The organism is Methylobacterium sp. Leaf113 (genome assembly GCF_001423325.1).
Lineage (GTDB): Bacteria > Pseudomonadota > Alphaproteobacteria > Rhizobiales > Beijerinckiaceae > Methylobacterium.
In genome coordinates this window covers 112,354-166,251 of record NZ_LMNJ01000053.1, presented here as the reverse complement: position 1 = coordinate 166,251, position 53,898 = coordinate 112,354, and the positions used below count along the sequence as shown (strand labels likewise).

The window sequence follows — 53,898 nt, the reverse complement described above, 5'->3', positions numbered from 1 at the left end:
GGTCAGCAAATACGCGATTCCCCACCTCGCCAAGGCGGAGAACCCGCACATCGTCATGCTGTCGCCGCCCCTCGACATGGCCGAGAAGTGGTTCGCGCCGCACCTCGCCTACTCGATCGCCAAGTACGGCATGTCGCTTTGCGTCCTCGGCCTCGCGGGCGAACTCCGGCGCCAGGGCATCGCCGTCAACGCCCTGTGGCCGCGCACCACCATCGCCACCGCCGCAGTGCAGAACCTGCTCGGCGGCGACGCGCTGATGCAGGCGAGCCGGACGCCCGAGATCCTGGCCGACGCGGCGCACGCGCTGTTCCGCCTGCCCGCCCGCGCGGTGACCGGCCGTTTCCTCATCGACGACAGCTTCCTGGCGGAGCAGGGTGTCACGGACTTTTCAAAATACCGGGTCACACCCGGCATTCCTCTTGCGCCGGACTTCTTCGTGCCGGATGCGAGCACACCGCCTCCCGGGGCCTTCGCCTGAGACATCCCGCGTGATCTTCATCCACCAGCCGGTCGCCGGCGCCGGGCAGACCCTGCTCGAGCGCCGTTCCCTCGAATTGCAGGAGCCGATTCCCGACGACACCGTCTGGCTCGACATGGTGCGGCCGAGCCGCGAGGAAGACCTGAAGGTCGAGGTCTTCATGGGCATCTCGGTGCCGACCCGCGAGGAGATGAAGGACATCGAGCCCTCCGAACTCCTCTACGTCGAGGACGGGGCGCGCTACATGACCGGCCGGGTGCTGAGCAAGGTCAGCGAATCCGAGGAGCCGGGCCTGGCCGGCATCACCTTCATCCTGCGCGGCAACCGCCTCGTCACGGTGCGCTACGAGGAGCCGCAGGCCTTCCGGATGTACACCCAGCGGGCCGGCCGCTCCACCGGCAACGGCCCCTCCGCCGTGCCCTCAGGCGAGACCATCCTGGCCGGACTGATCGAGACGGTGATCGACCGGGCGGCGGACGTGCTCCAGCTCCAGGGCGAGCGCATCGACCGGCTTTCCGGCAAGATCTTCGAGGAGAAGGAGGACCCGAGCGCCCGCAACACCGCACTCCAGGACACGCTGCGCGCGCTCGGCCGCCACGGCGACCTGATCTCCAAGCAGCGCGAGAGCCTGGTCTCGATGGAGCGCATCCTGCTCTCCTTGTCGGCGACCTACCGCACCGCCAAGGCGCCGCGCGAATTGCGCGAGGATGTGCGCTCGACCCTGCGCGACCTGCAGTCGCTGGAGGAGCACGCCACCTTCCTGTCCTCGAAGATCCAGTTCCTCCTCGACGCCACCCTGGGCCTCGTGAACCTGGAACAGAACAACATCATCAAGCTGTTCTCGGTGATGGCGGTGGTGTTCATGCCGCCGACCCTCATCGCGTCGATCTACGGCATGAACTTCAAGATGATGCCCGAACTCGACTGGGGGTTCGGCTACCCGATGGCGGTGGTCATGATGGTTGTGGCGGCGGTGCTGCCGTACGTGTTCTTCCGCTGGAAGAAATGGCTCTAGCGAGTATTCGAGGCATCCCGTTAAGAATGCTGAGGCAGTCTCGCATCATTCGGCGTGACCCAGGGACGGAGTTGCGCCACTGGGGCGACGTCCATGACCTTGAAGACCACAACCATCCGAACCCGGTTGGTTGCCAGCTTTACGATCGTCACGCTGTTCATCTTAACAATTGGCTGGATCGGCCTGTCCGGGGTCGACCGGATGAACAAACTGCTGACGGCGGTCCACACCAACTGGCTGCCGAGCGTGCAGATGAGCGGCCGGATCGACACCGCGCTGGCCCGCTACACAACCAGCCTGTTGCGGGCGACGCAGACCTCGGATGGCGGCGACCTCGCCAAGATCGAGGGCGACATGGCCAAGCGGCGCGAGCAGGTCGCCACCCTGTCCAGGTCGCTCGAGCCGCTGATCAGCTCGGAAGCGGAGCGCACCCACGTCGAGGCCTTCCGGCGCGAGGTCGCGAGCTTCTTCACCGCCGCCGACCGGATTCTCGCCGTCGCCCGCTCCGGGGGCCAGGGCGACGCCTATCGGCTCTACCTGTCGGACGGGGTCGAGCCGCGCCGGCGCGCCTCGACGGCCCCGGAGAAGGTTATCGAACTCAACGATGTCGGCGCGGCGCGGGCCGAGGCGGATGGCCGGGCCGTCACGGCGCAGACCGAGGCGGTCGCACTCGGCGCCCTGGCGCTGGCGGTGGCGCTGGCGATCCTGCTCGCCGTGCTGATCATCCGCAGCATCGCGCGCGGCATCGACTCGGTGGTTCGGCCCATGACCGGTCTGACCGCGGGCGACCTCACCGTGTCCATCCCGCACCAGGGCACCGGGACCGAGATCGGCCGCATCGCCGACGCGGTCCAGGTCTTCAAGGACAGCCTGATCCGGATGAAGCGCCTGGAAGAGGAGACGGCCCTGGCCCGCGCCGGTGCCGAGGCCCAGCGCCGGCAGGCGATGCACGAGATGGCCGACGGGTTCGAACGCGCGGTCGGCGGCATCGTCGGCTCGGTCGGCCACGCGGCCGGGGAATTACAGGCGACCGCCCAGGCCATGAGCGGCACCGCCACCCAGACCGCGAGCCAGTCCGTCTCGGTGGCGGCGGCGGCCGAAGAAGCCGCCTCCCATGTCGAGACGGTGGCGGCCGCCGCCGAGGAACTCGGCTCGTCGGTCCAGGAGATCGGGCGCCAGGTCCAGGGCTCGGCCGAACTCGCCGGCGCGGCCGTGCGCGAGGCGAGCACCACCGCCGGACTGGTGCAGGAACTCTGCGGCGCCACCGCCCGCATCGGCGACGTGGTGAAGCTGATCTCCGACATCGCCGGGCAGACCAACCTGCTGGCCCTCAACGCCACCATCGAGGCGGCCCGCGCCGGGGAGGCCGGCCGGGGCTTCGCGGTGGTGGCGACCGAGGTCAAGGAGTTGGCCGGGCAGACGGCACGGGCCACCGACGAGATCGGCACCCAGATCGCCCGCATCCAGGGCGCGACGGCGGAGAGCGTGCGCGCCATCGCGGCGATCCGGGGCCGGATCGACGAGATCAGCACCGTCGCCACCACCATCGCGGCGGCGGTCGAGGAGCAGGGCGCGGCCACCCAGGAGATCGTGCGCAACGTCGCCGAGGCGGCAACCGGCACGGGCGAGGTCACGGCCAACATCGCGGGCGTGGCGGGTGCGGCCGAGGAGACCGGCGCGGCGGCGAGTCAGGTCCTGGCTTCGGCCTCGGCGCTGTCGCGCCAGTCGGAGCATCTCGGCCAGGAGGTCAGCCGCTTCCTCGCGAGCGTACGCGCCGCCTGAATCCGGCCGGGACCCGGGGACAGCCGGTCCCGGCCCTTGCCCATCGGCGCCGGATTGGGGATCGTCCGCCGATGTGTGGACGCTTCTTCATCGCCCAGGCCCCCGAGATCTTCCGGGCCTTCTATGGTTACCCCGAGGTGCCGAACTTCCCGCCCCGCTACAACGTGGCGCCGACCCAGCCCGTGCCGGTGGTTCTGTCGGAAGCCGGGCGCCGACAGTTCCGGCTGGTGCGCTGGGGCCTGTGGCCGAGCTGGGTCAAGGACCCGAAGGCCTTCCCCCTCGTCATCAACGCGCGGGTCGAGACCTTGGGCGAGAAGCCGACCTTCCGCGGCGCCCTGCGCCACCGCCGCTGCGTGTTTCTGGCCGACGGATTCTACGAGTGGCGCCGCGAGGGCACCGGCAAGTCCGCGACCAAGACGCCTTTCATGATCCGCCGGGCGGACCGCGCGCCGATGGCGCTCGCGGGCGTGTGGGAGAACTGGCTCGGCGCCGACGGGTCCGAGGTCGATACCGCCGCCATCGTCACCACGGGTGCCAACGGCACGATGGCGGCGGTGCACGATCGGATGCCCGCGATCCTGGCGCCGGAGCAGGTCGAATCCTGGCTCGACAGCCGCGGCGTCGAACCGGATGCGGCCGTGCGCCTGTGCCGGCCCTGCCCGGACGACTGGCTCACCCTCGACCCGGTCAGCCCCCGCGTCAACAACGCCCGGATCGACGAACCGGACCTGATCGTGCCGCTCGCCTCACCCCATCCCGGCAGTCCCGAGCGCGGGCGGCCGTCGGCCGAGCAGCCGCGCTCCAGCGACGAGGATGCGCAGGGCGCGCTGTTTTGAATCGGATGCGCGGCCCATCGCCCGCCGGGGCGGCCGGGTGGGGCCAGCCATTGCGTCCGGGCCGCAAAGGCCGCATCGCTCATCGGATTCGCGGAATCAGCGGAACAGGTGGGGACAGCATGACGCCGGACGAGATCGAAACCCTGAACCGGGCCCGGGACAGCCTGGCCCGCCAGCGCGGTGCCCTCGCCAAGCGCATCGGCGCCAGCGACGTCGCGGCCCCCTCGGCCGCGGAGGACCTGACTCGCATCCTGCTGGCGATCGAAGCGGTGGACCGTGCGCTGGTCGATGCCGGCCGGCCCTACACGCCGCCCGAGCACTGACGGCGCCGGACATGGACGACACCAAGGACGCCAACGGCACCAAGCTGGCGGACGGCGATTCCGTCACGCTGATCAAGGACCTGAAGGTGAAGGGCACGTCCACCACCCTCAAGCGCGGCACCCTGATCAAGAACATCCGCCTGACGGACGATCCGGACGAGATCGAGTGCAACGCCGACAAGGTGAAGGGTCTGGTGCTGAAGACCCAGTTCCTGAAGAAGGCCTGACGGGCTTTCGCTCAGGTTGCGGTGGGCGGTCAGCTCGACGGGTCTCGGGCGAGCCCGGGACCCGCTGAGGAGAGCGACAGGTCGAACGTCGAAAACTACTCGTCCGACGCGCTCGGCGCGCGGGCCGGGGAGCGGGTGAGGCTGCGGATGGACCGCAAGGGGCGGCCGGACTTTTCCGCGATGGCGCGGTCCTGCTCCTCGATGAGCTGGCGGGCCGGCTCATCGCCGTCGAGCCCGCCGAGGATTTCCATGGGAACGCGCCGGTTCGAGGCGCGGGACTCGTCGTCGTAGAGGACGTCGAACAGGACGGAGCCGCGCTCCTGCGGTTTCGACTTGGTACGCTTGGCCATGACGGGACGATGCTCGGACTGGAAGGCGGGTGGGGGAAAATGCCAACGGCCACGGATGGGGGCGTGGCGGGTGCGCGTACATCCGGCGTCACCCTGGCCCTGCATCGTGGCCGTCTCCGATCAAGCGACGTGGGTCGCGACCGGCCTGGCCGGTAAATGGAGTCCGAATGCGCCTTTGGCAAGGCGAGCATGGGTGGAGCGATCGGCGTCGGTGCCGGGAACAGGGGCAATCGGCGACAGGGCTCCCGCTTCGTCAGGTCCGCCCCGGCCCTGCGCTGTCCTCTGCGGAACGGGTCTGGCACGATGCGTGCGCCGCTGGCGGCCAGGACCAGAATCCGGGGGACCGCATGACCGACCCACGCCCGCTGACGCGATTCTCCGTGGCTCCCTTGAGCGCGATGACCCGACATCTCGCCGCCGTGGCCTCCGGCCGGGCCGAGCCGGATCTCGTGATCACCGGGGCGCGCCTGCTCTCGACCTATTCCGAGCGCATCCTGCCCGACCGCGAGGTCTGGATCGCCGGCGGCCGGATCGCGGCGGTGCGGCCGGCCGGAACCTACCGGGGCGCGGCAGCGCGCAGGGACGTGCGCGGCGGCCTTCTGGCGCCGGGGCTGGTCGACCCGCACCTGCACATCGAGAGCAGCATGGTCACGGCCTGTGCCTATGCCGAGGCCGCGCTTCTCAACGGCACCACCACCATCGTGTGCGACAGCCACGAGATCGGCAACGTCCTGGACAAGGACGGCATCGCCTGGATGCTGGAGGATGCCCGCCAAGCCCCCCTCAACATCTACCTGACGGTGCCCAGTACCGTCCCGGCGACCTCGCCCGAGCTGGAGACCGCCGGCGGCGACCTCGACGCCGGCAAGATCGCGGCCCTGTTCGATGCCTGGCCGGAGGCGATCGGGCTCGGCGAGAAGATGGATTTCGTCGCCGTGTGCGAGGGCGACCCACGCGCTCACGCCATCCTTCAGGCCGCGCTGGAGCGGGGCCGCCCGGTCTCGGGCCACATCTACGGGCGCGCCTTCGTGGCGGCCTATGCGGCGAGCGGCGTCACCGACACGCATGAGGCCATCGACCGGGATATTGCCGACGATCTGCTCGAGGCCGGCCTATGGATCTACCTGCGTGGCGGCCCGCCGACCACGCCCTGGCACAGCCTGCCCAAAGCCATCGGCACCATCCTGGATTACGGCGCCGCCGCCAAGCGCGTCTGCGTCTGCACCGACGACCGCGACGCGCAGGACCTCCTGGCCTACGGCCTCGACTGGGTCGTGCGCGAAGCGGTGCGGATGGGCATCCCGAAAGTGCAGGCCTGGGCGATGGGCTCGCTGCACCCCGCCACCCGCTACGGCCTCGACAGCGAGATCGGCGGCTTCGGCGGCGGCCGGCGGGCCGATCTCGTGCTCCTCGACGACGACCTCGTGCCGCAAGCGACCTGGTACGGCGGTGAATGCGTGGTCGAGAACCGCACGATCACGCCGCGGCTCGATGCGGCCCTGTCGCGGCCCTACCGCTACCCCGCTCCCGCCTACGCGACCATGCACCTGCCGGACCCGTTGCCGGCGCTGATCCCCGCGCTGCCCGGGGCGCCGTGTCGGATCAACGCGATCCGCACCACCCTGCCGGGCATCGAGCTGACCCACGAGGTCGTGGACCTCGTGCCGGGCGCCGACTGGGGCGCGACCCTGGCGCAGAACGACCTCTGCTTCGTGAGCGTGATCGAGCGCCACGGCCGCGCCGGCACGGTGGCACACGGCCTTCTGCGCGCCTTCGGCCTGAAGCGCGGCGCGGTCGCGAGCAGCGTCGGCCACGATTCGCACAATGCGATCGTCGCCGGCCTGAACGAGGCCGACATGCGCGTCGCCCTCGACGCCCTCGGCGCCATCCAGGGCGGCGTCTGCGTGGTGGAGGACGGCCGCGTCGTGGCGCTGGTGCCGCTGCCGGTCGCAGGGCTGTTGTCGGACAAGCGCGTCACCGTCGTGGCCGAGGAGGTGCGGGTGCTCAAGGCGGCCTGGGAGCGGGCAGGCTGCACCATCCCCTATATGGGCTTCAACCTGATCCCGCTCTCGGTCATCCCGGAGATCCGCATCACCGACAAGGGTCTCGTTCTGGTTCCGGCCATGCGGATCGTGCCGCTGTTCGAGGCCGCCTGAGGCGAATTTCACCGGCGAGTCCCTTGCCGGCCGGCCGTTCCGTCGGCGCGGGATCGCCGCGCGGGTGGGGGTCGCTGGCGCGAGATTGCATCGGGCAAGATTGCACCGGGCGAGATTGCATCGGGCGAGATTGCATCGGGACGGAACTCCCGCGCGCGTTGTCCGTTGTCAGGCAGGTCTCAACAGCCTCTCGTTCCTCCCAAGCTTTCACAGCCTGCCTGCCGGAACCGGCGCGCGGGCTGTTTTCTTGTCATGGGATCGTCCCGAACTTCGATGATAAGGTCGGAGACCGGAGCGGCTGGACACGGTCCCGGATTGTCGACGGAGTTGCCCCGATGCGTAGCCTGCTCACCCTCATCATCGTCGGCGCGATCGCGTTCGTGCTCGTCGGCATGTACGTGGCGCCCGGCCAGCCTGAATTGCGGACCTGGTACCTGCGCAACGCCTGCGAATACCTCGACAAGGTCTCGCCTCAGATCTGCGCACCGATGCGCAAGGCCGAGGTCGGGGTGCCGACCTGAACGCCGTCGACTGGGTCTTTCGCGATCGGCGCACCGGCGCGATCACCATTGCGCAGCGGCCGAACGCGCCGCTGCTGATCTTCGCGGCCTGCGCGCTCATCGACGGGATCGTTGCGCCGGAGGGCTCGTGGGGCATCGCCCTGCGCGCCGCCGGCGCCCTCGCCCTGGCCTATTGGGCACTCGACGAACTCCTGCGCGGCGTGAATCCCTGGCGCCGCGGCCTCGGTGCCGCGACCCTCGGGTTTCTGGCTTGGCGGATCGGGCAGCAGGTCTGGTGAGCACCGGCTGTCGGCATCCTGCTTTCCGTCGCGGCAAGTGGGGAGCCTTCAAGACAGCGGTGAGCCTTCAAGACAGCGGGGCTTGCATCATCCGATGCCAGCCCCCTTCGCCCGGACGACACCGGGACGACGGCTTGCGGAACTGCCGCGCTCCCCTATCATCCTGGTGGCGCGACGCGCGTAGGGGAGGCGGGGCATGACGTTCTTCATCGGGATCGCGGGACCTTGGTTCGTGATCGCCCTCCTTGAGATGATCGCGCTGCGACGGGACAGCGACCTGGCGGCGGAGGGTTTGGCCCCGGCCGGTGCGTCGTCGTTCAGCGTTGCCCGCAGCGCCTACCTCGCCTAACTCGCTCGTTGACGGCGGCTCGCTCGGGCGGGCCGTCCAGCGAAGGCGAGGATCGACGTGCGGATAGCAGGCGAACAGGCGACCGGCGCGGCCCCGCGCCTCCGGGGCGTTCGGATCTGGCTCTACCTGCTCGCGGCGCTCGTCGTGGCGATGGTGGCGGTCGGGGGTGCGACGCGCCTGACGGGGTCCGGCCTGTCGATCACCGAGTGGCGCCCGGTCACCGGTGCGATTCCGCCGCTCTCGGCCGAAGCCTGGGCCGCCGAGTTCGACAAGTACAAGGACACGCCGCAATACCGCATCCTGAATGCCGGGATGGGCCTGTCGGACTTCAAGGTCCTGTACGCCTGGGAATGGGGCCACCGCCTGCTCGGGCGCATCGTCGGCCTCGCGTTCTTCCTGCCGCTGCTGTGGTTCTGGTGGCGCGGCGCCCTGACCCGCCGCCTCGGGCTCGGCCTTCTCGGGCTCGGCCTGCTCGGCGGCCTCCAGGGCGCGATCGGCTGGATCATGGTCGCGTCCGGGCTCCAACCCGGCATGACCGCCGTGGCGCCGATCAAGCTCGCCCTCCACCTGACCACCGCCAGCCTGATCCTGGCCGGCCTCGTCTGGCTCGCGGCCGGCCTGCGCACGTCCGATGCGCCGGTCGAGGCCGTCGCGCCGCGCCTGCGCCGGACCGCTACCGTGCTGATGGGCCTCGTGCTGCTGCAGATCTTCCTCGGCGGTCTGGTGGCCGGCTCGAAGGCCGGGCTGGTCTACAACACCTGGCCGACCATGGACGGTCACCTCGTGCCGCCGGTTTCGGAACTGTTCGCCGGAACGCCCTGGATCGAGAACTTCGTCGACAACCTCGCCCTGGTGCAGTTCAACCACCGCCTGACCGCCTACCTGCTGCTGGCGGTCGCGCTCTTCCACGCCCTCGACGCCCGGCGCTCGCTGCGCGGCTCGGCCGTGGCGCGGCGGGCAACCGGCGTCGCCGGCCTCGTCCTGGCGCAGGCGACCCTCGGCATCGCGACCCTGCTGCTGGCGGTGCCGCTCTGGGCGGCCCTGTCGCATCAGGTATTCGCCATGGCGGTGCTGACCATGGCGACGGTTCATGCGCGGCGGATGCAGGCGGTGCCCGCTCCCGTGCGGCTTGAGGCGCCGACGACGCCCTTCGGCTTCGAGGCCCTGGCGCCCCGGACCTGACCGGACGCGCGACACCTGCCATGTGCGGATCGAGACATCGCGACCGCAATGCAGCGAACCAGGGTTCCGCTCGTACGTTCGACCCCCGTCCCGGCGTCGCGCTGGCTTCCGGCCAGAAGCGACGCCCGACGATTCTGAAACGCGAGAGGACAAACCCTGCATGCTGGACGCCGAACCGTCACGTCCATCGTCGAACCCCTCATCGACCAGCGCGCCCGGCACCGGCGCGCAGCGCGATAGCCTCGCGCCGCCCGCGAAACGCTCGCACAAGCCGCAGATCTGGCTCGCCGTGGGCCTGACCGGCCTGCTCGGTGTCGTCTGGGCGGTGGCGATCGCCAGCCGCTATCCGGGTGTTCTCCCCGGCTGAACATTTTCCTGTTGATGGCCCGAACTCGGTAGTTGTCGCGTGGAACGCGGCAACAGGTTGAAGCGTAGCATCTGGTGAAAGACCGGAGGTCGGCGATGCTTTTAGCGGACGACGGACGCCCGACGGGAGTAACCTGGAACTACAGCCGGAACGAACTTCTGGCGGATGGCGCGGTCCACGTCGTCGGCGTGGCCCTCGGGGTCGCAGGCGCCATCGCCATCGTGGTGATCGCGGCGCTCTCGCCGCTCACTCTGGTCGAACGCGCCGGCGTGACGATCTACGCCGCCGGACTCGTCTCGATGCTGGGGGTCTCGGCCACCTACAACATGTGGCCGGTGTCCCGGCGCAAGTGGCTGCTGCGGCGCGCCGACCACGCGCTGATCTACCTGATGATCGCCGGAACCTACACGCCCCTGGTGGCGATGGTGGGCGCCGGAGAGGCGGCCTGGAGCCTCCTCGCCGTGGTCTGGCTGGTGGCGGCGATCGGCATCGCCCTCAAGCTGTTGCTGCCCGGCCGCTACGACCGCGCTTCCATTTGCCTTTACCTCATCCTCGGCTGGAGCGGCGTCATCGCCTACGATGCGGTGATCGGTCAGCTATCCCCGAATGCGCTGGGACTGCTGGCGCTCGGCGGCGTGCTCTACTCGGCCGGCGTGGTGTTCCATGTCTGGCGCAGCCTGCCGTACCAGAACGCGATCTGGCACGCCTTCGTACTGGCCGCGACCGCCTGCCACTATGGGACGGTGCTGGCGACCGTGATGCAGGCCGGCGCCTGAGGGCGCCGGTGCTTCGGGGCGATAGGCCCGGCGGTCACTTGCCGGAGCAGAGGCCCCGGTCGGCGAGGGTGCGGTGCTCGCGCGGATCGCAATCGGTCGACAGGAACGAGGCCCATTCGGCGGGACTGCCGTAGAAGGCGTTGCGGTCGACATCGCCGCGCACGCCCGGCACCCGGCCGGTCGAGGTGAACTGCCACAGCATCCACTTGCGCTTGACGTAGCGCTGCTCGGGCTCGGCCGCGGTCGAACGGACCCAGTGCGGATAATCCGGCAGTTCGTCTTCGAGCACGTCCTTGTGGAAGGTGATGTCGGTGTAGATGATCGGGCGCTTGCCGGTGTAACGCTCCATCTCGTCGAGCATGTAGCGGATCATCGACAGGGCCTGGGCCTTGGGCAGCTTCTTCGGGCAGAGCTGGGAATGGCCGTTCCACTCGACGTCGAGGACCGGGGGCAGGGCGGTGGGATCGTTCGGGACGTTCTTCTTGAACCAGGCCATCTGATCCTGGGCCGAGCGGCACCAGAACACGAAGTGATAGGCCCCGCGCGGCACGCCGGCCTGGGCCGCTCCGTCCCAATTGGTTCGGAAGCGCTCGTCCACGTGGTCGCCGCCCTCGGTCGCCTTGATGAAGGCGAACTGGGTTCCGGCGGCCCGCACCGACATCCAGTCGATCGGGCCCTGCCATTTCGAGATGTCGATGCCCTGGACCGGGTGCTGCTTGGCCCGCGCCACGCCGGGATGCGGCTTGGCATCGCCCTTGGTGGGATAGAAGTCTGTAGTGCCGGAGCAGGCCGCGAGCGCAGACAACACCGCCACGGCGGCACCCCGCCGCAAGGTCTCGCGAAGAACCTGGAAACGGACCGGCTGGTTCTGGCGTGTCGGGACAGTCCCGTTCCTCAGCCGCATTGGTCCCCGATCCATCATTGACGCACGCACTCTATGGCTAAGGGATGGCCCGGCGCGGTTAACAGACCTTTGACGGCATTGCGGCGGATTTCCGGAAGTCGTGGTGAGACGGTCACATCCGTCGCGGACATCCCCGCTGGCCCCCAGGCGATGCGCCGCCTAAGTGCAGGTCGGGCCTGCGGGTTTCGCCAGGGGGGAATCGGGTGAAGACATTGTTCACCATCGGGTATGAAGGGCTGGATTCCGAGCGCCTGATCGCGGCTCTGCGCGATGCCGGTGTGGCGACCCTGGCGGATGTCCGGGCGGTGGCCAACTCGCGCAAGCGCGGCTTCTCCAAGAACGCCCTGCGGACCAGCCTGGAAGAGGTCGGGCTCGGCTACGCCCATGCCCGCGCCCTCGGCACCCCCAAGGCCGGGCGTCAGGCGGCCCGCGCGAACGATGCGAGCCTGATGCGCAGGATCTATTGCGAGGAAGTGCTGGACACCGCCGATGGCGGGCTCGCCCTGGACGACCTCTGCGCCCTGGCGGCCCGGGCTCCGACCTGCCTCCTCTGCTTCGAGCGCGACCCGGCCCACTGCCACCGGCGCGTCCTGGCGGAGCGCATGGCCGAGCGCGGCTTCATCAGCGTCGACCTGTTCGGCTGATCCAGCCCGATCGCCCGGGATGAATGCCGCCCCCGCGTCGCCACGACCCGGTTGCCCACGGTCGGGCCGTACCGCCGTTGACAATCTAGAGTTATGCGCCTCTGCTTCGTCGAAGAAGCACAGGATGTCGGAACGAGGATGACGCGCAAGGCGCTGGACCAGACACTCGGGTTCCTGCGATCGCTCGACCGGACTGCGAGCGTCGACGACGTGGCGCGCCTGCTGGTCACCGAACTCGCCGCCTTCGGCGTCGCCCACGCCATGGCCGGCACCGTGCCGGGAAAGGGCACGCCGGCGCGCCAGCAACAATCCCACATCCTGGTCAACACCTTCCCGTCCGAATGGGGACGGCGCTACCTCACGCGGGGCTACGCCTTCCACGACCCAACCGTCCGCCACCTGTCGGAGACGAAGGTTCCGTTTGCCTGGAGCGATCTGCGGAGCCGCATCGGCGACGACAGCGAGGCGCGCAGGGTCATGGACGAGGCGGGCGAGTTTCGCCTGCGCGACGGCGTCACCATTCCGTTGATGACGCTGGAGGGTGGAACGGCGGGCTTCAGCCTCTCGGGCGAGCATCTGGCGATCGATCCCGACGACCGGCCGATGCTCCATCTCATCGCCACCTACGCCTTCGGCCACCTGCTGCGGTTGCGCGGGGAAGGCAGCCTTCCGCGCACCATCCGGCTGGCTCCGCGCGAGCGCGAGGCCCTGCAATGGGCTGCCGAGGGCAAGACCGACTGGGAGATCGGCGAGGTGATGGGGATCTCGACACATGGCGTCGATTTCCACCTGCGCTCGGCGCGGACCAAGCTCGGCACCACCAACCGCACCCAGGCCGTGGCGGTGGCGCTGCGGCGCGGGCTGATCCTCTGAGCCTCCGAGCTTTGGAAGCTGCAAGCCCTGGAATCTTAAAGTCAGGGAATCTTCGAGCCTTCAAATCTTCGAGCCTTGAAATCTCGAAGGCCGGCCGCGCGGAGCCGCATCCCCTACGGTTTCCCGTAGGTTTGTAACTGTCATCACCCTGTCAGAAACACCTCCAGGCCTGGAGGTTTCGAGATGATTCAGATCGTGACACCCGCGAACGCGCAGCGGTTTCGCGACGAGATGGAACAGGTCTGGCGCCTGAGACACGCAGTGTTCGTCGAGGAAAAACGCTGGACCGATCTGGCCAGGCCGGACGGCCGCGAGATCGACCAGTTCGACACGCCGCACGCGATCCATTTCCTCGCCCTGGAGGCCGGCAGGGTCATCGGCTACAGCCGCCTCCTGCCGACCACGCGGCCGCATCTCCTGTCGGACGTCCTGCCGCAGCTCTGCGAGGGCGAACTTCCGCGCGGTCACGACACCTGGGAATGGACGCGGCAGGCCGTGGCCCGCTCGCACCGGGGCCGCGGCAAGGCGATCAACCCGGTCTCGCTGGCGCTGCTTTCGGGGATCGTCGAGTGGGGCCTGGCCAGCGGGGTCCGCCGCCTCGTGCTGCAGATGCCGACGCTCTACCTGCTGCACGTGGTGCAGCTGCACTTCCGCGCCCACCCGCTCGGATTGCCGCAAGCGATCAGCGGCGAAGACATCATCGCCACCACGGCGGAGTTCGACGAGCGCACGCTGGCGCGCCTGCGTCGCCTGACCGGCCGCTCCGGCTCCGTCCTGGCTCCCGATTATCCCTATCTCGCCGCCTGACGCGCGCTCTCGAAGGACCGACCACCATGGGGCAACGATTGACGGATTCGACGAGTCTGGATCAGACGATCCTGGACTCGTTCATGCCGAGCGAGACCGGCGCCGGCCCGACCGCCCACTCGGAGGCCGAACAGGCGCTCGATGCCCTGGCGGTCCAGTTCATCGCGGCGCGGGCGGTCATCGACAAATCCGGGACGCCGATGATGCGGCGGCTGATCGATCTTCTGCTGTTCGAGATCGCCGTGGCGCTGGCCGATCCGGAGGAAGATCCGGCTCGGGCCCTCGATCCGGTCGTCTGACGCTGTGTCGGCGGCCAGTGGCCGACTAGCGCGCGCTGCCGCCGCGCATGCTGCGCTGGCGGCAGGTCCGTCCCATATCCTCGTAGCCGGCCGGGCAGCGGCGCACGCAGGCGCCAGCCGCGTATTTCAGCGGCGGGCGGCAGGCACGGCTGAAGCGCTGCTCCTGGAACAGGTAGTCCTTGGCCGGACTCTGGGCCATGGCCGGAATGGCGAGGCCGATCGGGCCTGCGACCGCGACCATCAACAGGGCCAGGCGAGAGAAGCGGGTCATCGAACGTTCCCGGTTGTAAGGTCGGCCGTGCCTCGACGCGACATGTGAACAGACAACGCCGAATCCGACGGGCAGATCAAGGACAACCGACATGTCGCCGCCGGGCGTTGTGGCAGCCGCCATGAGGCGCAGGATAGGCGAGCCCCACCATCGATCGAACGCAGGACCCGCGCCTGCGCAACCGGCCGGAGCACTCACGTCATTTCTGTGTGGATCAGACTAGGTCCGGGGTGCGGTTCTATGAGAACCCGGCAACCCTGATCGAACCGCGATGCACCAACTCTTCGTCGTCGTCGATCGAAAGAGTTGGTGCGGCCAAGAGGACTCGAACCTCCACCCCTTGCAGGACTAGCACCTCAAGCTAGCGCGTCTACCAATTCCGCCATGGCCGCATCGTCAACGCACCGTTCCGTCACCGGGCCCGGAGGACCATCGCGCCGTAGCGGTGGGCTCTGGTGGGCTGCGGCGACCGATCTCTCGGGGCGCGGCGCAGCCAATAACAGACGGATTTCCGTCCGACAAGCGTCACGGTGGCGGGATCAGAGGAAATCGACGCCGCCGTCCAGGACCGGCACGGCGCCCTGACCGATGGTGACGCCGGGCAGGCGCACCACGTCGGCCTTGCGGATCAGTTCGGTGATCTCGACGGAGATGCGGTTGCCGGTCACCACGATCTGTCCGCGCGCGATCGGGTGGTCGTTGGCGAGAATCTCGACCATATCGGACTCGGTGGCTTCGAGTTCGATCACCGCACCGCGGCCCATGCGCAGGAGCATGTGCAACGGCATGTGACTGCGCCCGAGCACCACCGTCAGGTCGACCTTCAGGTCTTCGAACACCGCCACGCGATCCGTCCTTCGTTCCGGGCCGGCCCAACCCGTGGTTCGGCCCTTCCCTCCACCTTCCCTGCGCGATGGTGAAATCTTGGTAAACGAAACCCTAATCGCGCCCCGTCTGGCGCTTCCCGCGGGGGATTTTCACGCCCTTTCGGCCGGCGCGCCCGTGGCGTGGCGGATCAGCGACACCCCGGTGCCCTACGGTGACGCGGTGGCGGCCATGGAGGAGCGAGCCGAGGCGATCGCGGCGGGCCGCGCTTCGGAGCTGGTCTGGCTGCTCGAACATCCCCCCCTCTACACGGCGGGCACCTCGGCGCGGGCTTCCGACCTCGTCGAGCCGGACCGCTTTCCGGTCCACCGCACCGGGCGGGGCGGGCAGTACACCTATCACGGGCCGGGTCAGCGGGTGGCCTACGTGATGCTCGACCTCAACCGGCGCCGCCGGGACCTGCGGGCCTACGTGGCCGCCCTGGAGGCCTGGATCATCGCCACCCTGGAGGCCTTCAACGTGCGCGGCGAGCGGCGGGAGGATCGGGTCGGCGTCTGGGTCCGGCGTCCCGAAAAGGGGGCGGGCGTGGAGGACAAGGTCGCCGCCATCGGCATCCGGGTCCGACGCTGGGTGAGCTTCCACGGCATCAGCCTCAACGTGGAGCCGGACCTGTCGCACTTCACCGGCATCGTGCCCTGCGGCATCGCCGGGCACGGCGTCACCAGTCTGGTCGATCTCGGCCATCTCGTCTCGATGCCCGAGGTGGACATGCAGCTCCGCGCCGCCTTCGAGGCGATCTTCGGCCCAACGGTCGCGGCGGATTAGATCACCGGCACGCCCCGGCCCTTGGCGTGCTCCCCCGGCTCCACGTGGATGACGACGACGGAGCCCTCGATGGCGCTCTCGATCGCGGCCTCCAGGCGGTCGCAGATGGCGTGCGAATCCTGCACCGTCATCGCGCCCGGCACCACGAGGTGGAAATCGATGAAGGTCGCCTGCCCGGCATGGCGGGTGCGGACGTCGTGCGCCTCCAGGGCACCGGTGCTGTGGAGCGAGATCAGTTCGCGGATCTGCGCCACCATCTCGGTGGGCGCGGCCTTGTCCATCAGGCCGCTGACCGAATCGCGGATCATGCCCCAGCCCGACCACAGGATGTTGAGGGCGACGAGGCCGGCGATCAGCGGGTCGAGGATGGCGTATCCGGTCACCGTCACCAGGGCGACACCGACGAGCACGCCCGCCGAGGTGACCACGTCGGCCATCACGTGGCGGGCATCCGCCACCAGGGCCGGCGAGCGCCAGGCGCGGCCCCGGCGCAGCAGCGTCATCGCCCAGACGCCGTTGATCGCGGTCGCCACGAGGTTGACCGCGAGGCCGATGGCCGGCGCGTCCAGCATCTTGGGGTCGAGCAGGCCGAAGAAGGCCTCCCGCAGGATCAGGAGCGCCGCCACGATGATCAGCGCGCCCTCGATCACCGCCGAGAAATACTCGGCCTTGTGGTGGCCGTAGGGGTGATCGTCGTCGGCCGGGCGGGCCGCAACCCGAAGCGCGACCAGGGCGAACACCGCCGCCACCACGTTGATGATGCTCTCCAGGGCATCGGAATAGAGCGCGAGGCTGCCGGTCACCCAGTAGGCAGCGAATTTGAGGCCCATCACCAGGGCGCCAACGCCGGCGCTCAAGAGGGCGGCTTTCTGGGTGCGGTCCATGACGGTGTCCGGTCTCGAGCCGGATGCGGCGCGGCCGCCCGGTGCGGAGGCCTTAGCGCCCGTGGCCACGCCAAGGCCACGGCAAAGGTTGAACCCGCACCTGTACGATTGAGCCGGGGCTATGCCGTGCCGGAATCGGCCGGACCCGGCTGGTCCAGACCCGATGCCTTGACGCGAGCCGCCTCGCGGGCCGCGAAGACCGCCCCCTGCGCCCGGGCGCGCTCGGCCTTGCGCTGATAGCTCCGGGCCATCCAGTTCCAGCGCGCGCCGGCGGCCAGGGTGTCCAGGCGCAGGGCTTCCCGCGTCCAGTAATCCACAAGCTCCCCGTCGAGCGTCGTGCGCCGGGCCGTGATCTTGGCCCGGATGGCATCGGACCGGGTGGCGTCGCCGGAATGCGCGTCGGTCATGAGGGCTCCGAATGGCGAGCGTGGACGTCAGGGGCGGGAAGGGCGTTTCGGGTGCGAACAGCCGCCGGACTGATCCAGCGGCCGGAGAGCCGATTTCACGGAGAGGGCGGCACGCTCGTCGGCGCGACGGTGAGCGCGTCCGGATCTTGGGCGAAGCCGGCATCGCCCGCATCCGGGACCGGTGAGGAGGGGGTGCCGAACGGGCGGCTCGGATAGGCCTCCAGGAATTTCGCCCGCGCGTCCTCGGCATCCTCCGCCTTGAGGGTGATGCTCGCTCGATCCGGCAAGGGCCAGCGCGGGTCGGCGGGATCGCGGGGGCTCACGGCAAACCAGGCCATCCTGTCGGGTCTCCTCAGGTCTCGGTGTGGAAAGTGGCGGTGTGGAAAGTGTCGGTACGGACGCCCGTCGCGGGCGGCTCTCGTCTGAACAGGTCGGGCCCGCGCCGGTTCCGCCGGTGGCGCCCGACCACGCGTGACCCCATTGATCCGCGCCGCCAAACCGTGCTGTTGGCGGGCCATGCGCGTCGACCTCTTCGATTTCGAGCTGCCCGAGGCGAGCATCGCCCTGCGCCCGCCGGTCCCCCGCGATGCCGGCCGCCTCCTGGTGGTGCGCCCCGGCGACGCCCTCGAAGACCGCAAGGTGCGGGATCTGGCGCAGCTCCTGCGGCCGGGCGACGCCCTGGTCTTCAACGACACCCGGGTGATCCCGGCCCGCCTCGCGGGCCTGCGTCACCGGCCGGGTGCGCCGGGCCTGCGCATGGAGGCGATGCTGCACCTGCGCGAGGCGGCGGACACCTGGCGTGCCTTCGCCCGGCCGGGCAAGCGCCTCGCCGCCGGCGACCGGGTCAGCTTCGGCCGGCACGGGGCGAGCGAGCCCTGCGATCTCGGCGGCCTCGACGCGACCATCGCGGCCAAGGGGGAGGGGGGCGAAATCACCCTGCGCTTCGATCTGGCCGGCCCCGCCCTCGACGAGGCCATCGCGCGGATCGGCGACCTGCCGCTCCCGCCCTACATCGCCGGCAAGCGGCCCACCGACGCGCAGGACGCCACCGACTACCAGACCGTCTATGCCCGCGAGCCCGGCGCGGTGGCGGCCCCGACCGCCGGCCTGCACTTCTCCGACGCGCTCCTGGCCGACCTCGATGCCGCCGGCATCGCCCGCCACACCGTGACCCTGCATGTGGGCGCCGGCACCTTCCTGCCGGTGAAGGCCGACGACACCGACGACCACCGCATGCATGCGGAGATCGGCCGCCTCGACGCCGCCACCGCCGAGGCCCTGAACGCCGTGCGGGCGGGCGGCGGCCGCGTCGTGGCCGTCGGCACCACCGCCCTGCGCCTCCTGGAGAGTGCGGCCGATTCCGAGGGACGGCTTCACGCCTTCGCGGGACCGACCGAGATCTTCATCACGCCGGGCACCCGCATCCGCGCCGTCGATGCGCTGATGACCAACTTCCACCTGCCGCGCTCGACCCTGTTCATGCTGGTCTCGGCCTTCTCGGGGCTCGACACCATGCGGGCCGCCTATGCCCACGCCATCGCGTCCGGCTATCGCTTCTATTCCTACGGCGATTCGAGCCTGCTGTTTCCGGCGCGGGACTGACACGAGGGAACGCGCGGGGGAGGACGTGCCGAGCCGGAAAACCGGTGCTAAGACGGCGCCCATGTCCGAGCCCGCCGCACGCCCCGCGCCCGAAACCCTTCCGAGCGACTTCACCTTCCGGGTCGACGCCACCGACGGCGCGGCGCGCACGGGCGCGATCGCGATGCCGCGCGGGATCATCCGGACGCCCGCCTTCATGCCGGTCGGCACGGCCGCCACCGTCAAGGCGATGTATCCCGGACAGGTCCGCGACCTCGGCGCCGACGTGGTGCTGGGCAACACCTACCACCTGATGCTGCGCCCCGGCCCCGAGCGCATGGCGCGGCTCGGCGGCCTGCACCATTTCATGAACTGGCCGCACCCGATCCTCACCGATTCCGGCGGCTTCCAGGTCATGTCGCTCTCGGCCCTGCGCAAGCTCGACGAGCAGGGCGTCACGTTCCGCTCGCATGTCGACGGCTCGACTCACCACATGAGCCCCGAACGCTCGATCGAGATCCAGGGCCTGCTCGGCTCGGACATCCAGATGCAGCTCGACGAATGCGTCCGCCTGCCGGCCGAGCGCGACACCATCGCGCGCGCCATGCAGCTGTCGCTGCGCTGGGCCGAGCGCTGCCGCGTCGCCTTCGGCGAGCAGCCCGGCAAGGCGATGTTCGGCATCGTCCAGGGCGGCGACCTGCCCGACCTGCGCGTCGAGAGCGCCCGTGCCCTCGTCGACCTCGACCTGAAGGGCTACGCCATCGGGGGCCTCGCGGTCGGCGAACCGCAGGCGGTGATGCTGGCCATGATCGAGACGGTGGAGCCGCACCTCCCGGCGGGCAAGCCGCGCTACCTCATGGGCGTCGGCACCCCCGACGACCTGATGCGCTCGGTGATGCGCGGCATCGACATGTTCGACTGCGTGATGCCGACCCGCGCCGGCCGCCACGGCCTGGCCTATACCCGCCACGGCCGCATCAACCTGCGCAACGCCCGCCACGGCGAGGACACCCGGCCGCTGGACGAGGCCTCGACCTGCCCGGCCGCCCGCGACTATTCCCGCGCCTATCTCCATCACCTCGTGCGCAGCGACGAGATCCTGGGCATGATGCTGCTGACCTGGAACAACCTGTCCTACTATCAGGACCTGATGGCGGGGATGCGTGCCGCCATCGCGCAGGGGCGGCTCGCCGACTTCTGTGACGAGACCCGCGCCGCCTGGGCCCGGGCGGAGGCCGAGCGCGCCGCGGCCTGACGGTCCGTTCCGGGCCTGCCTCCTCACCCGTCTCCTGGTCCAACCGCAAAGCCGGTTGACCCCATACCGCCGACCCCCTATTGCGAGCCACGCCGTCCGAAACGGCCCGGCCCCCGAGAGGGCCGCATCGCCCCTTCGGACGCGAGCGCGTAGCTCAGTTGGTAGAGCAACGGACTTTTAATCTGTAGGTCCTGGGTTCGAGTCCCAGCGCGCTCACCACATTCCCTTCCGTCACGACGACTTGAGCGAGCTCCTCGCGGTAACCCGAACTGGTTTGCGGCTCACGCCCGCCGGTCCTGTCGCGACGCCTGATATGCGAGCAGCAGGCACCTGCGCCACACGGATCGGCAAGGATCTGTGCCCGGCCGCACGACAGTCCAGGCCGTCGATGGTGCGCCGGCGCGGACGTCGGGGCGTGCCCGGGGTCGGGCGGCCTGAGCAAGCGGTGATCCGGTCGACGGCCGCTTTGTCCGTACCGGCTCGGCCTTCGCCCCCTCGCTCCAGCGTTCAGAACCGCGCTCACGGCCAAGTCTGCGCCGCCCCGCCGGATTGCATCCCGCGCCCGCCGCCGCACGCGCTGGTTTGGCGCGGCAAAACGCTCCAGCGAAGTTCGACACGGGGCCGGTGAACAAGTCGAACGACTCCCGGTTAGCCGTAAGCCGAAGTTGTCGTGTGAAAGATTTGTTTTTTTCTGATGCAGTGCGGCAAACTGTGCTGCATTCGCACAGGCGTCTATCATACAGCAACCTATCGCCTGCCGATCTGATCTGAGCACGGGCGCAGGCCTGCGCGTGGAACCGCTCACCGCCCCAAAAAATCAATCATGGAGGATACTATGGCATCGATCTCAGGAACGAATGGCAATGATGTTCTGACCGGTACGACTGACGACGACATCATCCTCGGTCTCCTTGGAAACGATACCCTCTCGGACCCCGGCGGGTTCAACAGGATCGACGGTCAGGACGGCAACGATACGATCACGGGCGGTGCCGATCTGGACTTCATCGCGGGCGGTCCCGGGGACGATCTGATCCGTGGTGGAGCCGGCGCCGATCAGATCATCGGTGAAGCCGGCAACGATACGATCTACACCGAAGACGGCGACGATTATGCCGCCAGCAATCCGGGCGACGACATCCTCTACGGTGCTGCCGGCAACGACTTCCTCGTCGGCGAAGCGGGCCGCGATCAAGTCTTCGGTGAAGCCGGCAATGACTTTCTCGCCGGTGGCGATGACGACGATTCTCTCGATGGCGGCGACGGCGACGACCTCGTCGATGGCGATCTGGGCAACGACACCCTCGTGGGTGCGGCGGGCGACGATACCCTGTTCGGCGACTTCGGCGATGACCGCCTCGCCGGGGGAACGGGGACCAACATCCTCGACGGCGCTCAAGGGGCCGACACCGCCGTGTTCGACTATGCGCTTCCGAGCGGCGACGCCCTGTCGTCGGCCGGCGTTCTGAGCACGATCACCACGGCATCGGGGCTCGATACCATCAAGAACGTCGAAGTGTTCGAGTTCACGAACGGGAAGGTCGTGCAGGGCGACGGCAATGCTCTCGTCGACGATCTGTTCTACTTCAGCCAGAACCCGGACGTCTTCCAGGCCGGCACCGATCCCGAGGTACATTTCGCCGCCTTCGGCTGGCAGGAAGGGCGGAACCCGAATGCGTTCTTCGACACCACGGGGTACCTGACGGCGTACCAGGATGTGGCCGCCGCAGGGATCAACCCGCTCGAACACTACCTCAATTTCGGCTGGAAGGAGGGCCGCGATCCATCCGCCGGCTTCGACACGCAGGGGTACCTGGCCGCCAATCCCGATGTCGCCGCGGCCGGCTTCAATCCGCTTCAGCATTTCCTGGAGTTCGGAGCCGCCGAGGGGCGTCAGCCGGTCGTCGGCGATGGCGTCTTCCACGCCTGAGATCTGCGGCTTGGGTCCACGCGCTGCCCTGCGCGTGGACACGAATCGATGGGGATCGTGTCGCGGGCATCCGCGCGCGCCGGGTGATCGCGAAACGGTCTCATCGTCAGAATCGACGGAGCGCGTCCGGGCTGCGCAGCCCAGGCGGTTCCACATCGACAGGCGCGACGCGGCGCAGGGCCGCGATACGAGGCGCGGCGAACCGCGGCGCCGGGAGTCAGTTCGCGCGCTGCTCGATCGGGATCGGCGAGCGCAGGAAGATCAGAACGCCGCCGATGACGGACAGCGCGAGGGCGCAGGCGAACAGGAGGAAGAACCAGCGAGGCATGGCTCTGGATAGCACGCCGGCCGCCGAAATCTGAGACCGACCCCGTCGGCACGACAGCTTTCCGGCTATCGCAGTACCCGCGCACCCGGATTCGTCACCGCGACCGGCTCCGGCGCCTCGCTCGGATCGGCATCCCGAAGCCCCGCCCACAGCTTCCACTCGCCCCAGGCCGCATCGAGGGCCGCGATGGCGGCGTCGCGGGAAGCCACGGTGGCGCCGCGACGGAACGGGGCCGCGCCGATGTCGAGGTGCAGGCCCCAGGTCCATTGCGCGGCCGGCGCCGGATCGTCGCTGATGCAATCGACCCGCCCGACGATCAGGGCTCCGCTGGTGATGACGTAGGTTTCGCGCGGATGGTCTTCGAGGCGGGTGTAGATCAGCTTGGCCACGAATGCCGGTCCCTGGTTTGCAACGAAGGCCGGGCTAGTGCTTCGGCCGGCGAATGTCGACCGGCGGATTCCGACGGGTGTTCCATCGAAGACCGGTTCAGATCTTTCGGTAGCGGATGAGTCCGTCGATGCGCCCACGCTCGGGAAGGGTTTGGCCGCGAGCGAATGCCGCCCAGAGTGCGCGCAGATCGCGACCGGCGCGGTCGATCTCGGGCCAGGATGCGCCGGCGAGGTAGGCGGCGTCGCGCCAGACCGTTTCCGATCCGAACAGGAGGGGCAATTCGATGGCGTGGGCGGCACCGAAGGGATTGCCGGGCGCGCGCCAGTCGAGAGTGTAGCGATGGACCCGGCCGCCGGCCCGGGCGTGGCGCCGGGCGAAGCGGCGCACGGCGCCCGCATAGACCGTGCGGGTGATGAAGCCCACCAGACCGCCTGCCAGAAGTCTGCCGATCCCGGGCAGGCGCAGCCACGGCTGCAACACCGGAATCGTGGGCAGGAAGAAGCGGCCTTCTTCGGCCGTGTAGCCGATCAGCAGGTCGACCTGCGGCGCTGCCCGGTCCCAGGCCGCCGCCATCCCGGATTCCGGGGGCAGGGGGGCATGGCCGTACTGGGTTCCGAACGGCATGAAGCCCGCGAGGCCGAACCACCTCGCCCGTGCCGCGACGCGCCCCTGGCGCGCGAGCACCTGCGCGGTCGTCATGGCGCGCGTGACCGGCACCTGTGCCATGGCGGCGTTCATGCGCCGGCGGCGATGGCGGATGCCCAGCGGCGCGCTCTGGATGATGGCGCGGCGAAACAGCGTCCCGGCCTCCTCGGTCGCCATCAGGTGCGCCACCGCGTCTCCGCCGGCGGATTGCCCGAAGGCCGTGACCGCCTCCGGGTCGCCGCCGAAGGCCGCGATGTTGCGTCGAACCCAGCGGAAGGCGGCGATCTGATCGAGCAGGCCGAGATTGGCCGGGCGGCCCGCATCATCCCCGAGATAGCCGAACAGGCCGAGCCGATAGGTCACCGTGACGACGATGACCCGCTGCTCGGCCGCCAGTCGCGCCGGGTCGCCGCAGGGCGCATCGCCGGCGCCACAGATGTAGGAGCCGCCATGAATCCAGACCATGACGGGCAGGCGCTCCTGGGCGCCGCGATCGACCGGGCAGGTGATCGAGAGGCGCTGGCACGCCTCGTCCTGGGTGAGCGTGCCGAGAGCGCCGCCGAGGGCCTCCTCCAGGAACGGGATCGCGACCTGCGGGCAGGCCGGGGCCCATTCGGTAGCCTGAAACGGCTCGGTCCAGTCCGGCACCGGCTCGGGAAGGGCGAAGCGCGCGGCCTGCGCGTAGGGAATCCCGGTGGCGCGCATGACCGCACCGTCGACCCGGGCCACCACCGGGCCACAGGGCGGGAAGAAGCGGCACGGCTCGCTCATGCGGGACCACGCGGGCTGTGCCTCGGCAATCGCATAGGAAAAAACCCCGCCGGCGCGGGGGCCGGGCGGGGCTTCGTCGGGGTCACGGGCCGGCTCGCCTCAGAGGCGGGCGGTCTCACGCCGGTTGAAGGCGAGGGCGCACAGGGTCGCGACGGCGCCGGACAGCAGGTAGACGCCGACCCAGGACAGACCGAAGCGGCTCGACACGCCGAGGGCCACCAGGGGCGCGAATCCGGCGCCGATCAGCCAGGCGAGATCCGAGGTCAGGGCGGCGCCGGTGTAGCGGAAGCGCGAGCCGAGATTGGCCGTCACCGAGCCGGAGGTCTGGCCATAGGAGAAGCCGAGCAGGCCGAACCCGATCAGGACGTAGACGGTCTGGCCGAGTTCGCTGTCGCCGAACACGATGGGGGCGATGATGCTGGCCACCGCGAACACGGCGATCAGGGCGGCCGCGATGCCGACCGTGGTCCGCCGGCCGATGCGATCGGCCATGATGCCCGAGACCACGATGGTGCCGGCCGCCAGGAACGCCCCGGAGCACTGCACCAGCAGGAACTCGCTGGCCGAGCGCGCGGTGAACAGGTGAATCCAGCTGATCGGGAACACCGTCACGAGATGGAACAGGGCGAAGCTCGCCAGCGGGACCACGGCGCCGATCAGCACGAAGCGTCCATGGGTGCGCAGCAGCTCCAGCACCGGCGTCGGCTCCAGCTCGCGCATCTGAAGCATGCGCGAGAATTCCTCGGTGGCGACGAGGCGGAGGCGGGCGAACAGCGCCACCACGTTGATGGCGAAGGCCACGAAGAAGGGGTAGCGCCAGCCCCAGTCCAGGAAGTCCTCGGTGCTGAGATTTCCGACGAAGAACGCGAACAGCGCGCTCGCCAGCATGAAGCCCACGGGGGCGCCGAGCTGCGGGATCATCGCGTACCAGCCGCGCTGCTTCTCGGGTGCGTTGAGGGCCAGGAGCGAGGCCAGACCGTCCCAGGCGCCGCCGAGGGCCAGCCCCTGCCCGAAGCGGAGGGCTGCGAGAATCCAGATCGAGAGGGCGCCGACCTGATGGTAGTTCGGCAGGAAGCCGATCGCCATGGTCGACCCACCGAGGAGGAACAACGCGATCGTCAGCTTGGCGGCACGCCCGTGGCGCCGGTCGATCTCCATGAAGATCACCGATCCGATCGGGCGGGCGATGAAGGCAAGGGCGAACAGCGCGAAGGCGTAGAGGGTGCCGGTCAGCGGGTCGGCGAAGGGGAAGAACACGCCGGGAAAGATCAGCACCGAAGCGATGCCGAAGACGAAGAAGTCGAAATACTCGGCGGCGCGGCCGATCACGACTCCGATGGCGATTTCGCCCGGCGCGACCGTGTGGTCGCTGGAAGCCTCGTGGGCGTCGCGTTCCAGCGACGACGAGGACGGCACTGCGTATTCTGCGCTCATCGAGAGGACCGGGCTCGCTTCATGCGTTCGGGGCCGGATCGGGCGCCGGAAAGCGCGCGGGGGCCGAAGGGGTTTGGACTACGTTTACGCCGCGTGATTCGTCTGCGTCAAAGCACGGCGTGACGCGCTCCACCGGGAACGCCGCGACCAAAAGGCACGACTCGGTTTCCCACGGAAAAAATCCCTTAGCACAGCTTAACTTACAACCGCCATGAGCGCAGCGCTGATCAGACGCGCCACGCGCGACTTGTCAGAGCCCTGTGTTGCGGCGCAGTGAGACGCAGCGCTTCCGTCCTCCCTTCCCAGGGGGGAATGGGAAGGTGCTCCTCCGAGATCGCGCCAGACGAGTCCATGCCCGTCAAATCCATGCCCGTCAAAATCCTTCGCACGCTCGTCCTCCTTCCGCTGTTCGGCCTGCTCTCCGGCTGCAACATGGTTCTGATGCAGCCGTCCGGTGACATCGCCGCGCGCCAGCGCGACCTGATCCTGGCCTCCACCGGCCTGATGCTGCTGATCATCATTCCGGTGATCGCCTTCACGCTGCTGTTCGCCTGGCGCTACCGCATCTCGAACAAGGACGCCGAGTACGATCCCGACTGGCATCACTCGACCCAGCTCGAAGTGCTGATCTGGTCCGCCCCGCTGGTGATCGTGATCGCGCTCGGAGCGCTGACCTGGATCAGCACCCACACCCTCGATCCCTACCGGCCCCTGAGCCGGCTCGACGCCGACCGCCCGCTGCCGGCGGGGGTCAAGCCGCTGACGGTCGAGGTCGTCGCACTCGATTGGAAATGGCTGTTCTTCTACCCAGATCAGGGTATCGCCACCGTCAACGAACTGGCCGCACCGGTCGACGTGCCGATCTCCTTCAAGATCACTTCAGCCACCGTGATGAATTCGTTCTTCGTTCCCGCTCTCGCCGGTCAGATCTACGCCATGGCCGGCATGGAGACCAAGTTGCACGCGGTGATCAACAAGGCCGGTGTGTATGAAGGTCTTTCGGCCAACTACAGCGGCTCGGGCTTCTCGCGGATGAACTTCAAGTTCCATGGCCTCGACCAGGCCGGGTTCGACGCCTGGGTCGCCAAGGTGAAGGCGGAGGGCCAATCACTCACCCGCCAATCCTACATCGAACTGGAGAAGCCGAGCGAGCGCGAGCCCGTCCGCTACTTCTCCTCGGTCGAGAACGGCCTCTACAGCGCGGTGCTCAACATGTGTGCCATTCCCGGCAAGATGTGCATGAACGAGATGATGCACATCGACGCCATGGGCGGCGCCGGCAAGGAGAGCCACGCCAATCGCGAGCGGCTCGAATACGACAATCGCTACGCCGAGCAGGGCGTGGAGGCTCCCGCCGCCACCGTCGGCGGCTCGGGTCGTGAGTCGCACAGCCCGGAGCAGCCCGAAGGCATGAAGCCGAAGAGCATCGCGCCCGAGGTAAAGCCGGGTTCGGCACCGGAACATTCCGGACACGATCATTCCGGGCACGATCATTCTGGACCTGACCACGGCGCTCACCAGGGCCAAGGCGGCCCGGCGGGCGACGGCAAGGATTCGAAGGGCTCGGATTCGAAGGGCTCGGACTCGATCGCGCCCGGCCAACTGAATCGCTAATCGCGGACGCTTCTGTCGCCCGCCCCTCCATTCGGCACACTCCTCTGACGAGTAGGTCCCATGTTCTCCAATCCGGATCTCCAGAAGCTCCTGTTCGGGCGCCTGACGCTCGATGCCGTGCCGCTTCATGAGCCGATCCTCCTGATCACCTTCGTGATGGTCGGCATCGGCGGCGTCGCCGTGCTCGGCGCCCTGACGTATTTCCGCCTTTGGGGTATCCTTTGGCGCGACTGGTTCACCTCCGTCGATCACAAGAAGATCGGCATCATGTACATCGTGCTGGCGCTGGTGATGCTCCTGCGCGGCTTTGCCGACGCGCTGATGATGCGCGCCCAGCAGGCGATGGCGTTCGGTCCGAACGAGGGCTACCTGCCGCCGCACCACTACGACCAGATCTTCACCGCCCACGGCGTGATCATGATCTTCTTCGTGGCGATGCCGCTGGTGACGGGCCTGATGAACTTCGTGGTGCCGCTGCAGATCGGCGCCCGCGACGTGGCCTTTCCGTTCCTCAACAACTTCAGCTTCTGGATGACGGTGGCGGGCGCCGTGACGGTGATGGCCTCGCTGTTCGTCGGCGAGTTCGCCCGCACCGGCTGGCTGGCCTATCCGCCGCTCTCCGGCCCCGCCATGAGTCCGGGCGTCGGCGTCGACTATTACATCTGGGCGCTGCAGATCGCCGGCATCGGAACGTTGCTGTCCGGCATCAACCTGATCGCCACCATCGTGAAGATGCGGGCCCCCGGCATGACCATGATGAAGATGCCGGTCTTCACCTGGACCTCGCTCTGCACCAACATTCTCATCGTCGCCGCCTTCCCCATCCTGACGGCCGTTCTCGCGCTGCTGTCGCTCGATCGCTACGTCGGCACGCACTTCTTCTCGAACGACCTCGGGGGCAACCCGATGATGTACGTGAACCTGGTGTGGATCTGGGGCCACCCAGAGGTGTACATCCTCATCCTGCCGGCCTTCGGCGTGTTCTCGGAGATCGTCTCGACCTTCTCGAGCAAGCGCCTCTTCGGTTACGCCTCGATGGTCTACGCCACCGTCGTGATCACGATCCTGTCCTACCTCGTGTGGCTGCACCACTTCTTCACGATGGGCTCGGGCGCCAGCGTGAACTCGTTCTTCGGCATCACCACGATGATCATCTCGATCCCCACGGGGGCGAAGATCTTCAACTGGCTGTTCACCATGTACAAGGGCCGCATCCGCTTCGAGGTGCCGATGCTCTGGACGGTCGGCTTCATGGTGACCTTCGTCATCGGCGGCATGACCGGCGTGCTGCTCGCCGTGCCCCCGGCCGACTTCGTGCTGCACAACTCGCTGTTCCTGATCGCCCACTTCCACAACGTCATCATCGGCGGCGTGCTGTTCGGCATGCTGGCCGGCATCACCTACTGGTTTCCCAAGGCCTTCGGCTTCAAGCTCGATCCGTTCTGGGGGAAGATGTCGTTCTGGTTCTGGCTGACCGGCTTCTGGGTCGCCTTCATGCCGCTCTATGTGCTCGGCCTGATGGGCGTCACCCGTCGCGTCCAGCACTTCGACGATCCCTCGCTCCAGATCTGGTTCGTGATCGCAGCGTTTGGCGCCCTTCTGATCCTGTGCGGCATCGCCTCGTTCATCATCACCCTGGTGGTCAGCGTCATCCGGCGTGACCAGCTGCGGGATACGACCGGCGATCCGTGGGGCGGCCGGACCCTGGAATGGGCGACCTCGTCGCCGCCGCCGGACTACAACTTCGCCTTCACGCCGGTGATCCACGATCACGACGCGTGGTGGGACATGAAGAAGCGCGGCTATGCGCGTCCGCTCCAGGGCTTCAAGCCGATCCACATGCCCAAGAACACCGCGGCCGGCCTGATCCTCGGCGTGCTGAGCATCATCTTCGCCTTCGCGATGATCTGGTACATCTGGTGGCTCGCCGCCTTCAGCTTCGCGGCGATCGCGGTGGTCGCGATCGGCCACACCTTCAACTACAACCGCGACTTCTATATCCCGGCCGACGAGGTCGTCCGGACCGAAGCCCAGCGGACAGCCCTGTTGGCGGAGCACGTCTGAGACCATGGCAACCCAAGCTTCCGCTGCCATGAACTTCGAGTCGGGACGAAGCCCGTCGGTCGCGATCAAGGCGGTCGACCCGACGGACTTCTACGACGCCAAGGGCGAGCATCACCCGGAAGGGAGCACGATGCTCGGCTTCTGGCTCTACCTGATGAGCGACTGCCTCATCTTCGCGGCCCTGTTCGCCACCTACGCGGTGGTGGGGCGCAACTATGCGGCCGGCCCGTCGCCGAAGGACCTGTTCGACCTGCCGCTGGTGGCGCTGAACACGTCGATGCTGCTGTTCTCGTCCATCACCTACGGCTTCGCCATGCTGGAGATGGAGAAGGGCGACCTCAGCCGGGTGCAGATCTGGCTGGCCGTGACCGGCCTGTTCGGCCTCGCCTTCGTGGGCCTCGAACTCTACGAGTTCCACCACCTGATCCACGAGGGCGCCACGCCCCAGCGCAGCGCCTTCCTGTCGGCCTTCTTCACCCTGGTCGGCACCCACGGCCTGCACGTCAGCCTCGGCATCGTCTGGCTGGTGACGCTGATGGCGCAGGTCCACAAGCGCGGGCTGGTACCCGAGAACAAGCGTCGGCTGCTCTGCCTCAGCATGTTCTGGCACTTCCTCGACGTGATCTGGATCGGCGTGTTCACCTTCGTGTACCTGATGGGAGTCCTGCAATGAGCGCCGCGACGAAGGCAGGACACGACGACCACGGGCATGCACATGGCCATGCCGATGCCGGCAGCCACGGTTCGTTCAAGGATTACATGACCGGCTTCGTGCTGTCGGTCATCCTGACGGCAATCCCGTTCATCCTCGTGATGAGCAACGTGATCGGCAACAACCAGATCACCGGCATCGTCATCATGGGCTTCGCGGTGGCGCAGATCGTGGTCCACATGATCTACTTCCTCCACATGAACACGAAGTCCGAAGGCGGCTGGACCATCCTGGCGCTGATCTTCACCCTGACGCTGGTGATCATCACCCTCGCGGGCTCCCTGTGGGTCATGTACCACCTCAACACCAACATGATGCCGATGCACATGCACACGCGCTGATGCGCGTCGGCAAACCGGCGACGCGGCGCTCCGGCGTCGCGCTCGCCACCCTCTGCGTCGTCGGACTGGTCTTGATCGGCCTCCTGGCGGCGCTCGGGACCTGGCAGATTCAGCGTCGCGCCTGGAAGCACGCGCTGATCGCCCGGGTCGAAGCCCGGGTGCACGCAGAGCCCGTCGCGGCGCCGGGTCCGGCGATCTGGAACAGTCTGACGCCCGAGACGGACGCGTACCGGCGGGTTCAGGCCACGGGACGGTTTCAGAACGACCGGGAAACCCTGGTTCAGGCCGTGACCGAACTCGGTGGCGGCTTCTGGGTGATGACGCCTCTGCTGCGCCCGGACGGCACGACGCTTCTGATCAATCGCGGCTTCATCCCGCCGGACAAGCGCGATCCGGCCACGCGGGCCGAGGGGCAGACCGATGCGCCGGTCTCGGTCATCGGTCTCCTGCGCTTCAGCGAACCCGGAGGGGGCTTCCTCCGCAGCAATGATGCCGGCGCCGGGCGCTGGTATTCGCGCGATGTCGCGGCGATCGCGCGGGCGCGGGGCCTCAATGAGGCGGCCCCCTATTTCGTCGATGCCGATGCGATGCCGAACCCAGGTGGTTGGCCTGTCGGCGGGCTGACCATCGTGGCCTTCCCGGACAATCACCTCGTCTACGCGCTGACGTGGTACGTTCTTGCTCTGATGGTCGCGGGCGCGCTCGCCTACACGCTGGTCGATGCCCGCCGCTCGGCGCGGCGGAGATCGACCTGAACCGCGGCCCTCCATCCGATTCTTGCCGGTGGGCGGCCGCTCGGATGGCTCAGGCGCCGAGTCCCGCGATCCAGGCCCCCGCGCGCTCCACGTCCGCCTGGGTCAGGCCATGCCCGCTCGGCAGGATCTCGTGCGTGACCGCGGCTCGGCCGGCGCGAAGCCGCTCGGCGAGCGCGCCGGCATTGGCCGCCGGAACGATCGGGTCGGCGGCTCCGGAGAGCAGGAGCACCGGTTTGCCCGCGAGATCGACTGGATCGGTCCGGGTCAGCGGCACCATCGGGCGCAGCAGGACGGCTCCCGCCAGCACGTCGGGATACAACAGCAGTAGGGCGGCGGCGATGTTGGCGCCGTTCGAGAAACCGACCGCCACCGGGGCGGCGAGCCCGTAGGCCGCGCGCGCCGCCGCGATGAACGCAGCGAGATCCGCCGCCCGATGCCGGAGATCGGCTTCGTCGAACACGCCCTCCGCCAAGCGCCGGAAGAAGCGCGGCATGCCGTTCTCCAGGACGGCGCCGCGCGGGGAGAGCAGGGCGGCTCCGGGCGCCAGCGTCCGGCCAAGGGGTAGGAGGTCGTTCTCGTCGCCACCCGTCCCGTGGAGCAGGAGCAGGGGCGGTGCGTCGGCAACGGTCGCTGGCGCGAAGCGATGGACGAGGCCGAGGGCGGGCTGCGTGAGGGATGGGTTGGTCATGACAACCTCGCTGAAGCGATTGAGAATCGGCGCCCGCCCCGACTCTGGGAGCGGGCGCCGGGTTTTCGTCGCCCGGTGACGGAACCGGCGGGTGGATAGAATCAGGCCCTCTCGGCCAAGCGGCCCTCGATCTGCGCCCGGTGCGGCTCAAGGAAACCCGGGAGCTTGAGGGATTGGCCCAGCGACGCCACCGCCTCGTCGATGGCAAAGCCGGGACCATCGGTGGCGATTTCGAACAGCACTCCGCCCGGCTCGCGGAAGTAGACCGAGCGGAAATACTGACGGTCCTTCTGCTCGGTGACGCCGAGACCGTACGACCGGGTCAGCGTCTCCACCATCCGGGCCTGCTCCGCGTCGTCCGCGGCCCGGAAAGCGATGTGGTGGACCGAGCCGGCGCCCTGGCGACCGCGCAGGAATTCGCCCACCACCCGCAGGGTGACGAAGCCGCCGGTCTCGGCTCCGCTGCCATAGCGGATCGACAGACCGTCGCGGCCGGCTTCGCGGAAACCGAGCACGCCGGTCAGGATCGCCGCCGTCGCTTCGGCCTCCCGCAGCAGGAGCGTCACCCCGTGAAATCCCCGGATGGCGTGCTCGGCCGGAACCTCGCCGCCGGTCCAGACCCCGCCGGCCTCCTGGGCGTCGGTTCCCACCAGGGCCAGCATCATGCCGTCCGGGTCGCGAAAGCGCAGAATCGGATCGCCGAAGGCCTGGGCCACGGTGTCGTGCGTGACGCCCTTCTCGATGAGGCGATGGGCCCACCAGCCGATGGCGGCGCGCGGGACTCGGAACGCGGTCTCCTGCATCTCGCCGACGCCGACCCGCCCGGGTGCCGCGTGGGCAATGGGGAAGAAGGTCAGGATGGTGCCGGGGCGGCCGGTCTCATCGCCGTAATAGAGATGGTAGGTGCCCGGATCGTCGAAGTTGACGGTCTTCTTCACCAGGCGAAGGCCGAGCACGCGGGTGTAGAAGTCGACGTTGCGATCGGGGGCGCCAGAGAACGCGGTGACATGATGGATGCCGGTGTGGGACATGGGACGAACTCCTCGCGGGCAGCGCCGCGCCGGAAGCCCGGCCGTGCTGCGATGACCGGAAGATGCGCCTTGCCCTTCGGTTCGGAAATGGAAACGATGGAAACGCATCGTTTCGGAATACACCGCCATGAAGCTTCCTGACTTCGAAGCCTGGGCCGTCTTCGCCAAGGTGGTGGAGACCGGGTCGTTCGGGCGCGCCGCCGCGGATCTCGGGATCGCCAAAGGCACGGTTTCGAAGGCCGTCACCCGCCTGGAAGCCCGGATCGGGGCACGCCTGTTTCATCGCACCTCGCGCAAGCTCGCCCTGACGGAGGCCGGGGCCTCGGCGCGGGATGCGGCGGCCCGCATCCTGGCGGAGGGCGAGGCGGCCGAAGCGCTGGCGCAGGACGCCGCCGCGCAGATGCGCGGCCGGGTGCGCCTCGCCGCGCCGATGTCGTTTGGCGTGCTCCACGTGGCTCCGCGCCTGCCGGACTTCCTGAGTCGCCACCCCGGCCTCAGCATCGATCTGCACTTGAGCGATGACCTCGTCGACCTCGTCGGCGGCGGCTTCGATCTCGGCCTGCGCATCGCGGCCCTGACCGCTTCGTCGCTGCGGGCCCGGCGCCTATGCACCGTCCACCGCTCGCTGGTGGCAACCCCCGCCTATCTCGCGCGCTGCGGACGGCCGGCGCATCCGCACGACCTCTCGGATCATGCGTGCCTGGGCTACGCCTACCTCCCGACGCCGGATCGCTGGCGCTTCGTCGCTTCGGACGGTCGGGAGGCGGCGGTGGTGCCGAACGGTCCCTTGCGGGCCAACAACGCCGATGCCCTGGCGCCCGCCCTTCGGGCCGGGCTCGGCCTCGCGGTCCAGCCGGATTTCATGATCTGGGAGGACCTGCGCGACGGTCGCCTGGAGCGGGTCCTGCCCGACTGGTCGCCGCCGCGGATCGATCTGCACCTCGTGACTCCGCCGGGCGATCCGCGCCCTGCGCGGGTGACTGCGCTGATCGGCTTTCTGGCCAAGGCACTGTCGAACGCCCCCTGGTCGGACCCCGGCGGCTACGCACGCGGCGCTGCCGCGCCTCCGGCCTCCGCGGTGTGATCCGCTCGGGTCAGGTCTCGGTAATCTCCAGGATCAGTCCGCGCCCGCGCAAGACCTTGTCGATGCGCTGGTGCATGTCCGGACACGGACGGGTCACCCGAAGATGCACCGTGTCGCCCTTCGGCGTGCCCGTGACCCAGAGCCGGTAGCGCAATCCCTCGTCCCGAAGCTGCTCCAGCAGCCGCTCGGAGGCGATCCGGTTGGCCTCGTTGTTCATCGCGATGAGGCGTGCATCCATCTCGGTCTCTCCTGCTTGCCTGAGTGCAACGCGCGGCGACACCCTTTTCGTCCCGACAACCTGCATTCGTGGTGAAGTCGAAGCCGTCGGCCATCGACACCTGCCCCGACCCTTCGGAACAGGGCCGCAGCGCCGCGGTTCACGCGGAGAGGATGCGTGTTCTCGGATTCGTGACGGCGGGAACGCGTCAGATCCAGCATTGGAAGGAGATCGCGATGAAACAGATCGTCGGTGCCGCCGCCGTGGCTGTGCTCCTGGCCGGACCGGCCCTGGCCCAATCGGTGGGCGAGAAGACGGGCATCAACGCGCTGATCGGCGTGAGCCCTTCCACGGCGGATTTCGTGACCCAGGCCGGGATCAGCGATCTGTTCGAGATCGAGAGCAGCCGGCTGGCCGCCGAGCGCAGCGATGAGCCGACCAAAGCCTATGCCCGTCAGATGATCGCCGACCACGAGAAGACGACATCCGAGATGAAGGCGATGATCCAGGGGGGCAAGGTCCAGGCGACGGCACCGACCGCCCTGGACAGCACCCATCAGGCCCGGCTCGACAGCCTCAAGGCGCTTCAGGGCGACGCCTTCACCAAGCAGTACCACGCCGATCAGGTGACGGCGCACAAGAACGCCGTCGACCTGTTCCAGCGTTACGCCCAAGGGGGCGACAACGCCGAATTGAAGGCCTGGGCGAGCAAGACCCAGCCCGCGCTCGAGCACCACCTGAAGATGGCGCAGGATCTCGACAAGTAGCGGACGGCTCGCCGCGCCGGTCAACCGGCGCGGCCGAACGGTCAGAACACCTCGTCGGTGTGAACGTCGAAGCGGGCGAGGTGCGCGTAGCCGAAGTTGGTGGTGATCGCCACGTCGGTGGCATCGCGGCCGCGCGCCATCACGATCCGGCCGATGCGCGGTGTGTTGTGGCGGGCGTCGAAGGTATACCAATTGCCGTCGAGATAAGCCTCGAACCAGGCCGAGAAATCCATCGGATCGGGCACGGGCGGAATGCCGATGTCGCCGAGATAGCCGGTGCAGTAGCGCGCCGGGATGTTCATGCACCGGCAGAACGCGACGGCCAGATGCGCAAAATCGCGGCAGACGCCCTGGCGTTGCATGAAACCGTCCCAGGCGGTCCGGGTGGCGTCGGCGCACATGTAGTCGAATCGGATGCGGTCATGGACGTAATCGCAGATCGCCTGGACGCGACCCCAGCCCATGGGCGTTCCGCCGAACAGCGACCACGCGGTTTCGGACAGCTTGTCGGTGTCGCAGTAGCGGCTCCCCAGGAGGTAGACGAGCACCTCGTGGGGGAGATTCTGGACCTCGATCTGCTGCGCATGCGGGGCATAGACGTCGGGCAGGCCGGAATCCTGGACCACGAAATCGGCCGAGATCGTGAGGCGTCCGGGGGGCGTGACGATGCGGGTGCAGATGTTGTCGAAGTCGTCGCGGTATTCCTGCCAGGGGATCGGCGGATCGAAGTTGATCACATGCGGGGTGAGCACATCCGGCATCCGTGAGGGATGCACGCTCAACGCGAGGATCATGGGCGTCGGCTGAACCGATTCGAAGGCAATGTCGAACCCAGTCCTGATCTTCATGACAACCACCCGATCCTGTCGTGAACTATACGCTCTATGGTTCCAAACCGGGCAGCCTGGGGCGCACCCGGTCCTTCAACGCGCCACCTGCGGATCGGTCGCCCAAGGCTCCACGGCACTCGGCACGACTTCATCGACGTGGACGCTCACCGTCATGCCCAGATCATCCGCCGGAAACCCGAAGAACGATCCGTGCAGCGGCACGGCCTGGCGCGGATCGCGTGCGACGGCGACGCGGATCAGGTCGCGATTTCCGACGATGCCGTTCGTCGGATCGAACTCGATCCACCCCGCACCAGGCAGGTAGACTTGCACCCAAGCATGAGTCGAGCCACCACCCACATGCCGGTCGCGATCCCCGCGTGGGTTGTAGAGGTAGCCCGAGACGAAGCGGGCCGCCATGCCGAGGGCGCGCACGGCCTCGATCATCAACACCGCGAAATCGCGGCAGCTGCCGCGCTTGAGCCGCAGGGTGGTGACCGGGTCCTGCACGCCCTTCTCGGAGCGCGCCAGATACGCGAAGTTGCGTCGGACGCTGCGCGTCATCTCGGCCAGGAGGTCCTGGGTTCCGATCCGTCCCGCCGGGGGGACGAAGCTGCGCGCCCAGCTATCGACCTCGTTGCGCGGGTCCGCGTATTGCCGCTCCATCGAGCGGCTGAGATCGGGGATGTCGTCCGCGCCGTAGCCGAACGGATAGAACGCCGCGTGCGGCGCGATCGGGAAGATCGGAGTCAGCTCGGGCGTGTGATCGAGGGTGATGGTGCACTCGAAGGTGAGCTGCGCCGCCCGCCCGGTGAACGACGCGACGGCCACGCAATTCCCGAAGACGTCATGGAGCCAGCGCAGCCCGCTCGGTTCGGGCGTGATCTTCAGGTTCGCCGAGATCAGGCGCTGATCGTAACTGTCGCGCGGCCGGAACAGGATGCGATGCTCACCGAAGGCCACCGGCTGTCGATAGCGATAGATGGTCAGGTGGCGGACGGACAGGATCGGCAAGGCGAGGGGCTCCACCACGCCGCGCGGCGTGGTCTGGTCGGCACGGACGCTGCGGGAAGCAATGCAAATCGTGCGCCGGGGAGCCTTATCAGGAAACGATGGGTTGCGGGGTGCTGGTCGCGAGATCGGCCTCGGTCAGCAGATCGAAGGGCCGCCACGGCTTCGGAATGAAGACCGCCTGGTCCGGCAGGCTGCTCGGACGCTCGGCCTTTCCGCCCGACGTCACCACCACACGGGCGGACGGCCACAGCAGCGCGATGGCGGAGGCCAGTTGCACCCCATCCATCGCCCCGGCAAGGCTGACATCGGCGAAGACCAGGGCGACATCGCCGCCGCGCTCGCGCATGACGTTGAGGGCGGCCTCGGCGCTATCGCACCCGAGCACGCCGAGTTCGGTATCGCTCAGGAGGGCCTCGGCCAGCGCGCGTGTGGCGGCATCGTCCTCGACCACCAGGGCGAGCTTGAGCGGCTGCGGCTTGGCCCGGGGCGCCGCCTCGGACGCGGCCGCAGGTTCGGACTGAACCTGGCGAATCAATGAGGCGAGGTGGTCGGGAATGCCCTCGGCGATCAGGTCGTCGTAGAACGAGGCCAGAGCCTGACCGATCCGGTCGAGGGACAGGCTCGGCGTCAGCGTGTCGCCGAGAGGAATCCGGCTCACGGACGACGAGCGATCCGCGTTGGTGCCTTTCGGGTCCGACAAGCAGGGCCTCCGCCGTTGGTGTCTCGGTGCGCCGCCACGAGCGGAGGCGCCGACATTAAAGCCCGGAGGTGACAGTCAGTTGCCGGAAATCATCCCTGGCCTGCGTTTGAGCCGGTACGGTGCCTCAATCCACCGCCGCATCGGCATAGGCCAGCACGCCGGCCATGGAACGGACGTCGCGATAGCGGGCGCCGCGGGTGCTCATCATGGTCTCGAACTTCTCGTGCACCTGGGCCACCGACAGGCTCGCCGCCTTGCGACGCCCGCGCTGGGCGGCGAAGAAGATTGTCTTGTTGGCGCGCGCCGGGCCCGGCAGCATCTGGGCGGCCGCCGCCTTCGGCTTGTCGACCACCGTGGCAAGGAAGTCCTCGGCATCGTCCGGCCCGAGGAAGTGGGCGAGGTAGACCTCGCCGAGGGTGAGTTCGCGGCCGATCCGCAGGGCGATGCGGGCGGCGTCGCGCTTCAGCATCTCGCCGGCGAGCAGGGCGGACAGGTAGGGGTCGCGCCGCATCTCGAGGATGCGCGTGCGCTCGGCCGGGTCCGACACGGTGGGCCGGCCGTTGTCGCCGGTGACCACGAGGGCCGCATCGGTGGCGAGACCGTATTTCGGTCCGAAGTCGCGCACCACGCCCAACCAGGTCCGCTCGATGAACTGGAACAGGCCGGTGGCCGAGGAGGTCTGTGCCTGCACTTCGGTCTTGAAGCTGGATTCCTTGTCGGCCACCGCCATCAGCAGCACCGGATCGGTCTGCACCGCCTGCGCCGCCCGGACGATCTTCTGCACGAGGTGGCGCCGGATCTTCATCGGGCCGAACTCGATGACCTCGTTCGGGTCGCCGATCGAACTTTCGGTGAGGAGGTAGTCATAGGACACCCGGTCGACCGCGTTGGAGCCGAGTTCGGTGTCGAGGTCGTGGACCGGCGCGAAGGCCGAGGACGCGGTGATCGCCGCCGGGGTGGGCGACACGGAGGCGGGCAGGGTGGCCGAGGCGGAGGCCTGAAAGATGACCGGCATCGGCTGGACGCGGGGGCGCGGCATCGCGATCTCTGTCATGGCCTGGGCCGATTGGACGACACCGGCCTCCGGACCGACACCGTAGGACAGGACCGCGCCGAGGCCGCCGGCCAGGAGCAGCATCGAGAGCACCGAGCGGGTGAGGGCCGGGCGGCTGCCGTGATCGTGGCCGACGCGTCCCGACAGGGTCAGCGCTTCGGAGCCGTCCGGCGCTGCGACGGAGCCGAAGCGCGGTGCGAGCGATCCTTTATGAGCCTGCGAGTTCTTGGCGAGGACGGTCCGCGACGATCCGACGTTTCGACCCTGCATCTGCTCGACCCAACCTCGTTCCCTGACCTGGATTGAGATTAGCTTGCGAGATGTGGCGACAACACGGCCCAGTTTGGGGCAATCCCGTGGCAAGTTTGCCTCAGTGTCGAGAGCGCTGGCGCACACCCCGGCACGTTTCGGGCGCGTCGCGCCAACGTGGGACTCAAACGCGAAAAGCGGCCCTGCTCACGCACGACCGCCCGACACTTCGATTCACAGAATGGTACCACTGCCCCGGCTCGAACGGGGGACCTCTTGATCCACAATCAAGCGCTCTAACCAACTGAGCTACAGCGGCACTGCGGGCGATCTATCCCGAGCCGCGCCGCATTTCAAGCCGCCTTCGGCCGATCGTCGGCAAAAGTGTGGATCTGTCCCGGCCTGTCAGGGCCATGCGTGCCCGGTTCAGCCATCGACGCCTCCATCGGCCGCAGGGTAAGGGGAGGCCTTGATGCCTCTCCGTCGCCGTCCGCGACCGCTTCCAGCCCGGCCCATGCCCCTGCGCAACCGCTCTTCCTCTTCGCCGGCTGCCCGACAGGTGCTCGTGCAGGCGCCGGGGCGACTGCGCGCCCTCGTGCGCGGCAGCGAAATCGGCCTCATCGTCCTGGCCGGCCTGATCGGATGCGCCTCCGGCCTGTCGGTGGCGGCGATGAACCGGGCGACGCAGGCGATGCGCGAGGTGCTGTACGGCCTGCCGCCGGGCATGCGCCTCAGCGCCGCTACGGATCTCTCGCCCCTGGCGATCCTGCTGGCGCCCGCCTTCGGCGGCGTCCTGCTCGCGCTGTTCACCCTCGCGCTGCGCTGGCGCCGGCGCCCCCGGCGCGCGCCGGTCGACCCCATCGAGGCCAACGCCCTGCACGGCGGGCGCATGTCCCTCAGTGATTCCACCGTGGTGGTGATCCAGAACACGATCTCCAACGGCAGCGGCGTCTCGGTGGGCATGGAGGCGGCCTACACGCAGTTCTGTGCCGGCGTCGCCTCCCGCCTCGGCCTGTCCTTCGAATTGCGGCGTGCCGACCAGCGCACCCTGGTGGGCTGCGGGGCGGCCGCCGCCATCGCGGCAGCCTTCGGCGCCCCCCTGACCGGCGCGTTCTATGCCTTCGAACTCATCATCGGGACCTATTCCATCGCCACCTTGACGCCCGTCGTGGTGGCCGCCCTGTGCGGCAGCGTCGTCGCCCGGGCGCTGGTGGCGCAAACCTCCCTCGTCACGGTCGACCGGGCCGACGCGATCACCACCACGGTGCTGACGACCCTCGACACGATGCCGAGCCTCACCCTCGGGCTGCTCTGCGCCGGGCTCGGCATCCTGATCATGCGCGGTGTCACCCTGGTCGAGGCCGGCTTCCGCATCACCCGTCTGCCCGCGCTCTGCGCCCCGGTGGTGGGAGGCCTCTGCGTCGGCGGATTGGCGCTCCTGGCCTCGCCTCAGGTCCTGTCCGGCGGACACGGGGCGCTGCACCTGCACCTGGAGGCGCATGGCAACGCCCTCGGCCTCTCCGCCCTCATCGTGCTGTTCGTCGCCAAGGCGATCGCCTCGGCGATCTCCATCGGCTCCGGCTTCCGCGGCGGCCTGTTCTTCGCCTCGCTCTTCCTCGGCGCCGTGGCGGGCGAGATCTTCGCGGTCGGGATGCCGCTGATCCTGCCCGGAATGGTGAATTTCGGCCTGACCCCGCTCGCCTACGCGGTGATCGGCATGAGCTCCCTGTCGGTGGCGGTGATCGGCGGGCCGCTGACCATGACGTTCCTCGCCCTCGAACTCACCGGCAGCTTCCCGATCACCGGCCTGGTGCTGGTGGCGGTGATCGCCTCCTCCCTGACCGTGCGCAAGACCTTCGGCTACTCCTTCGCGACGTGGCGCTTCCATCTCCGGGGCGAGAGCATCCGCAGCGCGCATGACGTCGGCTGGATCCGGACGCTGACGGTCGGCCGGCTGATGCGCCGGGAGGTCTCGACAGCCTCCATCGACCAGAGCCTCGCCAGCTTTCTGCGCAAGCACCCGCTCGGATCGCCCTCACGGGTGGTGATGGTGGACGGGGACGGCCGCTACGCCGGGATCGTGCTCGTGCCCGAAGCCCATGCGGCCCTCTTGGAGACGGAGGGGGCTTCGCCCGATCTCGCCAGCCTCCTGCGGCATCGCGACGATGTTCTGACCGCCGAGATGAATGCCAAGGCGGCGACGGCGGCGTTCGACCGGACCGAGAGCGAAGCCCTGGCGGTGGTGGAGGACCTGAAGACCCGCAAGGTCATCGGCCTGCTGACCGAGAGCCACACGCTGAAGCGCTACAGCGAGGAACTGGACCGCCAGCGCCGGGCGGTGCTGGGCGAGGCGACCTGACGCGCAGGCCGGGCGCGGAATAGGCAGGACCAGAACATGCCGGCGGGTGGCGGGCCGGGCGTGGTCACGAACCGGGATGGTTGCGGCGCCATCCGAAGATCCCGAAGGCGAGCAGGCTCGCCGATCCCATCATGACGAGGCTCCAGCCCCAGTCGCTCGGCAATTGGCCGTCGACGGGGTGGCCGAACAGGCCGGAGGCCAGGACGAGGCCGAACCCCGTGACGGCGGCCGAGCACAGAAGGCCGAGGCTGATCCCGATACTGATCACGGTGGGTACCTTCATCGACGGATCACGGACGAACCGGGCCGGAAGCAGGGCGCGAGACGCCGAACGGGAAGATCCGCCCGGCGCAGGGGCCACCTCCGGCACGGATGCGAGCCGCACCCCCTCGTGAGGGGAAGCGGCTCACGGCCGTCCGGGATCGGACCCTTACTTCTTGACCGTCGTGCCGGTGGCGGCGGGAGCCGTCGCGGCGGCGGCCGGAGCCGGCGCAGCGGCAGCCGCGCCCTTCTGTGGCATGCTCACCATATCGACGATGTCGAAGCGCAGCCCGTCCTCCGCTTTCTTCAGGACGGCATTGGCTTCATAGTACTTGCCCTGGTTGATCAGGGTCGCCGCCTGGTCGACATCGGTGGTGGTCTGATCGAGCGGCACCACCGCCAGGACGAAGTTCACATCGACGCCCGCGAGCTTGAGCTGGTCGATGGCGGCCTTGCGATCACCCTTCTCCAGGCTCTTGTTGGCGGTCGCCACCGCGGCGGCCTTGGCCGGCGACGCGACGAAGTCCTCGCCCAGGGTCAGCTGCCCGTCGACCGGAACCCAAGCGGTTTGCTTGGTCGATGGCTTGGCAGCATCGGAAGATTTGCTCGCCTCGGTGGCGGGTGCGGACTTCTTGGGCGTCGCGTGCAGATCGGCTTCCGCCTTCGTGAAGACCGACTCGTCCGTCTTCACCTTGGTGAGCGCCGCCTGAGCCTTGCCGATCAGGTCCTTGGCCTGGGTCGGATCGGCGTTGAAGATGGCGATCCGGGCGAGGTGCAGGTCGCGGAAGGCCTGCGCGCCGTCCTTGGACAGCTTTCCGACGTCGCGATCCGCCGCCTGCTGGGCCGCCGAGATCGGGGGAGCGGCCTGCGCGGCCGGCTTGTCGTTGGCGAAAGCCACGCCGCCGAGGAGCGATGTCGCAACAAGTGCGGCGGCAACGGTTCTGATGCGTTTCATGACAATACCTCCAGAAGGGAGCGGCGACCGAGTGTGTGTTGGAGGAATAGGGTCGCGCCAAACCTCTCTTCTGTGGTGATATTGATATTGCCCTCGCACCGTGTCACGTTAATTAATCGTCAGCATTCCGTCATCAAATCACCGTTGACAAACATGCTGATAAAGGAGCCGATCAAAACCAGTTTGATCTGAAACCCGCAGGCATAAAAAAAGCACGCGGTGCAGGAGCACCGCGTGCGATTTTGGTTGCCGGGCCGTGGCGCCGTCAGGCGGCCGAGAGCCGGGTCTTGCGCGTCAGCGCCTCCTCCACCGTCCCGTCGCCGTCGAGATATCCGTGGCGCTTCGGGTTCGGCATGATCAGCGACGCGATGAAGGCGATGCCGAGCATCACGGTCACGTACCAGAAGAAGCTGCTCTCGGAGCCGATCTGCTTCAGGTACAGGGCTACCGCCTCCGCGGTCCCGCCGAACAGCGAGTTGGCGATGGCGTAGGACAGGCCGACGCCCAGCGCCCGCACCTGGGTGGGGAACAGCTCGGCTTTCACGATGCCGCTGATGCCCGTGTAGAAGCTGATCACAATCAGGCCGACCATGATCAGCGCGAACGACAGCACCGCGTTCTGCGTCGAACCGATGGCGGTCATCAGCGGCACCACCATCAGGGTGCCGAGGCCGCTATAGAGCAGCATGTTGGCCTTGCGGCCGATCCGGTCCGAGAGCCAGCCGAAGAAGGGCTGGATGATCATGTAGACGAACAGGGCTGCGGTGGAGATCTGCGAAGCGGTGACCTTGTCGATTTGGGCGGTGTTGAAGAGATACTTCGGCATGTAGGTGGTGAACGTGTAGAAGCTCAGCGAGCCGCCGGCCGTATAGGCCAGCACCACGCAGAAGGCGCGCCAGTGCTTGAACAGGGCGGCGAAGGTGCCGGAATCCTTCTTGGCCATGTCCTCCTTGGTGGCGGTCTCCTGCAGCGACGAACGCAGGTAGAGAGCGACCACGGCCGCGACGGCACCGATGACGAACGGGATGCGCCAGCCCCAGGCGGTGAGTTCCTGCGCGGTGAGGAAGCTCTGGAGGATGATCAGCACCAGCGAGGCCAGCAGCTGGCCGCCGATCAGGGTGACGTACTGGAACGAGGCGAAGAATCCGCGCCGGCCCTTCACGGCGATCTCGCTCATGTAGGTGGCGCTGGTGCCGTACTCGCCGCCGACCGACAGGCCCTGGATCATCCGGGCGAGCAGCAGCAGGGCGGGGGCGAGATGGCCGGCCGTCGCGTAGGTCGGCAGGACCGCGATCATCAGCGAGCCGGCGCACATCATCAGCACCGAGATCAGCATCGATTTCTTGCGGCCGAGGCGATCGGCGATGCGGCCGAAGAGCCAGCCGCCGATTGGCCGCATGAAGAAGCCGACGGCGAAGACGGCGGCCGATTTCAGAAGCTGGCTGGTGTCATCCCCCTCGGGGAAGAAGACGGGCGCGAAGTAGAGGGCGAAGAAGGCGTAACAATAGAAATCGAACCACTCGACGAGGTTGCCCGACGAGGAGGCGACGATCGCCTTGATTCTGCGGCGGCTATCCGCCGCTTCGTCCGCCCTGTGCGTGAGTGTCCCCGGCCCACCTGTCATCCGTCTCGTCCCTGTGCTCTCGGCGTCGCCGGTCGGCGGCGTCTTTGGCGCGGACGTTACTCTGTGAGGCTGGTTTCACAAGCCCGCTCAGCGGGTTGGCGTACACCGACAAGATCAACGGCAAACTTGGCTGTGGAAGACCGATCGCTAAGCTTACGCAGCTCGTACAAAATGCCCGCGCGGCAAACGTCGTAAGATCAGATCAAGAAAAGGCGGAACGGTCTTTCGTAGAACTTCGTTGCGGAGGGCGACGGCACGGGACGGTGCTTCCCACAACGAGACTGGAAACGACCCCATGAGCAAGCTCTTCCGGAGCACGGTAGCGGCAACGGCCCTTCTTCTCGGGGCAACGACGGCGTTCGCGCAGGCCGGCCCGGGTGGTGGCGCGGGCGGTGGTGCCGCCGGCGGTGCAGGTGGTGGCGCCGGCATGGGCGCGGGTGGTGGCGCCGGAGGCGCGGGCATGGGAGCCGGCGGCGCGGGCGGCGGCGGGATGCGCGGCGGGGCTGGTGGCGCTGAAACCGGGGCTGGCACCGGATCGCGCGGCGAGGCCGGTGGAGCCGGGGCGCGCGGGGCCGAGGGCGGTGCGGGTCCGCGCGGCGGCGAGCGCCCGGGACAGGCAACCGGCGAACGGGGCGGCCGCGAGACGGGTGGCGCTGCAACGCGGGACGGCACCGCCGACCGTGACGGCCGGGCAGACCGGGACGTGAAGGGTGATCGCGATGGCCGGGCGGATCGTGACGGCAAGGCGGAGCGTGACGGCCGGGCGGATCGTGACGGCAAGGCGGAGCGTGATGGCCGGGCCAACCGCGATGGAAAAGCCGATCGTGATGGCCGGGCCGACCGGGACGACCGCGGCGGACGGGACGGTCGGACGGATCGCGACGACAGGGGTGATCGGGGAGCGGTGCGCGGAGCCTATGGCCGTCTCGCGGCCCCGCAGCGCACGGAGTTCCGTCAGAGCGTGATCCGCCGTGGAGTTCCGCGTCTGGCCGCCGGCGTGTTCGCTCTCAGCGTCGGCACGGCCATCGCCCGCAGCTACACCCTCTACGACCTACCGCCGGACATCGTCCGGATCGCGCCCGAATACGAGGATTACCGCTACGTGCTGGTCGGCGACGACATCGTCATCGTCGATCCCGACACCTACGAGATCGTCGACGTGATCCGCGGCTGATTGTCGGTCGCACGCAATGCGGAGGCGGATCTTCGCCTCCGCCTCTCACGGGTATCGCTCAGCGCTTGCGATCCAGCAGCCCGGAGACCACCCGGGCGGTGTAATCGACCATCGGCACGATGCGGGCGTAGTTCAGCCGCGTCGGACCGATGACCCCGACGACGCCGACGATCTTCTGCGAGCCGTCGCGGAACGGCGCCGCGATCATCGACGATCCGGACAGGGAGAACAGCTTGTTCTCCGAGCCGATGAAGATGCGCACGCCCTCGCCGCCCTCGGCGCGCGACAGCAATTCGATCACATCCTTCTGGGTCTCGAGGTCGTCGAAAAGCAGACGGATACGCTCGAGATCCTCTGCGGCGCGCAGGTCGTCGAGGAGGTTCGACTGTCCGCGCACGATCAGCTGGCGGGCATCCGAAGGGCCGACGCTGACGGCGAGACCGGCATCGACCAGCCGCTCGGTGATGGCGTCGAGTTCGCGCTTCATCACCTGGCGGCCGGATTCGATCTCGGCCCGCAGCGACCCGAGCGTCCGTCCCTGCAGGCGGGCGTTCAGGTAATTCGAGGCCTCCTGCAGGGCGCTGGCGGGCAGGCCGGGCGGCAGGTCGAGCAGGCGGTTCTCCACCGAGCCGTCGTCGGAGACCAGGACCACGAGAGCGCGGGTCGGGTCGAGACGCACGAACTCGATGTGCTTCAGATGCACGTTGGTCTTGGTGGTCAGCACCACTCCGGCCCCGCGGGAGACGCCGGAGAGCAGCATCGAGGCTTCGGCCAGCGCCGAATCGAAGGTGTGGCCGGACGCGGCCGCGCGCATCTGGGTCTCGATCCGCTCCTGTTCCTCGCGCCCGACATCGCCGACTTCCAGCATGGCGTCGACGAAGAAGCGCAGGCCCTGCTCGGTCGGCAGCCGCCCGGCCGAAGCGTGGGGCGCGAAGATCAGTCCCGAATGCTCGAGATCCGCCATGACGTTGCGGATCGAGGCGGGCGAGAGGGACATCGGCAGGATGCGCGCGAGGTTGCGCGAGCCGACGGGTTCACCGGTGGTGAGATAACTTTCGACGATCTGACGGAAGATCTCGCGCGAGCGCTCGTTCAGCGCACTGAGAACCTGCATCTGCTGCACGGTCGAAAAGGGGCGGGCGGGCTCGGTCACGATCCATTCCTGAGACGGGGAGTGTGACGTCCTCCACGGGTTAATACAATCCACCGTGCCGTCGCCAGGCCGGACTCGGGCCGGAAAGGCGGCGCCGCGCCTTCACGAACGCGCGGCGCTGACAACGCACCGCTTCCAAACGCACCGCGGCACCGAAACGATGCGCCCGGCCTTTCCCATGCCGTTTGCCTCATGAGAAGCAAGACCGCGCCGCTGCCCAAAGAAACAGCTTGGCCATTTGCGACGATCCGGCCGGGTCGTGCGTTCCCGTATCCCGCGATTTGCCGGGCCCATCGTTCTCCGGCTCGCTCACCCATCGCGATCTGCATGGGTGCGTCGTCGGTGAACACCCGCCGGCGAATCGCTCAAGCCGAAGCCACCAGGAGGCAGAGACCCATGAGACACTCAGCTCGATCCGGCCTGATCAAGTCGTTCGCCATCGTTCTCGCGATGGTCGGCGCCATGCTGTTCGGCGCACCTCAGGGTGCCCAGGCCGCCCCCGCCATGGTGTCCACCGAAGTCGCCGCTCCGGCCGTCGGCCTCACCCAGGTGCAGTATGGCGGCCATTGGCGTCATCATCGCCGCGGCTTCCGGCACCACCACCATCACGGCCGCCACTTCGGCCATCACCATCGCCGCCATTTCGGCCATCATTACGGTCACCGCCGCGGCCATCACTTCGGTCATCGCCGCTACCGCTACTGAGCGCTTTCGTGCCGTGGGCCGCCCCTCGGAGCGGCCCTTCTCGGCCACGGGCCGCCCTTCGGGGTGGCCCTTTTCGGCCATGGGCCGCCCTTCGGGGCGGCCCTCTTCGTATGGGCCATCCCCCGTCCGCTGGCAGGCCTTGCGTGACAGCCTCGCTTGCAGGCCCGGACCCGGACCCGTAAAGCCCGCTCCCAACCCTGATTCTGGAAGGAGAGCGGCATGCGCCCCTCGAAGCGCGCGACCGACGAACTGCGCACCGTGACCCTGGAGCGTGCCGTCTCCCGCCATGCCGAGGGCTCCTGCCTCGTCAGCTTCGGCGAGACCAAGGTCCTGTGCACGGCCTCGCTCGAAGAGCGTGGCCCGGGCTGGCTGCGCGGCTCCGGCAAGGGCTGGGTGACGGCCGAGTATGCGATGCTGCCGCGCGCCACCCACGAGCGGACCCGGCGCGAGGTGAATTCCGGCAAGCCCTCGGGCCGCACCCAGGAGATCCAGCGTCTGATCGGCCGCTCGCTGCGCGCCGTCACCAACCTGCCGGCGATGGGCGAACGCCAGATCACGGTCGATTGCGACGTGATCCAGGCCGATGGCGGCACCCGCACCGCTGCGATCACCGGCGCCTGGGTTGCCCTGCACGAGTGCTTCACCTGGATGCGCAGCCGCTCGATCATCTCGGTCGACCCCCTCCGCGACCACGTGGCGGCGATTTCCTGCGGCATCTACAAGGGCAAGCCGGTGCTCGACCTCGACTACGACGAGGATTCCGCGGCCGAGACCGACGCCAACTTCGTCATCACGGGCACCGGCGGCCTCGTGGAGGTGCAGGGCACCGCCGAGGGCAAGCCGTTCTCGGAAGACGAGCTGCTCGAATTGCTGCGCCTCGCCAAGGGTGGGGTCCAGTCCCTCGTCGTCCTCCAGAAGCAGGCTATTGGCGTATGAGCGACCCTCGCATCCTCACGGGCCGCGTCGTCATCGCGACCCACAATGCCGGCAAGCTCGTCGAGATGCGCGAGTTGCTGGCACCCTTCGGCGTCGATGCGGTCTCGGCCGGCGAACTCGGCCTGCCCGAGCCGGACGAGACCGGAACGATGTTTGCCGAGAACGCCGCCCTCAAGGCGCTCGCCGCCGCGACGGCCTCGAATCTGCCGGCCTTTGCCGATGATTCCGGTCTGTGCGTGAACGCGCTGGACGGGGCGCCCGGGCTGTTCTCGGCCCGCTGGGCCGGGCCGTCGAAGGATTTCTCGGGCGCCATGGCGCGCATCGCCGCGGAACTCGACAAGCGCGGCGCCACCACCCGGCGGGCGCATTTCGTCTCCGCCCTGGTGATCGCCTGGCCGGACGGCCACACCGAGACCTTCGAGGGACGGGTCTTCGGTGAACTCGTGGCTCCTCGGGGCGCGAGCGGCTTCGGCTACGATCCGATGTTCCTGCCCGACGGTTACGACCGCACCTTCGGTGAGATCTCTTCGGAGGAAAAGCACGGCGTCGACTGGCAGACCGGCAACGCCCTGTCGCACCGCGCCCGCGCCTTCGTGCTCCTGGCGCAGAGCTGCCTGCGGCGTCCCTGAAACCGGCGGCGGGATTGCCAAACCGCAATCCCGCGCGCACATCCGCCCCATGACGTGCGCCCCATGACCAAACCGACAGGCCCGGACCATCCGACCCGCGATGCCGGGTTCGGGGTCTATGTCCACTGGCCCTTCTGCGCCTCGAAGTGCCCCTATTGCGACTTCAACAGCCACGTGCGCCATGCGCCGGTGGACGAGGTCCGCTTTCTCAAGGCCTTCGGGGCCGAGATCGCCCATGTGGCGGCGCGCACGCCCGGGCGCACCGTGTCGAGCGTCTTCCTCGGCGGCGGCACGCCCTCCCTGATGCAGCCCGCCACCGTGGCGGGGCTCCTCGACGCCATCGGCGGGGCGTGGACCGTGGCACCCGAGGTCGAGATCACCCTGGAGGCCAATCCCACCAGCGTCGAGGCGGAGCGCTTTCGCGGCTACCGCGCCGCCGGGGTCAACCGCGTTTCCCTCGGCGTCCAGGCCATGGACGACGTCTCCCTGAAGCAGCTCGGACGCCTGCACAGCGCCGCGGAAGCCATGGCGGCGGTCCGGGTCGCCGCCGCCCATTTCGAGCGCTACTCCTTCGACCTCATCTATGCGCGCCCGGATCAGAGCCCGGCCGCCTGGCGGGCCGAACTCGAGGGCGCCATCGCGCGGGCAGCCGAACACCTGTCGCTCTATCAGCTCACCATCGAGCCCGGCACGCCGTTCTACGGTCTCGCCGCCGCCGGCAAGCTGGTGCCGCCGGACGACGATTCCGCCCGCCTCCTCTACGACGTGACCCAGGAGGTCTGCGACCGCGCCGGGCTCTCCGCCTACGAGATCTCGAACCACGCCCGTCCGGGCGCGGAATCACGCCACAACCTGCTGTACTGGCGCTACGGCGAATATGCGGGCATCGGCCCCGGCGCCCACGGTCGCCTCGTCGGGGCGGAGGGCCGGATTGGCACCGTCACCGAGCGGGCGCCGGAAGCCTGGCTCGCCCGCGTCGAGCGCGACGGTCACGGCATCGTCGAGACCGAGACCCTGGCGGCATCCGACCAGGGCGACGAATTCCTGATGATGGGCCTGCGCCTGCGCGAGGGTATCGACCCGCGCCGCTACGCGCTCCTGAAAGGCAGAGTCCTCGACCCGGCACGGATCGACGGCCTCGTCGCCGACGGGCTGATCGCCCGACATGCGGGCGGCCGCATCGCCGCGACCCCGGCCGGGGCGCCGGTCCTCAACGCCGTGGTGGCCGCGCTCGCCGCCTGATCAGGTGCCCGAGGGCGTGAGGGTTCGCGGGGCGGGACTGACGACGACCGGGGCGCCGGAGCGGATCTCGTAGACCGCCAGCGCCCGGTCGCTCGGGCCGTCCGGTCGGAACCGGAACGTCCCGTCGATCCCGGAGAAGCCCGACGGGTTGGTGAGGGTGGTGTCGGCGAAGCGCTGCGAGCCGAACTGGCGCGACAGGGCCGCCATCAGCGAAACGGCGTCGTACGCGAGGGTGGCGACGCGCGGCGGCACCAACCCGAACCGGGCCTGATAGCGCTGCGAGAAGCCGTTGAAACCCGCCGCGTCCGGTGCCGCGAACCAGCCGCCCTGGAGCGCCGGCAGGGCGAACACCCGGGGATCGTTCCAGACGGCGGTGCCGATCGGCCGGACCCGGGTGGGTGAGAAGTTCGCCTTGGTGAGGGCGGCCGCCACCGCCCCGAGACCATCCGGGGTATCGGGCAGGAACAGCGCGTCTGCCTGCGCCGCCGGGCCGGTGATGAGGCCGGACAGGCGGCCGATGGCCGGGCCGGGATTGCCCGCGGGATAGCGCTCGATGGCGACCAGCCGGGCGCCCTTGCGCGCCACCGCCTCACGGAACTGCGCCTCAACCGCCTGGCCGTAGCTCGTTTCCGGGATCACCGCCGCGAAGGATTTCCGACCCGCCGCCACCGATTCGTCGACCACCCGGTCCACCTCGGCCTGGGGCAGGAAGCTCAGCAGATAGGTGCCGCGCGCGGCCACGCCGGAATCGGTCGAGAAGGCGATCAGCGGTTTGCCGGCCGGACGGATCACGCCGGCCGCCGCCTGCACGTTGGCGGCAAACAGCGGGCCGAGGACGAGTTCGGCCCCGTCCGCCAAGGCCGCCTGGGCCGCCTCGCGCGCGCCGTCCGGCGAGCCGCGATCGTCCTTCACCAGGATCTGCAGGTCGGGCTTCTGGAAATCCTCGATCGCAAGTTCGGCCGCGTTGCGCATCGCGGTGCCCACGGCGGAGCCCGGTCCGGAGAGTGGCACCACCAGCGCCACCTTGACGCTTCCGGCGCCGATCCGGCCCGCTGCCACGGCGCCGGGCGCATCGGGGGCGACCGCCTCGACCGGCGTGGTCGCCGGAGCCCGCCGGCTCACGCGCGCGCCGCCATCCGGCCCGCCGACGCAGGCCGAGAGCCCCAGAAGGGTCACGAGGCCCACCAGTCCGGATTGCAGCCTGTTCCCGCGCCCCATCGGAGGACCTCCTGTCGCCAGCCGACGCCCCACGCATAAAGTCTGAGGATCAAAAGTAAATGTGAGCCCCCCGTCACGGCGCATTCCGCTTGTGGGTCCGATCGTGGCAAAGTCGGTTCATGACGCAGAAGATCGACACCCGTACCCGTCGGCGCCGGGACGCGGCGGATGGCAAGCCGCCCGCCACCTTCACGGCCTTCGGCCTCGCGGCAGAGGCGGAATCCATCGAGCCGGGCCTGCACGTGGTGGCGACGCCGATCGGCAACCTCAAGGACGTCTCGTTCCGGGCGCTGGCGACGCTGGCCGCCGCCGATGCGGTGCTGGCCGAGGACACCCGCGTCACCCGCACGCTGCTGATGCATTACGGGATCACCACGCCCCTCGTGGCCTATCACGAGCACTCGAACGCGGCGGTGCGCGAGCGGATGGTCGCCCGGATGCAGGCCGGCGAAGCCCTGGCCCTCGTCTCGGACGCGGGCACCCCGCTGGTTTCCGACCCGGGCTTCAAGCTGGTGCAGGCCGCGATCGAGGCCGGCCTTAGCGTCACCCCCATTCCCGGCCCCTCGGCGGTGATGACCGCCATCGTGGCCGCCGGCCTGCCGACCGACCGGTTCTTCTTCGAAGGCTTCCTGCCGGCGAAATCCGGCGCGCGCTGCAACCGTCTCGAAGCCCTCGGGCAGATCCCCGGCACCCTCGTGCTGTTCGAATCCCCGCATCGGTTGCCCGAGATGCTGGTCGATGCCGTGGCGGTACTCGGCGCGAGCCGCCCGGCGGCGGTCGCCCGCGAATTGACCAAGCTCTACGAGACGATCCGGCGCGGCAGCCTCGGCGACCTCGCCGCGCTCTACGCGGAGGAGGGGGCACCGAAGGGCGAGGTGGTGGTGATCATCGGCACGCAGGCCGAGATGCCCGACGCGGCCGCAACCGACGCCGGCATCGACGCGGCCCTGACGGCCGCTCTGGCGCGTCACTCGATCAAGGACGCCGCCACCCTGGTGGCGGAGGAGACCGGTCAGCCGCGCCGCGTCGTCTATGCCCGCGCCCTGGCGCTGGCCCGTCGCGACGATGCCTGACGGGCGATCCGAAGCGCATCGACGCGCCACCGAACGGCGCGGACGCATCGCCGAGACTCTGGCGCTGCTCGCCTTGATGCTGAAGGGCTATCGCCCCCTCGGTTCGCGCTTCCGCGCCGCCGGAGGCGAGATCGACCTGATCGTCCGGCGCGGCGACACCATCGCGTTCGTCGAGGTCAAGGCGCGGGGGACGCTGGATGAGGCGCGGGCCGCCATCGACGCCCGCAAGGTCGCGCGCTTCTCACGGGCCGCACGGGCCTGGATCAGCCGGCATCCGGCCGCCGGGGGCGCCACGTTCCGGGCCGATGCGATGTTCGTCGCGCCGGGTCGCTGGCCCCGTCACGTGACGGATGCTTTCCCGATCACGTAAGGTCAGGCCGATCGCGTGAGGTCAGGCGCGGGCGGCGGCTACGGCGGCCATCAGCGTCCGCTTGAGATCGGCCTGGCTAAAGGGCTTCTGCACCACCGGACGATCCCGGAATGGTTCGCGGATGCCGGCCCCGCCATAGCCGGTGGAGAACACGATGGGGAGGTTGCGCCCCACGATCGCCTCGGCCACCGGATAGATCGGCTCACCCGCGACGTTGACGTCGAGAATGGCGACCTCGAAACTCTCGTTCTGCGCCATTTCCAGGGCTGTCGACAGGCGCGCGGCCGGTCCGACGACGGTGCAGCCGAAATCCAGCAGCATGTCTTCGAGAAGCATCGATATCGCCGCTTCGTCCTCGACGACAAGCACGCGAGCCCCGTTGAGAAGGTCTTCGTCCACTTGAGCACTCACGCCGGGGCTTCTTCCCTTCGATTCGTTCGAAATTCCAGAACACCTTCAGGAAGGATGTTCAGGTCCTCGCTCCCACCGTGTGCCATTGCCGCCGAGCATCCCGAAGGATGAACGAACCCGAGAGACTGCGAGGCGCATGTTACGCCCCGGCACCGAGCGAGCCGTCGCCCGTTCCGCGAAGCGTGTCAAGCGTCCCGGGACGGCCGGATGCCCTCAACACGGCAGCAATGTTACGCTGTGATACATTTCGGACTCGCGTCGAACGCTCCCTAGGCAGGACACCCGCTTGTACCAACAACATAAGTTAATTAGATCATCCTTCGTCCGGAAGCTGACACGACGCACCGTCATGACCGGCCTCGCTGCCTCGGGCTTGCTGGCGAGCGACGCGGGCCTGGGTCTCACCCCCTTGGTGGTCGCTTCGAAAAGCGACACCGAAGGGGCTCTGACAGGCGCGATGATCGCGCTGGTGCTCGAACGGCTCGGGCTTCCGGTGCAGCGCAGGCTCGGCCTCGGACCGACCTTGATCGTCCGGGCGAGCCTGCTGGCGGGGGACATCACGATTTACCCCGAATATACCGGGAACGGCGCCTTCTTCACCGGGACGGAGAGCGATCCGGCATGGAAATCGGCTGAGAGCGCCTACGACACCATCCGCCGGAGCGATGCGGAGCGGGGATTGGTCTGGCTCACGCGCGCCCCGGCCAACAACACCTGGCTGATCGCGGTCAACGGCGCTCTTGCGCGGCGTGAGCGCCTCGCCACCATGGTGGATTTCGCGCGCGCCGTCCGGGGCGGTCTCATCCGCCTCGCAGCCTCCACCGAGTTCGTCGAGAGCCCCGCAGCCTTGCCGGCCTTCGAAGCGGCCTACGGCTTCTCCATGCCGCTCGACCGCATCGTCAGCCTGCCGGGCGGCGATACGTCGGTGACCGCCCGCGCCGCCGCGCAAGGCATC

At 68.7% G+C, this 53,898-nt stretch carries 59 protein-coding genes, 3 tRNA genes and 1 pseudogene (2 of these 63 cut by a window edge); 37 read left to right on the top strand and 26 right to left on the bottom strand.

Annotated features, from left to right (window positions below):
• The 6 genes from ASF60_RS22460 to ASF60_RS22435 form a co-directional block, all read left to right on the top strand.
• Positions 1-478, top strand: the 3' portion of a protein-coding gene (locus ASF60_RS22460; RefSeq protein WP_056190374.1) for an SDR family oxidoreductase. The gene continues 383 nt to the left of window position 1, outside the view; 478 of the gene's 861 nt are visible here — the last part of the coding sequence; its start codon lies off the left edge, out of view; it ends in the stop codon at positions 476-478.
• 10 nt (positions 479-488) lie between these two features.
• Positions 489-1,493 (top strand): magnesium transporter CorA family protein, encoded by a 1,005-nt coding sequence (locus ASF60_RS22455; RefSeq protein ID WP_056190372.1) that lies wholly within the window; start codon positions 489-491, stop codon positions 1,491-1,493.
• 93 nt (positions 1,494-1,586) lie between these two features.
• Positions 1,587-3,275, top strand: coding sequence for a methyl-accepting chemotaxis protein (locus ASF60_RS22450; protein ID WP_056190370.1), 1,689 nt, complete (start codon positions 1,587-1,589; stop codon positions 3,273-3,275).
• Positions 3,276-3,346: 71 nt separating this feature from the next.
• Entirely contained in the window at positions 3,347-4,111 is a 765-nt protein-coding gene (locus ASF60_RS22445; protein ID WP_056190368.1) for an SOS response-associated peptidase, read from the top strand.
• A gap of 119 nt (positions 4,112-4,230) precedes the next feature.
• Entirely contained in the window at positions 4,231-4,434 is a 204-nt protein-coding gene (locus ASF60_RS22440; RefSeq protein ID WP_056190366.1) for a hypothetical protein, read from the top strand.
• A gap of 11 nt (positions 4,435-4,445) precedes the next feature.
• The gene (locus ASF60_RS22435) at positions 4,446-4,661 is read left to right on the top strand and encodes an alkylphosphonate utilization protein (protein ID WP_056190364.1); all 216 of its coding nucleotides are present in this window, start codon (positions 4,446-4,448) and stop codon (positions 4,659-4,661) included.
• 95 nt (positions 4,662-4,756) lie between these two features.
• Here the strand turns inward: ASF60_RS22435 and ASF60_RS22430 are convergent, their stop codons facing one another.
• The gene (locus tag ASF60_RS22430) at positions 4,757-5,011 is read right to left on the bottom strand and encodes a hypothetical protein (protein WP_056190362.1); all 255 of its coding nucleotides are present in this window, start codon (positions 5,009-5,011) and stop codon (positions 4,757-4,759) included.
• Positions 5,012-5,358: 347 nt separating this feature from the next.
• Between ASF60_RS22430 and ASF60_RS22425 the strand changes: the two genes are divergently transcribed.
• The 6 genes from ASF60_RS22425 (at position 5,359) to trhA (ending at position 10,640) form a co-directional block, all read left to right on the top strand.
• Complete coding sequence (locus tag ASF60_RS22425) at positions 5,359-7,167, top strand: adenine deaminase (protein ID WP_056190360.1); 1,809 nt, start codon at positions 5,359-5,361, stop codon at positions 7,165-7,167.
• A gap of 335 nt (positions 7,168-7,502) precedes the next feature.
• On the top strand, positions 7,503-7,688 hold the full coding sequence (locus ASF60_RS22420; protein WP_056190358.1) for a hypothetical protein: 186 nt from the start codon (positions 7,503-7,505) through the stop codon (positions 7,686-7,688).
• Positions 7,689-8,162: 474 nt separating this feature from the next.
• A complete protein-coding gene (locus ASF60_RS25250) occupies positions 8,163-8,315 on the top strand; it encodes a hypothetical protein (RefSeq protein WP_200935836.1) in 153 nt (50 codons plus the stop codon).
• A 51-nt stretch (positions 8,316-8,366) separates the two neighbouring features.
• The gene (locus tag ASF60_RS22415) at positions 8,367-9,497 is read left to right on the top strand and encodes a COX15/CtaA family protein (RefSeq protein ID WP_056190356.1); all 1,131 of its coding nucleotides are present in this window, start codon (positions 8,367-8,369) and stop codon (positions 9,495-9,497) included.
• 160 nt (positions 9,498-9,657) lie between these two features.
• A complete protein-coding gene (locus ASF60_RS22410) occupies positions 9,658-9,864 on the top strand; it encodes a hypothetical protein (protein WP_056190354.1) in 207 nt (68 codons plus the stop codon).
• Between the two features lie 95 nt (positions 9,865-9,959).
• Positions 9,960-10,640, top strand: coding sequence for a PAQR family membrane homeostasis protein TrhA (gene trhA / locus ASF60_RS22405; protein ID WP_056190351.1), 681 nt, complete (start codon positions 9,960-9,962; stop codon positions 10,638-10,640).
• A 34-nt stretch (positions 10,641-10,674) separates the two neighbouring features.
• On the opposite strand, the gene ASF60_RS22400 is transcribed toward trhA, so the two are convergent.
• Complete coding sequence (locus ASF60_RS22400) at positions 10,675-11,472, bottom strand: glycoside hydrolase family 25 protein (RefSeq protein ID WP_056190443.1); 798 nt, start codon at positions 11,470-11,472, stop codon at positions 10,675-10,677.
• Between the two features lie 284 nt (positions 11,473-11,756).
• On the opposite strand from ASF60_RS22400, the gene ASF60_RS22395 reads away from it, so the two are divergent.
• The 4 genes from ASF60_RS22395 (at position 11,757) to ASF60_RS22380 (ending at position 14,167) form a co-directional block, all read left to right on the top strand.
• A complete protein-coding gene (locus ASF60_RS22395) occupies positions 11,757-12,188 on the top strand; it encodes a DUF488 domain-containing protein (protein ID WP_056190349.1) in 432 nt (143 codons plus the stop codon).
• Between the two features lie 138 nt (positions 12,189-12,326).
• On the top strand, positions 12,327-13,061 hold the full coding sequence (locus tag ASF60_RS22390) for an autoinducer binding domain-containing protein (protein WP_056190441.1): 735 nt from the start codon (positions 12,327-12,329) through the stop codon (positions 13,059-13,061).
• A 183-nt stretch (positions 13,062-13,244) separates the two neighbouring features.
• The gene (locus ASF60_RS22385; protein WP_056190347.1) at positions 13,245-13,868 is read left to right on the top strand and encodes an acyl-homoserine-lactone synthase; all 624 of its coding nucleotides are present in this window, start codon (positions 13,245-13,247) and stop codon (positions 13,866-13,868) included.
• Between the two features lie 83 nt (positions 13,869-13,951).
• Positions 13,952-14,167: a hypothetical protein gene (locus ASF60_RS22380; RefSeq protein ID WP_056190439.1), complete on the top strand. Its 216-nt coding sequence runs from the start codon at positions 13,952-13,954 to the stop codon at positions 14,165-14,167.
• A gap of 25 nt (positions 14,168-14,192) precedes the next feature.
• Here the strand turns inward: ASF60_RS22380 and ASF60_RS22375 are convergent, their stop codons facing one another.
• From ASF60_RS22375 to ASF60_RS22365, 3 genes are all read right to left on the bottom strand, one after another.
• The gene (locus ASF60_RS22375) at positions 14,193-14,438 is read right to left on the bottom strand and encodes a hypothetical protein (protein WP_056190345.1); all 246 of its coding nucleotides are present in this window, start codon (positions 14,436-14,438) and stop codon (positions 14,193-14,195) included.
• Between the two features lie 307 nt (positions 14,439-14,745).
• A tRNA-Leu gene (locus tag ASF60_RS22370) sits at positions 14,746-14,830 on the bottom strand.
• A gap of 147 nt (positions 14,831-14,977) precedes the next feature.
• Positions 14,978-15,283: a FliM/FliN family flagellar motor switch protein gene (locus ASF60_RS22365; protein WP_056190342.1), complete on the bottom strand. Its 306-nt coding sequence runs from the start codon at positions 15,281-15,283 to the stop codon at positions 14,978-14,980.
• A gap of 97 nt (positions 15,284-15,380) precedes the next feature.
• Here ASF60_RS22365 and lipB point away from each other — a divergent pair, with 97 nt between their 5' ends.
• On the top strand, positions 15,381-16,088 hold the full coding sequence (gene lipB, locus ASF60_RS22360; protein WP_244478545.1) for a lipoyl(octanoyl) transferase LipB: 708 nt from the start codon (positions 15,381-15,383) through the stop codon (positions 16,086-16,088).
• On the opposite strand, the gene ASF60_RS22355 is transcribed toward lipB, so the two are convergent.
• The 3 genes from ASF60_RS22355 to ASF60_RS22345 form a co-directional block, all read right to left on the bottom strand.
• The gene (locus ASF60_RS22355) at positions 16,085-16,972 is read right to left on the bottom strand and encodes a cation diffusion facilitator family transporter (RefSeq protein ID WP_056190338.1); all 888 of its coding nucleotides are present in this window, start codon (positions 16,970-16,972) and stop codon (positions 16,085-16,087) included. The genes lipB and ASF60_RS22355 overlap by 4 nt on opposite strands.
• Before the next feature lie 119 nt (positions 16,973-17,091).
• Positions 17,092-17,379 (bottom strand): hypothetical protein, encoded by a 288-nt coding sequence (locus ASF60_RS22350; protein ID WP_156634361.1) that lies wholly within the window; start codon positions 17,377-17,379, stop codon positions 17,092-17,094.
• Between the two features lie 95 nt (positions 17,380-17,474).
• Positions 17,475-17,717 (bottom strand): hypothetical protein, encoded by a 243-nt coding sequence (locus ASF60_RS22345; protein ID WP_056190336.1) that lies wholly within the window; start codon positions 17,715-17,717, stop codon positions 17,475-17,477.
• A gap of 178 nt (positions 17,718-17,895) precedes the next feature.
• On the opposite strand from ASF60_RS22345, the gene queA reads away from it, so the two are divergent.
• The 5 genes and pseudogenes from queA (at position 17,896) to ASF60_RS25900 (ending at position 22,145) form a co-directional block, all read left to right on the top strand.
• Complete coding sequence (gene queA, locus ASF60_RS22340) at positions 17,896-18,981, top strand: tRNA preQ1(34) S-adenosylmethionine ribosyltransferase-isomerase QueA (RefSeq protein ID WP_056190334.1); 1,086 nt, start codon at positions 17,896-17,898, stop codon at positions 18,979-18,981.
• Between the two features lie 61 nt (positions 18,982-19,042).
• Positions 19,043-20,215, top strand: a complete 1,173-nt coding sequence (tgt, locus tag ASF60_RS22335; protein WP_056190332.1) for a tRNA guanosine(34) transglycosylase Tgt — start codon at positions 19,043-19,045, stop codon at positions 20,213-20,215.
• A 143-nt stretch (positions 20,216-20,358) separates the two neighbouring features.
• Positions 20,359-20,434 (top strand) — tRNA-Lys (locus ASF60_RS22330).
• 604 nt (positions 20,435-21,038) lie between these two features.
• Positions 21,039-21,578: pseudogene (locus tag ASF60_RS25905) on the top strand (calcium-binding protein); the annotation flags it as partial.
• A gap of 51 nt (positions 21,579-21,629) precedes the next feature.
• A complete protein-coding gene (locus ASF60_RS25900; RefSeq protein WP_244478546.1) occupies positions 21,630-22,145 on the top strand; it encodes a hypothetical protein in 516 nt (171 codons plus the stop codon).
• Between the two features lie 393 nt (positions 22,146-22,538).
• Here ASF60_RS25900 and ASF60_RS22320 read toward each other — a convergent pair whose 3' ends face one another.
• The 3 genes from ASF60_RS22320 to ASF60_RS22310 form a co-directional block, all read right to left on the bottom strand.
• Positions 22,539-22,862: a hypothetical protein gene (locus ASF60_RS22320; protein ID WP_056190327.1), complete on the bottom strand. Its 324-nt coding sequence runs from the start codon at positions 22,860-22,862 to the stop codon at positions 22,539-22,541.
• A gap of 97 nt (positions 22,863-22,959) precedes the next feature.
• Positions 22,960-24,279 (bottom strand): carboxylesterase family protein, encoded by a 1,320-nt coding sequence (locus ASF60_RS22315; RefSeq protein ID WP_056190326.1) that lies wholly within the window; start codon positions 24,277-24,279, stop codon positions 22,960-22,962.
• 99 nt (positions 24,280-24,378) lie between these two features.
• Positions 24,379-25,713, bottom strand: a complete 1,335-nt coding sequence (locus tag ASF60_RS22310; RefSeq protein ID WP_056190324.1) for an MFS transporter — start codon at positions 25,711-25,713, stop codon at positions 24,379-24,381.
• Positions 25,714-26,079: 366 nt separating this feature from the next.
• Here ASF60_RS22310 and cyoA point away from each other — a divergent pair, with 366 nt between their 5' ends.
• From cyoA to ASF60_RS22285, 5 genes are read left to right on the top strand one after another with little or no spacing between them, the layout of a single operon-like run.
• Complete coding sequence (gene cyoA, locus ASF60_RS22305; protein WP_082508146.1) at positions 26,080-27,327, top strand: ubiquinol oxidase subunit II; 1,248 nt, start codon at positions 26,080-26,082, stop codon at positions 27,325-27,327.
• Positions 27,328-27,387: 60 nt separating this feature from the next.
• Positions 27,388-29,391, top strand: coding sequence for a cytochrome o ubiquinol oxidase subunit I (gene cyoB, locus ASF60_RS22300; protein ID WP_056190321.1), 2,004 nt, complete (start codon positions 27,388-27,390; stop codon positions 29,389-29,391).
• A 28-nt stretch (positions 29,392-29,419) separates the two neighbouring features.
• On the top strand, positions 29,420-30,064 hold the full coding sequence (cyoC, locus tag ASF60_RS22295; protein ID WP_056190319.1) for a cytochrome o ubiquinol oxidase subunit III: 645 nt from the start codon (positions 29,420-29,422) through the stop codon (positions 30,062-30,064).
• Positions 30,061-30,444, top strand: a complete 384-nt coding sequence (gene cyoD, locus ASF60_RS22290; RefSeq protein ID WP_056190317.1) for a cytochrome o ubiquinol oxidase subunit IV — start codon at positions 30,061-30,063, stop codon at positions 30,442-30,444. The genes cyoC and cyoD overlap by 4 nt, the downstream gene beginning before the upstream one ends.
• Positions 30,444-31,199, top strand: a complete 756-nt coding sequence (locus ASF60_RS22285) for an SURF1 family protein (protein WP_056190315.1) — start codon at positions 30,444-30,446, stop codon at positions 31,197-31,199. The genes cyoD and ASF60_RS22285 overlap by 1 nt, the downstream gene beginning before the upstream one ends.
• 49 nt (positions 31,200-31,248) lie before the next feature.
• Here ASF60_RS22285 and ASF60_RS22280 read toward each other — a convergent pair whose 3' ends face one another.
• Complete coding sequence (locus tag ASF60_RS22280) at positions 31,249-31,887, bottom strand: alpha/beta hydrolase (protein WP_056190313.1); 639 nt, start codon at positions 31,885-31,887, stop codon at positions 31,249-31,251.
• Positions 31,888-31,988: 101 nt separating this feature from the next.
• A complete protein-coding gene (locus ASF60_RS22275; RefSeq protein ID WP_056190310.1) occupies positions 31,989-32,918 on the bottom strand; it encodes a ring-cleaving dioxygenase in 930 nt (309 codons plus the stop codon).
• Between the two features lie 127 nt (positions 32,919-33,045).
• On the opposite strand from ASF60_RS22275, the gene ASF60_RS22270 reads away from it, so the two are divergent.
• Positions 33,046-34,002: a LysR family transcriptional regulator gene (locus ASF60_RS22270; RefSeq protein WP_056190308.1), complete on the top strand. Its 957-nt coding sequence runs from the start codon at positions 33,046-33,048 to the stop codon at positions 34,000-34,002.
• Positions 34,003-34,012: 10 nt separating this feature from the next.
• Here ASF60_RS22270 and ASF60_RS22265 read toward each other — a convergent pair whose 3' ends face one another.
• Positions 34,013-34,240: a hypothetical protein gene (locus tag ASF60_RS22265; RefSeq protein WP_056190306.1), complete on the bottom strand. Its 228-nt coding sequence runs from the start codon at positions 34,238-34,240 to the stop codon at positions 34,013-34,015.
• Between the two features lie 215 nt (positions 34,241-34,455).
• Here ASF60_RS22265 and ASF60_RS22260 point away from each other — a divergent pair, with 215 nt between their 5' ends.
• A complete protein-coding gene (locus tag ASF60_RS22260) occupies positions 34,456-34,986 on the top strand; it encodes a DUF4142 domain-containing protein (protein WP_056190435.1) in 531 nt (176 codons plus the stop codon).
• A gap of 41 nt (positions 34,987-35,027) precedes the next feature.
• On the opposite strand, the gene ASF60_RS22255 is transcribed toward ASF60_RS22260, so the two are convergent.
• The 5 genes from ASF60_RS22255 to ASF60_RS22235 form a co-directional block, all read right to left on the bottom strand.
• Positions 35,028-35,834 carry a transglutaminase-like domain-containing protein gene (locus tag ASF60_RS22255; RefSeq protein ID WP_056190303.1) on the bottom strand — a complete coding sequence of 269 codons (807 nt, stop codon included), beginning with the start codon at positions 35,832-35,834 and terminating at the stop codon, positions 35,028-35,030.
• 75 nt (positions 35,835-35,909) lie between these two features.
• Positions 35,910-36,830 (bottom strand): transglutaminase family protein, encoded by a 921-nt coding sequence (locus ASF60_RS22250; protein WP_056190432.1) that lies wholly within the window; start codon positions 36,828-36,830, stop codon positions 35,910-35,912.
• Between the two features lie 88 nt (positions 36,831-36,918).
• Entirely contained in the window at positions 36,919-37,449 is a 531-nt protein-coding gene (locus tag ASF60_RS22245) for a response regulator (protein ID WP_056190430.1), read from the bottom strand.
• Positions 37,450-37,654: 205 nt separating this feature from the next.
• Positions 37,655-38,854, bottom strand: coding sequence for a transglycosylase SLT domain-containing protein (locus ASF60_RS22240; RefSeq protein WP_056190301.1), 1,200 nt, complete (start codon positions 38,852-38,854; stop codon positions 37,655-37,657).
• Between the two features lie 221 nt (positions 38,855-39,075).
• Positions 39,076-39,152: transfer RNA gene (locus tag ASF60_RS22235), tRNA-His, on the bottom strand.
• A gap of 195 nt (positions 39,153-39,347) precedes the next feature.
• On the opposite strand from ASF60_RS22235, the gene ASF60_RS22230 reads away from it, so the two are divergent.
• A complete protein-coding gene (locus ASF60_RS22230) occupies positions 39,348-41,192 on the top strand; it encodes a chloride channel protein (protein WP_056190299.1) in 1,845 nt (614 codons plus the stop codon).
• Between the two features lie 64 nt (positions 41,193-41,256).
• Here the strand turns inward: ASF60_RS22230 and ASF60_RS22225 are convergent, their stop codons facing one another.
• The 3 genes from ASF60_RS22225 to ASF60_RS22215 form a co-directional block, all read right to left on the bottom strand.
• The gene (locus ASF60_RS22225) at positions 41,257-41,475 is read right to left on the bottom strand and encodes a hypothetical protein (protein ID WP_056190297.1); all 219 of its coding nucleotides are present in this window, start codon (positions 41,473-41,475) and stop codon (positions 41,257-41,259) included.
• Positions 41,476-41,622: 147 nt separating this feature from the next.
• A complete protein-coding gene (locus tag ASF60_RS22220) occupies positions 41,623-42,408 on the bottom strand; it encodes a YfdX family protein (RefSeq protein WP_056190295.1) in 786 nt (261 codons plus the stop codon).
• Positions 42,409-42,673: 265 nt separating this feature from the next.
• Positions 42,674-44,032: an MFS family transporter gene (locus ASF60_RS22215; protein ID WP_056190292.1), complete on the bottom strand. Its 1,359-nt coding sequence runs from the start codon at positions 44,030-44,032 to the stop codon at positions 42,674-42,676.
• 295 nt (positions 44,033-44,327) lie between these two features.
• On the opposite strand from ASF60_RS22215, the gene ASF60_RS22210 reads away from it, so the two are divergent.
• On the top strand, positions 44,328-45,206 hold the full coding sequence (locus tag ASF60_RS22210; RefSeq protein ID WP_056190291.1) for a DUF1236 domain-containing protein: 879 nt from the start codon (positions 44,328-44,330) through the stop codon (positions 45,204-45,206).
• A gap of 58 nt (positions 45,207-45,264) precedes the next feature.
• Here ASF60_RS22210 and hrcA read toward each other — a convergent pair whose 3' ends face one another.
• Positions 45,265-46,320, bottom strand: coding sequence for a heat-inducible transcriptional repressor HrcA (gene hrcA / locus ASF60_RS22205; protein WP_200935846.1), 1,056 nt, complete (start codon positions 46,318-46,320; stop codon positions 45,265-45,267).
• Between the two features lie 444 nt (positions 46,321-46,764).
• The gene (locus ASF60_RS24860) at positions 46,765-47,145 is read right to left on the bottom strand and encodes a hypothetical protein (RefSeq protein ID WP_156634360.1); all 381 of its coding nucleotides are present in this window, start codon (positions 47,143-47,145) and stop codon (positions 46,765-46,767) included.
• 138 nt (positions 47,146-47,283) lie between these two features.
• Here ASF60_RS24860 and rph point away from each other — a divergent pair, with 138 nt between their 5' ends.
• The 3 genes from rph (at position 47,284) to hemW (ending at position 49,871) form a co-directional block, all read left to right on the top strand.
• Positions 47,284-48,000 carry a ribonuclease PH gene (gene rph / locus ASF60_RS22195; RefSeq protein WP_056190284.1) on the top strand — a complete coding sequence of 239 codons (717 nt, stop codon included), beginning with the start codon at positions 47,284-47,286 and terminating at the stop codon, positions 47,998-48,000.
• Positions 47,997-48,629: an RdgB/HAM1 family non-canonical purine NTP pyrophosphatase gene (gene rdgB, locus ASF60_RS22190; RefSeq protein ID WP_056190282.1), complete on the top strand. Its 633-nt coding sequence runs from the start codon at positions 47,997-47,999 to the stop codon at positions 48,627-48,629. Before rph ends, rdgB begins: the two co-directional genes overlap by 4 nt.
• A gap of 63 nt (positions 48,630-48,692) precedes the next feature.
• Positions 48,693-49,871, top strand: a complete 1,179-nt coding sequence (gene hemW, locus ASF60_RS22185) for a radical SAM family heme chaperone HemW (RefSeq protein WP_056190280.1) — start codon at positions 48,693-48,695, stop codon at positions 49,869-49,871.
• On the opposite strand, the gene ASF60_RS22180 is transcribed toward hemW, so the two are convergent.
• On the bottom strand, positions 49,872-51,089 hold the full coding sequence (locus tag ASF60_RS22180) for a penicillin-binding protein activator (protein ID WP_056190278.1): 1,218 nt from the start codon (positions 51,087-51,089) through the stop codon (positions 49,872-49,874).
• Positions 51,090-51,208: 119 nt separating this feature from the next.
• Here ASF60_RS22180 and rsmI point away from each other — a divergent pair, with 119 nt between their 5' ends.
• Together rsmI and ASF60_RS22170 are read left to right on the top strand one after the other, a co-directional pair.
• Complete coding sequence (gene rsmI / locus ASF60_RS22175) at positions 51,209-52,162, top strand: 16S rRNA (cytidine(1402)-2'-O)-methyltransferase (protein WP_056190276.1); 954 nt, start codon at positions 51,209-51,211, stop codon at positions 52,160-52,162.
• On the top strand, positions 52,155-52,532 hold the full coding sequence (locus ASF60_RS22170; RefSeq protein WP_244476859.1) for a YraN family protein: 378 nt from the start codon (positions 52,155-52,157) through the stop codon (positions 52,530-52,532). Before rsmI ends, ASF60_RS22170 begins: the two co-directional genes overlap by 8 nt.
• A gap of 21 nt (positions 52,533-52,553) precedes the next feature.
• Here ASF60_RS22170 and ASF60_RS22165 read toward each other — a convergent pair whose 3' ends face one another.
• Positions 52,554-52,943 (bottom strand): response regulator, encoded by a 390-nt coding sequence (locus ASF60_RS22165; protein WP_056190273.1) that lies wholly within the window; start codon positions 52,941-52,943, stop codon positions 52,554-52,556.
• A 349-nt stretch (positions 52,944-53,292) separates the two neighbouring features.
• On the opposite strand from ASF60_RS22165, the gene ASF60_RS22160 reads away from it, so the two are divergent.
• Positions 53,293-53,898: the 5' portion of a glycine betaine ABC transporter substrate-binding protein gene (locus tag ASF60_RS22160; RefSeq protein WP_056190270.1), read on the top strand. The gene runs 288 nt beyond the window's last position; the window shows 606 of its 894 coding nt (coding positions 1-606); its start codon is at positions 53,293-53,295; its stop codon lies off the right edge, out of view.

What these genes read in the sequence shown, in the direction of transcription:
- ASF60_RS22450 (WP_056190370.1), top strand. Translation starts at nt 1,587, where the DNA reads ATGACCTTGAAGACCACAACCATCCGAACCCGGTTGGTTGCCAGCTTT.
- ASF60_RS22445 (WP_056190368.1), top strand. Translation starts at nt 3,347, where the DNA reads ATGTGTGGACGCTTCTTCATCGCCCAGGCCCCCGAGATCTTCCGGGCC.
- ASF60_RS22440 (WP_056190366.1), top strand. Translation starts at nt 4,231, where the DNA reads ATGACGCCGGACGAGATCGAAACCCTGAACCGGGCCCGGGACAGCCTG.
- ASF60_RS22435 (WP_056190364.1), top strand. Translation starts at nt 4,446, where the DNA reads ATGGACGACACCAAGGACGCCAACGGCACCAAGCTGGCGGACGGCGAT.
- ASF60_RS22430 (WP_056190362.1), bottom strand. Translation starts at nt 5,011, where the DNA reads ATGGCCAAGCGTACCAAGTCGAAACCGCAGGAGCGCGGCTCCGTCCTG.
- ASF60_RS22425 (WP_056190360.1), top strand. Translation starts at nt 5,359, where the DNA reads ATGACCGACCCACGCCCGCTGACGCGATTCTCCGTGGCTCCCTTGAGC.
- ASF60_RS22420 (WP_056190358.1), top strand. Translation starts at nt 7,503, where the DNA reads ATGCGTAGCCTGCTCACCCTCATCATCGTCGGCGCGATCGCGTTCGTG.
- ASF60_RS25250 (WP_200935836.1), top strand. Translation starts at nt 8,163, where the DNA reads ATGACGTTCTTCATCGGGATCGCGGGACCTTGGTTCGTGATCGCCCTC.
- ASF60_RS22410 (WP_056190354.1), top strand. Translation starts at nt 9,658, where the DNA reads ATGCTGGACGCCGAACCGTCACGTCCATCGTCGAACCCCTCATCGACC.
- trhA (WP_056190351.1), top strand. Translation starts at nt 9,960, where the DNA reads ATGCTTTTAGCGGACGACGGACGCCCGACGGGAGTAACCTGGAACTAC.
- ASF60_RS22390 (WP_056190441.1), top strand. Translation starts at nt 12,327, where the DNA reads ATGACGCGCAAGGCGCTGGACCAGACACTCGGGTTCCTGCGATCGCTC.
- ASF60_RS22385 (WP_056190347.1), top strand. Translation starts at nt 13,245, where the DNA reads ATGATTCAGATCGTGACACCCGCGAACGCGCAGCGGTTTCGCGACGAG.
- ASF60_RS22380 (WP_056190439.1), top strand. Translation starts at nt 13,952, where the DNA reads ATGCCGAGCGAGACCGGCGCCGGCCCGACCGCCCACTCGGAGGCCGAA.
- ASF60_RS22375 (WP_056190345.1), bottom strand. Translation starts at nt 14,438, where the DNA reads ATGACCCGCTTCTCTCGCCTGGCCCTGTTGATGGTCGCGGTCGCAGGC.
- ASF60_RS22355 (WP_056190338.1), bottom strand. Translation starts at nt 16,972, where the DNA reads ATGGACCGCACCCAGAAAGCCGCCCTCTTGAGCGCCGGCGTTGGCGCC.
- ASF60_RS22350 (WP_156634361.1), bottom strand. Translation starts at nt 17,379, where the DNA reads ATGACCGACGCGCATTCCGGCGACGCCACCCGGTCCGATGCCATCCGG.
- ASF60_RS22345 (WP_056190336.1), bottom strand. Translation starts at nt 17,717, where the DNA reads ATGGCCTGGTTTGCCGTGAGCCCCCGCGATCCCGCCGACCCGCGCTGG.
- queA (WP_056190334.1), top strand. Translation starts at nt 17,896, where the DNA reads ATGCGCGTCGACCTCTTCGATTTCGAGCTGCCCGAGGCGAGCATCGCC.
- tgt (WP_056190332.1), top strand. Translation starts at nt 19,043, where the DNA reads ATGTCCGAGCCCGCCGCACGCCCCGCGCCCGAAACCCTTCCGAGCGAC.
- ASF60_RS22315 (WP_056190326.1), bottom strand. Translation starts at nt 24,279, where the DNA reads ATGAGCGAGCCGTGCCGCTTCTTCCCGCCCTGTGGCCCGGTGGTGGCC.
- ASF60_RS22310 (WP_056190324.1), bottom strand. Translation starts at nt 25,713, where the DNA reads ATGAGCGCAGAATACGCAGTGCCGTCCTCGTCGTCGCTGGAACGCGAC.
- cyoA (WP_082508146.1), top strand. Translation starts at nt 26,080, where the DNA reads ATGCCCGTCAAAATCCTTCGCACGCTCGTCCTCCTTCCGCTGTTCGGC.
- cyoB (WP_056190321.1), top strand. Translation starts at nt 27,388, where the DNA reads ATGTTCTCCAATCCGGATCTCCAGAAGCTCCTGTTCGGGCGCCTGACG.
- cyoC (WP_056190319.1), top strand. Translation starts at nt 29,420, where the DNA reads ATGAACTTCGAGTCGGGACGAAGCCCGTCGGTCGCGATCAAGGCGGTC.
- cyoD (WP_056190317.1), top strand. Translation starts at nt 30,061, where the DNA reads ATGAGCGCCGCGACGAAGGCAGGACACGACGACCACGGGCATGCACAT.
- ASF60_RS22285 (WP_056190315.1), top strand. Translation starts at nt 30,444, where the DNA reads ATGCGCGTCGGCAAACCGGCGACGCGGCGCTCCGGCGTCGCGCTCGCC.
- ASF60_RS22280 (WP_056190313.1), bottom strand. Translation starts at nt 31,887, where the DNA reads ATGACCAACCCATCCCTCACGCAGCCCGCCCTCGGCCTCGTCCATCGC.
- ASF60_RS22275 (WP_056190310.1), bottom strand. Translation starts at nt 32,918, where the DNA reads ATGTCCCACACCGGCATCCATCATGTCACCGCGTTCTCTGGCGCCCCC.
- ASF60_RS22270 (WP_056190308.1), top strand. Translation starts at nt 33,046, where the DNA reads ATGAAGCTTCCTGACTTCGAAGCCTGGGCCGTCTTCGCCAAGGTGGTG.
- ASF60_RS22265 (WP_056190306.1), bottom strand. Translation starts at nt 34,240, where the DNA reads ATGGATGCACGCCTCATCGCGATGAACAACGAGGCCAACCGGATCGCC.
- ASF60_RS22260 (WP_056190435.1), top strand. Translation starts at nt 34,456, where the DNA reads ATGAAACAGATCGTCGGTGCCGCCGCCGTGGCTGTGCTCCTGGCCGGA.
- ASF60_RS22255 (WP_056190303.1), bottom strand. Translation starts at nt 35,834, where the DNA reads ATGAAGATCAGGACTGGGTTCGACATTGCCTTCGAATCGGTTCAGCCG.
- ASF60_RS22240 (WP_056190301.1), bottom strand. Translation starts at nt 38,854, where the DNA reads ATGCAGGGTCGAAACGTCGGATCGTCGCGGACCGTCCTCGCCAAGAAC.
- ASF60_RS22230 (WP_056190299.1), top strand. Translation starts at nt 39,348, where the DNA reads ATGCCCCTGCGCAACCGCTCTTCCTCTTCGCCGGCTGCCCGACAGGTG.
- ASF60_RS22225 (WP_056190297.1), bottom strand. Translation starts at nt 41,475, where the DNA reads ATGAAGGTACCCACCGTGATCAGTATCGGGATCAGCCTCGGCCTTCTG.
- ASF60_RS22220 (WP_056190295.1), bottom strand. Translation starts at nt 42,408, where the DNA reads ATGAAACGCATCAGAACCGTTGCCGCCGCACTTGTTGCGACATCGCTC.
- ASF60_RS22215 (WP_056190292.1), bottom strand. Translation starts at nt 44,032, where the DNA reads ATGACAGGTGGGCCGGGGACACTCACGCACAGGGCGGACGAAGCGGCG.
- ASF60_RS22210 (WP_056190291.1), top strand. Translation starts at nt 44,328, where the DNA reads ATGAGCAAGCTCTTCCGGAGCACGGTAGCGGCAACGGCCCTTCTTCTC.
- hrcA (WP_200935846.1), bottom strand. Translation starts at nt 46,320, where the DNA reads ATGCAGGTTCTCAGTGCGCTGAACGAGCGCTCGCGCGAGATCTTCCGT.
- ASF60_RS24860 (WP_156634360.1), bottom strand. Translation starts at nt 47,145, where the DNA reads ATGGCCGAAAAGGGCCACCCCGAAGGGCGGCCCGTGGCCGAGAAGGGC.
- rph (WP_056190284.1), top strand. Translation starts at nt 47,284, where the DNA reads ATGCGCCCCTCGAAGCGCGCGACCGACGAACTGCGCACCGTGACCCTG.
- rdgB (WP_056190282.1), top strand. Translation starts at nt 47,997, where the DNA reads ATGAGCGACCCTCGCATCCTCACGGGCCGCGTCGTCATCGCGACCCAC.
- hemW (WP_056190280.1), top strand. Translation starts at nt 48,693, where the DNA reads ATGACCAAACCGACAGGCCCGGACCATCCGACCCGCGATGCCGGGTTC.
- ASF60_RS22180 (WP_056190278.1), bottom strand. Translation starts at nt 51,089, where the DNA reads ATGGGGCGCGGGAACAGGCTGCAATCCGGACTGGTGGGCCTCGTGACC.
- rsmI (WP_056190276.1), top strand. Translation starts at nt 51,209, where the DNA reads ATGACGCAGAAGATCGACACCCGTACCCGTCGGCGCCGGGACGCGGCG.
- ASF60_RS22170 (WP_244476859.1), top strand. Translation starts at nt 52,155, where the DNA reads ATGCCTGACGGGCGATCCGAAGCGCATCGACGCGCCACCGAACGGCGC.